Origin of the sequence: Halorhabdus sp. SVX81 (genome assembly GCF_029207715.1) — an archaeon.
GTDB lineage: Archaea > Halobacteriota > Halobacteria > Halobacteriales > Haloarculaceae > Halorhabdus.
Map to the genome: position 1 here is coordinate 2473963 of NZ_CP104322.1, position 55945 is coordinate 2529907.

The following is a 55945-nucleotide window of genomic DNA, read 5'->3' on the forward strand; positions in this document are numbered from 1 at the left end:
AATCCTTTACAGAACTGGGTGGTTAGACTTCCTCGACCGCGATTTTTGCTTTCACGACGACGATCTCGCCACTACCTTTTTCTCCTCGGTTTATTGGTGATAAGAAAATACTTAACCGCACCAGTTAATCAATCGATATGAGTGCTCAGACATCACTTATCTACGTGGCAGTGGGACTAATTCTGATTATATCCGCGGCTACAGTGCTTTCTCCAGCGGAGGATCAAGAATTCTACCCGTGGGTTGTTGATCAAAGCGACACGATAGCTGATTTCGATGTTCAGTACTCGGAACTTCCCCAAAGTGCTCAAACCATCGTTGATTCTGCTATTGCTGGAGAAGACCCGATTATTTCCACGTATGAAGATTATGAGGCAGTTCAGTCCCTTCGTGGATCTAAAGATATCCAAAAAGGAGATACAGTGTATATGATACGGACAGAAACTGCCGATAATGGGGGCCTGTTTGAAGCGATTCTTCGAGCAAGTCTCCTTTCGGCTGGCGGTCTCCTGTTTGCTCTGTCATACATTCAGCAAAGAAAAGCAACCACATTGTACAATCTGGCCCTCCTTCCTGCTGTAGCAGCGACGGTATTGCTCGGCGTGGAAATATATCAGGCACCGATGATTTCACTGGTACACATCGAAGGGTACCTTGCCTTTGGCCTTGCCTCCAGTATTCCGGTACTTCTCGGGATGTGGATCAAATCTCGACAGTATCTGATTCTTGGTTTGATCATGGGAATAGTAGCCCTCTCAGTCATCTCCGTGCTGGCTGACCCAGGTACATCCGATCTCTATATTCTCGCACCACTGATCGTCCTCGGCATTCCTGGACTCGGACTCGGGTGGCTCGTTGAAAATTCGCTGAATGGCCGTGGGCACTCGCCAACCATAGATTAAGTTTTACCAGCGTCGTTTTAATCAGATCCCTCTCTCCTGTAAGATCGGCACCTCGTTTCACTCCAGCACTTGATTCTTCACCGAACTTGGAGAGTGATTTGGTGGGTGTGGTACATCGTTTCTGATTGACGACTCGGAAGTGGCTGCTTCTGGAGGGCACGCCGTGCAAGATACGCGCCTTGTCTCTTGGACGTGCGTTATGATAATACTTGGATAGATGTGGGCGTGCGAAGTTTTCTATGACACGTTTTACCCGTCAGCTGGATCAAAAAACCTGCTCGCTCGTCCCTCGCGAGCATCCTTTCAGACTTCCTCGACCGCGATCTCGGCTTTGACGCCTTCGATCCCGCCACCACCTTTTCTCCTCAGGTTGTGCTCACTCCGTTCGCACACCACTTCCAGCGTATCATAGAAACATTCACAGGCGATTTGCCCCGGTGCAACGGGGGCATAAAACACCGATATTGACATGCTTCCAGAAAGCAGTGTGAGATTCATCCCTGTTTTTCGAGGAGCGGTGTCCTCACTTGCTTCGCTCGCTGCGGGCACCGTGTGGCGACTGCGAGGCGGCTTCACCGCTTCGACCGGAGACGGCGTTACCGTCTCCCTCCCACGACATTCAGTTGCGGGCCCATGGGCCCGCAACCCGCTCCTCGAATAACATGGTCCACGCGAATGCAGTGAGTGTGCGCTCGGAAGAGCTTGCGCTCCCGGTGGTCAAATAGGCCGCCTTCGCCGTCTCCGACGGCTCCGGCAGTGAAACGCCTCGCTTCACTCGGCGTATCGGTATAGACAGCACCGCTCAACTCACCTGCGAATTGAGCGGAAATTTTCTGACTCTATGATTTCAAGTAGCACAAAGGCATACTCGGAAGACCGACTGACTGCGCAGGATTTCCTGGACTACGGTAAGCCATTCTGCGCGTTCAGAACGTTCTCATCACCGTTCTCGACCGCTGTCCACCACGTCTTCAGGACAGCAATTGTGACAAGCTTCGGTGGTTGTTCAATCTCGATACAGGATTTCGTATGTGTGTCGAGATCGTTCGGCGGATGAAAATGCCGCACTGGCGTATCGGTGGTTTCATTCGCCGCCTCACGCCCGAACCGGAATTCCAGTCCGTCCTCCCGATAGTGGTATTTGTAGTCTCTATTCTCCCACCACTGAATGTCGAAATATCCTCCTCGCTCGTGGATTCCTGGGGTGACAGTGATCCGTGCCGCTCTGAGATCTTTCCCTTCTCGCTGTGTAAACGGGTGACCTTTCTGATACCGGAATCGGACTTTGACGACTCCTTTGTCGAGTTGTTGGCGCATCTGCTCCACACTCTCATCAATCGCTTCCGAATCGATCGGAGAGCCGTTTCCCATCCCCATTACTGGAGTGGAGGCTGATTGCCAGCGGGAGTCGTTGTCTGTGTCCCCGTCTGTCTGTCTCCCGGTTCAGTTACGGTAGATCCCTGTTCTTTTGCCTCTTTGAGGCGGTATGCTGCTCTGAGGTGGCTGAGCTCTCGTTCTGCTGTCCGCCAGTGAGAGACATCGTCGAGTTCGTTCTGGGTGAGTTCCTTGTCTGAAATCAGGAGTTCCTCTGGATCAGTTGCGTCATATTTGGCTTTGTACTCTGTGAGTTCCTGTTTTACTCGCTGGATTTGATCGACAAGCGTTTCGCTACCGGCGAGTTGGTTGATCTGTTTGAGAAGATGCCACTCCGGGTTTCGACCGTACAGCTTTCCAGAGTCTGTCTGCTGACTTCTAACGATACCCTCTTCAGCAAGCTTGTTGAGTGTGGCTCTGGCTTTTGTTTCTGAGACTTGAGCTGTCTCTGCGATGTCGCCCGCCGATTTCGGAATCGTCGTTCTGTTGATCACCGTGCGAATTCGTTCGTCCGCAGTGGTCTCGTTTTTCCACTCTGCGGCGGCGAAGTCATCGATGTCCTCGAAGTCATCGTCATCAACCGTGAACGGGTCAATATCATCCACGGTTACCGGTTCGTCCGGTAGTTCCTCTTCGGTGGGGAACTCGTCGGGGCCGTCAGGGGGTGATGGCTCGTCGGTCATACACTACGCTATGCTCCAGGAACACATATATTTTACTAGCTCGTATATGTGTGCTGTAGGCGTTGCTATTGCTACTTCTGGAAATGGGGCCATATTTCACACATGATTATGATTGAACCCACTCATTTAAATGACAAAACCACCACTCAGGTGCACATCTAACGAGATCAGTCACGCAGAGTCATACTTGAAACACCTGTATTGAGCATTCATACGGATTGCTCTAAGTCAGTACCATATCGACCGCCCGCAGTCGGGCGGTCGTCACGGTAAACAGTTAGATCAACCCGTATCACTCGTCGAAAAACGTGGGGAAACTGCCCGCTCGTCCCTCGCGAGCAGCAACTCAGACTTCTTCGATCGCTATTTCGGCTGCGACACCCTCGATCTCCCAGGTCTTGCGGTGGCCATCTCCAACCGATCCGAACGCATCGGCCCTGACCTCTTCGGCGATCAGGTCCTCACGTTCTTCGACTAGTTCGGCCACGCGATCGTCCGCGATATCGTACTCGACGGTAATCCGAGCGTCCATCGCCAGGTCGAGGTCCTTGCGCATCTCCTGAACCCTTCGAACGACCTCACGGGCGTAGCCCTCGCTCTCGATGTCCTCCGTCAGCGTGGTGTCGACGTAGACCACGCCGCCCCCATCCAGGGCCTCGAACTCCGTGCTCGCGACGCCGTCCGGCGTGTTGCGGACGAACTCGACCATCTCGGATTCGAGGTCGACGCCCCGACCCAACTCGCTCGCGACGGCCGATTCGAGGGCCTCGATCGAGGGCTCGGCGACGCTGGCGTCGTTGAGCGCGTTCATGATGGCTCCCGCCTCGTCGCCGAAGGCGGGGCCGAGCTTGCTCATGTCAGCCTCGGCACTGTAGGTGAGTTCACCCCATGCCTCGTCGGGGGCGACGACCTCGATCTCGCGGGCGTTCAAGCGGTCGGCCAGCAGGTCGGCCTGGAGTTCGATCGAGCCGCCAACCTCCTGGTCGTCGACGTCGACGACGACGCGCTTGACCGGCCACCGGAGTTTCCGCTCGGCCTGCTGGCGGGCGTTCGACCCTGCCTCTTCGACTGCGCGGACGACGCTGATCTCGTTTTCGAGGCTGACGTCACGCAGCGATCCGTCGGGCTTCGGCCAGTCGCACATGTGGACCGTGTCGTAGCCGGCATCGCCGGTGAGGTACTGGTAGATTTCATCGGCGATGAAGGGGGTGAACGGAGCCAGCAGCGCGACGGTCTCCTCGAGCACGCGATAGAGCGTGGCGTAGGCGGCCGTCTTCGAGCCGTCCTCGCCCTCTGCCCAGACGCGATCGCGGACCGCCTGGACGTAAAAGCGGGAGACGTCCTCGACGACGAAGTCCATCAGCGCCTGGATGGCCCGGTCCTGGCGGCGGTCCTCGAAGTGCTCGCCCATCTCGCTCTCGACGGTCTGGAGCCGGGAGAGCACCCACTCGTCGATCTGCTCGAGTTCGACGTCCTCGACGGTGATTTCATCGGGCGAGAAGCCGTCCATCCGCATGTACGGCAGCGGGAACCGGAAGACGTTCCAGAGGATGTTGAGGTTGCGCCCCATCGAGTCCATCCCGTCCCAGGAGAAGCGCATGTCCTCGCCCTGGGGGTTCTGGGAGAGCAGGAACGCCCGCATCGGGTCCGCACCGCCCTCGGCGATCGCTTCCTGTGGCTCGACGGTGATGCCCTTGGATTTGGACATCCCGCGGCCGTCGGGCATCAGCGCGTAGCCGTGCATCAACACCTCGTCGTAGGGGATCTCGCCGACCGCCGCGGTGCCCATCCCTAACTGGGACCAGAACCACCCGCGAGTCTGGTCGTGGGCCTCCATGATGAGGTCGGCCGGCCACAGCTCTTCGAAGTCGTCTTCCTGCTCGGGATAATCCAGCGTCCCCCAGGAGGCGACCGAGGAGTCGAGCCAGACGTCGAAGACGTCCGGGACGCGCTCGTAGGTCCGGCCGTCCTCGGTGATCGTCAGGTCGTCGACGGTCCCCTTGTGGAGGTCGACACTGTCGGGCTCAATGTCCTGGTCGACGCGCTCGGCGAGTTCCTCCCGGTCGCCGATCACGATGGCGTCGTCCATGGAGCCGTCCCAGTCCTCAGCAGTCCAGATCGGGATCGGAATCCCCCAGTAGCGCTGCCGGGAGACGTTCCAGTCCGGAGCCTCCTCGACGAAGTCACGGAAGCGGTTGTCCCGCGCCCAGTCGGGGTGCCACTCGCTGTCCCCGATGTTGTCGAGCATCTCGTCTTTGATGTCCGTCACCGTGATGAACCACTGGTCGGTGACGATCTGGATGATGCCCGTGTCACACCGCCAGCAGTGGCCGTAGCTGTGGTGGGTGGTCCCCCGCGAGAGGAGATTCCCGTTCGCGTCGAGGTCATCCATGATCGCCGCGTCGGCGTCCTTGACGAACTCGCCGGCGTACTTCCCGGCCGCCTCGTCGTAGACGCCGTCACCGCCGACCGGACAAAACACGTCCAACCCGAGTTCCTGGCCGCGCTCGAAGTCCTCCTCACCGTGTCCCGGCGCGGAGTGGACCAATCCCGTCCGATCGGCCTCGACGTAGTCGGCGGTGTAGACCTGGAGGGCGTCTTCGGCGTCGGGTGCGTCCGGGACCTCCTCGCGGAGCGGGTGCTCGTATTCCCAGCCGACCATCTCCTCGCCGGTCGCCTCGTCGACGACCTCGTAGTCGTCGTACCGACCCTTCGAGAGGACGTCCTCGACGCAGGACTCGGCGATCCACAGGACCTCACTATCGTCTCCCTTTTCGGCACGGACGCCCTGGTAGGTCAGGTCTTCGTCGACCGCAACGAAGGTGTTGGCGGGGATCGTCCAGGGCGTCGTCGTCCAGATGACGAGGCTGCCCTCACGATCCTTGAGGTTAAATTTCACGTAGATAGAGGGGTCCTCGACGTCCTCGTACTCGACCTCGTTGTTGGCGATGGCGGTCTCACACCGCGGACACTGGGAGATCGAGCGCTTGCCCTGCTCGACCAGTCCCTTCTCGTGGGCCTGCTCGAAACCCCACCAGGCGGCCTCCATGTACTCCGGGGTGACCGTCTTGTAGGGATCGTCCCAGTCCATCCAGACGCCGAAGGACTTGAAGTCTTCCTGGAGCCCCTCCAGTTGCTGCTCGGCGAAGTCCTTGCACTCGTCGATGAAGTTCTCCTCGCCGAACTCCTGGATGTCCTTTTTGTTCTCGAAGCCGAGTTTCTCCTCGACTTTGGTCTCGATGGGCAGGCCGTGCATGTCATAGCCCGGCCGGTCGGTGACGTCGTATCCTTGCATCCGCAGATACCGGATGTAGACGTCCTTCAGCGTCTTGTTCCAGGTCGTCCCCATGTGGGCTGCCCCGGAGGTGTAGGGCGGGCCGTCGACGAAGAAGAAGTCCTCGCCGTCGGCGCGGTGCGCTTTCGTCTGTTCGTAGGCGTCGACGGCGTCCCAGTGGGCGAACACCCGATCGCGGACGCTGTCGGGGTCGTACTGGTCTGCCACCTCGCCGAACCGGTCGTACGTCGGTGGCAAGGCGTCGGCGTGGTCCTCGGCGTCTGTCATATCCGATCACACCATCGCCGGGATTAAAGGCAAATCGATCCCGTCATGGGAACCGTTCGCGTTGGGATTGCTTCTTGGGATGTAGGCTGCGTTGGAAGCGCGGTTGTAAACAGCAAGAAAGCCCCCGCTCGCTCGACTGTCCGGGACTCGCTGCGGTCCTCACTCACTTCGCTCGTTGCGGTCCTTGGCTTCGTCCGGGCCAGGTCGAGCGAGCGGGGGCTTTCAGTCCCACCCGTGTCGGCTTCTTCCCTGGCTATAGTGGGTGGGACTGAAAGGGGCTGGGCGTTCCGGGAAGACGGGCGACGCTAGGACCGGAACGAACGTAGTGAGTGAGGACCGCAGCGAGCGCGTGGCCGAGCGGTGCGCGGTCGAACGCAGTGAGACCGCGGGGATTGCGAGCGAGGAACGGAGTGACCCGCGAGCAGCGAGGCCACGTCCACTCGAACGGGGAGAGCGAGGCGTGAGCGAACGCGAGCGCCTCGTTTGCGAACGGGGAGCGAGTGACCCGTGAGCGAAGCGACCCGTGAGAGCCCCTCGACTGGAACGCGCAGGGGCTTTCGAGCTGTAGACGACGGAATAGCACTATTCAGCCGTCATGGGCGAATCTGGTCACCGCTCAATCCCCGGATTTTTCGCGCCGGAACTCCTCAGAGAAACTATGGAGTACCGAACTCTCGGATCGACCGACGTCGACGTTTCGGCGGTCGGTCTCGGCACGTGGAACGTCGGCCCCGTCTGGAGCGACGTCAGCGACGAACAGGCCAAAGACGCCATCCGAACCGCGCTGGACGCGGACGTCAACCTGATCGACACCGCCGAGGTCTACGGCGGCGGCCGCGCCGAATCCCTCATCGGCGAAGTGCTCGACGAGCGCGACCGGGACGGCATTTTCGTCCCGACGAAGGCCGCGCCCGACGAGGACGGCGGCCACTCCGAAGCGGGCCTCCGGGAGTCCATCGCGGGCTCGAAAGAGCGCCTCGGCGTCGAGACGCTCGACCTCGTGCAGTTGCACTGCCCCGAGACACAGGCCTTCTACAACCCAGATACCTTCGAGACGCTGGAAGAGCTGCGCGAGGAGGGCGAGATCAACCACGCGGGCGTCAGCGTCGAGAAGGTCGAGGAGGCGACGAAGGCCATCGAGTACGATGTCGTCGAGACGGTCCAGATCATCTTCAACCCGTTCCGTCACCGCCCCGCAGAGCGGTTTTTCGAACGGGCAGCCGCCGAGAACGTCGGCATCATCGTCCGCGTCCCGCTGGCCTCCGGATTGCTGGCCGACGCCTTCGACGGCATCGAGGACTTCGACGAAGGCGACCACCGCAAGAGCGCCGCCGAGGGGGGCGTCGACGCCGGGATCGGTCGCGCCGGTGGCGAGACCTTCGCCGGCGTGCCCTTCGAGGCCGGCCTCGACGCCGTCGATGACCTACGGCCGCACGTCCCCGAGGAAATGTCGATGGCGCAGTTCACCCTCCGGTGGATCCTGGATCACGACGCCGTCTCGACGGTCATCCCCGGCTCGACGACGCCCGCGCACGTCGAGGCCAACGCCGCCGCGGCCGACCTTCCCGAACTCTCCCACGAGACTCACGGCGCGGTCCGGGACATCTACGAGGCACACCTCTACGACCACGTTCACCATCGGTGGTGAGGCCGTCGTTCCGTCGTGCAGGGAAACCAGCTGACCAGCGTCGTCGGCCAACGTTTTAGCCGTCGCCGATCCCAGAGACGGTATGGAACCGACCGACGCCCACCGGGCGACGTTCGAACTCGGGATCAAGTTCGGCGCGCTCTATCACCAGTTCGCCGGGACGCCGATCAGTCCCGCGAGCGCCGCCGAGCTCGCGAGTGCCATCGAGAGCGCGATCGAGAACCAGCCACACTGCGAGGCCGTGACCGTCGAGATGAAGACCGAAGCCATCGAGACGGCGGTCGACCCGGCCGTGGGCTACACGGAGTTCACCGGCAAGTTCGCCGACGTGGAGATTCTCGTGGACTACGAGGGACTGGAGGCGAGGGGTGTCATGGCGATGGACGACGGCTATCCCCGGATGCGGCTGGTCGAGGTCGACGAACCGACGTAATGGCCTCCTGATGGCCTTCGCGGGCACATCGTACAGCCCTAACATCTTCTCACAGTGATTGAACCGAGAACTCGCGAGTTGCGTTCAGCAAGCCTCCACGGTTTCCACCGTCACCGAAATGCTGACTTCTGGAACCCATCCCGCAGTAGTCTCACAGTCGAATGATGGCGATTTCAGCTGATCGAGCCAAAGACTATTTGGGCCTAATGGTCATTGAAACACTATGAACCGCCGACAGGCGCTTGCGGCTATTACCACGAGCACCCTGTCGCTGGCCGGCTGTCTCGCGAGCCAGACGACCGGGCCGGCAGGTGCGGCGGGCACGACAACCCCACCGCCACCCCCTGCTGATCTTCCGCCAGTCAACACGGGCCTGCGTGGTGATTTCGACCCGGAAACAACGTACCGGGAGATCAAGGTGGGCAGTCGGGACGGCGTCGATGAGGACTATGTCCCCCACGATCTCCGCATCTGGAATGCGACCGCCGGCCAGCGGACTGTCAATCTCCGGATTCTCGACCGGGTGGCAGAGGAATCAGTCCACCGAGAAGCGTATACGATACCGGCAGCGGAAGCACTCAGAACCACGTTATTGGAGCCGTCACAGTATTTTGTCCAGCTTTGGGGCCCCGCCATCGACACCGAGACGCTGCTGGTGCCATGTATCATGTTCGACTGCAACAGCAGCACCACCAGCATCGGCATCTACGAGGACGGGCATGTTGGATCGGTCGTCTCCTCGACACTGGTCGGGTGTCCGTCGTATGACTGCGATGCTCCTATGCCCGAGTAGAATGAGTCGCCTGTTTTCGGAGAGTACGCAATTCCGTGCTGCGTGGCTTCCGACTCTCTCGACGGCCTAGACCTAAGTCACATGGGGACGGACACCACCGGTATGGCTCTCGCAGCGATCGACCGCATCGACGACGCCGTCGACATGACCCGCTCGTTCCTCCTCCCGTTCGACGGCGGCCGGTGGGCCCGCCTTGCCGTCATCACTTTCTTCCTGATCGGGGGCGGCGGCGGTGGGAGCGTCTTCTCGACGACAGGTAACGTTCCCGCCAGTGCTGGGTCGGTCCCCGGCGACTCGCTCCCGGCATTCAGCGTCGAGCTGCCCGAATTGACGGCGACAGCGATCGCCGTCGTTCTCGGTCTTCTCGCCGTGCTCGTCCTCTTCGGGCTGGTCGTGGCGGCGATCGGCGCGATCATGGAGTTCGTCTTCATCGAGTCGCTGTCAGCCGATGACGTCGCCGTTCGAGCGTACTTCGGGCGCTATCTCGGCCGCGGACTCCGACTGTTCGCCTTCCGGCTCGTTCTCGGGGCCGTCACGTTCGCGATCTTCGGCGGGGCGTTCTTGCTACTGTTCGGTGACGTGATCGCGGCGCTGTTCGCGGGCGAAGCCGTCTCGCCGTCGATCGCCCGGATCGTCGTGGGTGTCCTCGTCCTCCTTCCGCTCGGGTTCGTCGTGGGCATCCCAGTGGCCCTGCTCAACGGCTTCACCACCGAGTTCGTCGTCCCGATCATGCTCCGTGAAGATCGTGGCGTGCTCGCGGCCTGGCGGCGCTTCTGGCCGACGCTCACCGAGCAGTGGACCGAGTATGGCGCGTACGTGTTGGTCGCCTTCGGCCTCCACATTGTCACCGGAATCGCCGGGAGTATCGTCCTTGGGATCGTCGCTGTCGCGTTATTGGTTCCGTTCGGTATCGTCGCCGTGCTGGTCGGTCTAGGTGCGTTGCAGGGCGGGGTGATTACCGCCACAGCGGTCGCGGTGCTTGCCGCGTTGCTACTCGCGTATCTGCTCGTGGTCTTCGTGGCAGCGGCCGTGATCTACGTCCCGATCCGGGTGTTTCACCGCCAGTTCGCGCTGCTGGTGCTCGGGGACACCAACGCCGAGTTCGACGTGCTCGCCGACCGTCGCCCCTCGGGCGCTGATTGAGGGAACATCACCCCGAATTTCGGGCAATCTTTTAACCGAGAGCGTGTGAAGTGGTGTCTATGAGTCAATCGACACTCGACGACGACGATCTCTTCGGGGAGGCAGCCAATGAAATGCGCAGCGACGTCGAGGAACACCTCGCGGCGGCCCGCGACGAACTCCCTGATCCGGACGCGATCTGGGACGTCGAGGCCGACAACACGCTGGGTGTCCTCAACGCCCTCCGATCCGAATTGGACCCGGGTGAAGCTGAGGCCCACCTTCGGGACGCCAAAAAGTGGTACACGATGGGCGAGCGGGCCGATGCCTTCGACGATGCCGGCGATCTGGAGGACGATATCGAGGCTGTCGAGGGGCTCATTACCGACCTGACCGATGCTCGCGAGCAGGTGAGCGACCTGGCGGGTACTGTCCCCGAGATCCGGAGCGAACTCGAATCAGCGGGTGACGAGGAAAGCGACAGCGACGAGTAGGGACTTACGCCGTCGGACGGTCGCGCTCGGCCACGTCTTCGAGCAGTGTTACCAGTGCGTCCCGGGCCGAACGGAGGAGTTTCTCGCCGCGTTCGGCGTCCGCCACAGTTGGATCGCCGACGACGCCGTTGGGCGCGAACTCCTCGACGTCGTAGGCGAGATTCACGCCGCTCGTCCACTCGCCCCAGCGCTCGGCGGCACCCTCGCGGGCAGCGCCTTTCTTGTCTTCGTCGACGAGTTCCGGCGCGACGTCTTCGAGCACGCTCGTCTCCATCGGCCCGGCGTGTCCCATCGAGATGTCATCAGGATCGACCGCTTCGAACCAGGTGAACGGGACCGCGTCGGCGTCGTCGTGGCGGGTGATTCGAGCACAGATTTCCTTGAGTGGGCCGACGTTGCCGCCGTGGCCGTTCACGATCACGACCCGGTCCCAGCCGTGGTGTGCGAGGCTGGCGACGGTCTCGCGGACGGTCGCACGGAAGGTGTCCTCGCTGACCCATAGCGACCCCGCAAAGGCACGGTGTTCCTCGCTGACGCCGACCGTGATCGGCGGCGCGACGACGACCTCGCCCGGATAGGCCTCGACCGCCGCGTCGGCGACGGCCTCGGCGATGATGGCATCGGTTCCGAGGGGTGCGTGCGGGCCGTGTTGTTCGGTGCTTCCGACGGGGAGGACGGCGAGGTCGGTCTCGACAGCTTTGGCGTCGGGCCAGGTCGACTCGGTGAGGTACATGTCTCCACGGGGCGGCCGCGTCGTGAAAACGATTCCTCTCAGTTCGCGACGGAATCGGGAATCGAAACTCGGTCCCCGGGGTCGATACCGGTCGAGTTCGTCCAGCCGTGGGGGACTTCGAGCACGTACTGGCCCTGGCCGCGGTACTGCTGTTGTGGGTCACTCGGGTTTTCGGGCAGCCTGGCGTGATGAATCGTCGTGATTGTACCGTCGGTGTCCAGGAACAGAATGTCCAGCGGGAAAGACATGTTTCGCATTACGTAGGGATAGGTGCCGGATTCAGGGTGGACGAACAGCATACCCTCGCCATCCGGGAGCGAATCGGTTTCACTCAGACCAACGTAGCGTTCACGTTCGGTGTCGGCCACGCGGACGTCGACGGTCGTGAGGTCGGATCCGTCTTCGTCATGGATCGAAAGGGTGGCGTTCTCGTAGGACAGCGGCGAGAGCAGGGGTGCCAGTGGGCTGGTCGGACCCGTCAGTGCCAGCACTGCTGCCAGGACGAGCAGTGCGACGACGACCAGGTTGACGAGTCGACTGCGATCCATGTCTGGCAGGATGGGAGGGGGAACTGAAAGCGTTCGGATCAGAAAGCAAGGGTTATTTCGCCGGATGCAGTTTTTCGGGATACGGGTCCGTGGTCTAGGTTGGTTATGACGTGGCCTTTACAAGGCCGAGGTCGGTGGTTCAAATCCGCCCGGACCCATTCTGCGACGAACGGACGTGAGGAGCGAATGGCATGGCGGTTTGAACCCTGAAAGACGAACAAAGTGAGTCTTTCTTTGGTTCAAATCCGCCCGGACCCACTGAGTTTTCGCGGCGCTCACTCACGAGCGCCGCGTGTGCGAGGCGGACGGCGGATTTGGGCCTGAGGACGAGCGAAGCGAAGTCCTCGTGGTTCAAATCCGCCGAGAGAGCGGAGCTCTCTCGAGCCCTCGTTCACTCCGTTCACGAGGACGCCCGGACCCACTTCTCGCGCCGCTCTCGGGCGTTTTCCTCTGTCCATCGATCGCGACTTTCCAGCACTGGTGCGAACAATTTCTGCGAGTGGCCGTGGATTTTTACTGGGGCGCTGTCGGTCCGTGCCTGCCCGGTATGCACGCCAAGGACTGCTTCCCAGCAGTCAGTCGTCCGCTACCGCCTTCGTCTCGGGTTCGACGTAGACTTTCTGGATATCGGGATAGGCGTCGATAATGGCGTTCTCCATGTCGGTGATGTGGGTGTCGATCTCGCTGGTGTCGAGACCGGCATCGAAGGCCACGTCACTGGAGACAACCACGTTTTCGGGGCCGAAGTAGACGGTCCGGAAATCGACGATTTCGGCGACGCCGTCCCACTCGCGGATGATTTTCCGGAGTCGCTGCTCTTCGGCTTGTGGGAGGCTCTCGCCCAACAACAGGCGTTTGTTCTCCCAGGCCAGGGCGATGGCAAAGCCCATGAGCATGAGGCCGATGAGCAGGGCAGCGGTCGCGTCGAACAGTGGATTCCCTGTGAAATCTGTGAGGAACACACCACCGAGGGCTAACACCAACCCGATCAGCGCGATGGTGTCCTCGGTGAACGCCGTCAGCGTCGTCACGTTCGACGTTTTCCGGAACGCCTCGAGGAACCCGCTCCATCCGTATTCGTCGATATCGGATTGCATACCTGCATATGCCTTGCTAAAGGCCCATCCCTCGAAGAGGATTCCACCGACGAGGACGATGTAGTTCACCCAGATTGCGGGGACCGTCATCCCGAACTGTGTCACGGTGCCGGACAGCGCAGCCGCCTCGTGGTGTAGGATCGCGTTGAACCCGTGTTTGGCGCTCTCCCAGCCCGCGATGCCGAACAGGAGCACCGACACGAGGAAACTATAGAAGAACTGGGCTTTCCCGTAGCCGAACGGATGCGCACGGGACGCCGAGCGCTTCCCGTACCGGATGCCAACGAGCAGGAACACCTGGTTGCCGGTGTCGGAAATACTGTGATACGTCTCGGAAAGCATCGCGGGGCTTTGGGTGAGCAGAAACCCGATGAACTTCAGGACGGCAATTGCCCCGTTCGCAAAGAGGGCAGCGAGGACGACGGATCTACTATTTGACACTGAACGAACATTGTTGCTCTCTCTGAAATACCTTTTCAGACATTTCGGATATCTGAATGACGTCCCGTTTCAGTCCCCATCTCTGTGTTATCGTTGCTATTTGGTGACAATGTTCGCCGGGTGCTGGAGTCCCCGTGGCGCAACTGGTCTTCGATTCGGTAGCCAAACCTCGGCTGTCCCGCACCCAGAAAAGTGTTATACGGCCGTCGCGTACGGTCGGTAGATGCTGCTGGTCCTGTGCGTGGATCTCGATGACGACGTCGGCCGGAAGACCGGCATCGAAACGCCGGTCGTGGGTCGCGACGCCGTCGAGAGCGCCGCAGTCGAGTTCGCGACGGCCGATCCAGAGGACAGTGACCTCAACGTGTTGTTCGAGGGGATTCACCTCTATGACGAACTCGATCGCGCCGGCGAGTCCGTCGAAGTCGCCGCCGTGACCGGGATCGAGGGGAGCGACGTCGCTGCCAATCGGGCCGTCGGTGTGGAGATCGACACTGTCCTCGCGGGATTGACGACCGGGGAGGATGTCCGGGCGATCGTGGTGACCGACGGCGCACAGGACGAGAGCGTCGTTCCGGTCATCCGCTCGCGGGTCGACATCGACGGCGTCCGGCGGGTCGTCGTCCGCCAGGCACAGGATCTGGAATCGATGTACTACACCATCAAACAGGTGCTCAACGACCCCGAGACTCGGGGGACGATCCTGGTCCCGCTCGGGATCCTGTTGCTCATCTATCCGCTCGCCGTCATCGCGGACATTCTCGGCATGCCCGGCGACGTGTTCGGTCTCGCGTCGGGGTTGCTTGGCATCTACATCCTCTCGCGGGGACTCGGACTCGGGGACGTCGTCGACGGGGCTGTCGACCGTGCCCGATCCGGGCTGTACGCTGGCCGGGTGACGATTGTCACCTACGTGGTTGCCGGGGTGTTGCTGGCGATCGGCGGCGCGAGCGGGTTGGAGATGCTCGATACCGTCCGCGGCGGGCTGGAATCTGCGACGCTGGGTGCGACTCAGGCTGTGGCCGCGGTGCTCGCGGGGGCGATCCACTGGCTCGCCGCCGCCGGGATCACTAGCAGCCTCGGCCAGGTGACTGACGAATATCTCGCCGGGCGATTCCGGTGGCGATATCTCAACGCGCCGTTCTACATTCTCGCCATCGCCGGTGTCATCCACGCGGTCAGTCTGTACGTCCTCGGCCGGGTCACGCTCTCGTATCTCGCGGCGATGCTCACCGCCGGGACGCTGTTGGGACTGTTCAGCACCCTCGCGTTCGCCATTGCCGAAGATCGCCTCGAGAGTGCCGAGTCCCAGGCTAGCGCGTGAGTCCGTCGTCAATCCGGGTTCTTTTTGTCATCCTTCCCGTCATACCCTCACGAGGGCACGTAGCTCAGTCCGGACAGAGCGTCGGACTTCTAATCCGACGGTTCGTGGGTTCGAATCCCACCGTGCCCGTCCACCTTTTTACTTCCTCGGGTAGCCTCGCTTCGCTCGGCTACCGCTCGTCGCAAAAAGCTGGGCCAAAAACTACCCGAGCGGTCGCTTCGCTCCCGCTCGGCGAACCGGCTCGCTCCGCTCGCCGGATGCTGTTTCCCTCCCACGGCAAGCCTGAGTAGAAACTGGCCCAGGCCCCGAATTCCAGTAGGTGATGGAGAATCTTGGGCAAAAGCCCGGTAACGGAGTAATATTTCGGGGCTTCGTCGCCCGGTACGTCACCAAGCCGCGGTGGCGTCTGGTGCGATTTCTCTATTCGGCGAATTCGAGATTGGTGTGTTTGTAGGCGTACGTATTGATGTCCTGATCATCGCAGTAGGACGCCAGCTTCGCCGGATGGATCTGTCTCCAGTCACCCGGTCCTTCATCGAGTAGGTCGACAAACGAGACATCGACTGCCTCGTAATCGAACTTCTCCGGCGGAACCCGCTCGATGACGATCGCTTCATCTCCACTATCGTTTCGAACGCGGTCCCCTGGCGTGAACGGGTTACTCGGTCGCTGGTCCATCTTGGCGGCGCTCGGCCCCAGCTCGAGCAGCTGGTTCATCGGCCTCGATGCCAGGTGGTCCAGCTTTTCCGGCTCTTCTCCCGAGAAGTCGTGCTTCGTCGCCGCTTTCGATTGCAGCGTCTCGATCCGTTCCCACCCCAGGAGGATCAGCGCGTCCTCGTTGTCCCGGTGCCAGGCCATCACGACGATGTCGTCATCGTCGTCCGTCTTCAGGACTTCCTCGGGCAGGAACGCGGACACGTCCCGTGAGGTCTTTACGTCTACTTCGTAGCCGAATAGCTCGAAATCGTACCCTGAGAACGATTCAGGGTTGCACTTCCGTAGCGACGAAGCGTTTTTCCAGTCCCACATTTCGACAGGGATGAACTCGCGGCAGAACTGCTCGAAGGCGAGTTCGCCAAGGTTGCCGATCCGCTTGACGTCGGCATTACCCTGGCCGGTGATGTCGACCTGGAGCTTCGCCTGATGACTGGCACGTTCGTAGTCGATTTCGGAGGGCGTGTATCGATACATCTGGAAGCCTGCTGGCGAAATTGAACGTAGTTGCCCTAATTCTTTCTAGATGTGTTGTTGGGACGGTCACTCCCTGCAGAGTGGTTTATCTGGAAAGATAGGTCGAAAGCGTGGTAACGGAGCACTCTTTCGGAGCCATTTCATCTAGTACCTCAATATTGGCTTGTATAACATTTTTAAGATACCTTCATACATTTATTGGTATATGTCTGAACCCGCTGAACGTATCAAAGAGATTCAGGAGGCGTTGAATGAGCTTGAAATGAAGCGTAATTCGATCCAATCAGAGTTAAATGAAATTCGAACTAAAATACAATCTGGTGACATTTCAGAAAGTACTGAACGCAATCTAAAAGACGAGCAAGAACATCTCAATCAGGAACTTGATTCTGTTATTGAAGAGATTTCCTTACTGGAAGATGAACTTGCGGAGTTTGTTGGGGCCGATAATACGTTAAAAGATTATCAAAACATTTCCGAGCTATCATCAGACCTACTAAATAGGCTTGATAGTGAATATGATAGGTTCCAGGACAATCGGGAACAATTAGAAATGGAAATTAAGGATATTGAAGAACAGAAAGATCAACTTGATGACTTAGAGGAAACTGCGAGAGGATTAATAAGTCGTACTACAAGTGCTTCGTTAGGTGAACAATTTGCAGGAAGGAAAGAAGAACTTCAAAATTCATTGATATGGTGGAAGATAGGTTCTATCGTGTCAATTGTATTATTGTTGCTCTCTTCGGCAATTGTATACATTAATATAATCTCATCTGATAACAACTACATATTGAATTTTTCAAAGGTGGCATTGCTCCTACCTGTTTCAGTAGCAGTATGGTTTACCGTATCAAATTATAGTCGTCAAAAGCGACTCATGGAAGAATACGAGTTTAAAGCACGAATGGCTTTATCTTTGGAAGGATTCCTTGGAGTATTAGAAGAACGCTTAAATGTGGATAGTGAAGAGGAGAAACTTGAATTTTTCCTAAATACTGTTGAGAATATCTATTCAAATCCTCAGAAAAACATTCGGAATGACGCTAATTCGGATGATGTTTCTCCTGTTTCCAACGGGAATCCATCAACGGTTGAATTACTCAAGAAGATCGGCAATCGCTGAAGTCTAAAATAATTATTTATTTATATAATCGTTACATAATTTTTTAATTTCATCATATTTGATATTATTTCGCACTGTATGAGCATGAATAATATATCAGCTCTCCACAAATTGTTTGCCGTATGTCGCTTAACGACTGGATACGCTGCCCTGATGGGTGTGACGCGGCTACGGGAGATGTACTGTTACCTGATGGCCGTATCGGCTTCTCTTGTGTCCGATGCGGCCGAAAAATCGTGTCCCCCGTGAAAACCGTAGAACCGCAGTATCGGACAATAGCAGACACGCTGTTTCTTCCTCGACAGCCGTCGGACTGTTTCGAGGATGACCCTCGGCTCTTAACTGATCCTCGCGATGTTGTGTTCGCTGATGAGTTTCGAGAAGAACAGTCAACTAAACTATGTGAATCGCTGTCAATGTATCAGAGAGGTAGGGTAGGTTGCCCGTGCTTCTCCCATCTACGCTTCCCGCCTACTCTTCGAAGACGAACGTCCTATTTCGCTGGACGACCTCACCGTCGACCTCGATGAAACTGCCTTCGCTCATGTCGACCGACCTTTTTCTCCGTCGGGTTTCCTCGGGCAGCGTCGCTACCCTGCGGGAACAGCGTGGCGGCTTCGCCGCCACGTCATACGGTTGCGGGCCACAGGCCCGCAACCCACTCCTCGAAAATGCTCGACTAAAAAGCCGAACGCTCACTCCGTTCGCGTTCGGCAATTATCCCTTGAAGCCGTCTTCGAAGACGAACGTCCCGTCTTCCTGAACCACCTCGCCGTCGATTTCGATATAGCTGTCTTCGCTCATGTCGACGATCATGTCGACGTGCTGGGCCGACTCGTTTTGCTCGTTGTCCTCGCCGACGTTGTCCTCGTAGGCGCGGCCGACGGCCATGTGGACGGTGTCGCCCATCTTCTCGTCGAAGAGCATGTTGTAGGTGAACCGATCGATGTCGCGGTTCATCCCGATCCCGAGTTCGCCCAGGCGGCGCGCTCCCTCGTCGGTGTCGAGGATGCTTGTCAGGAGGTCCTCGTTCTTCGAGGCGCTGTGTTCGACGACTTCGCCGTCTTCGAAGACGAGTCGTGCGTCGGTAATCTCCCGCCCACGGCGGTAGACAGGCTTGTCGAAGAGGACCTCGCCCTCGACGCTGTCGGGGACCGGGGCAGTAAAGACCTCGCCGCCGGGGAGGTTGTGCGTGTCCGTGTCGTTGATGACGTGGTTGCCGTCGACGGACATGGTGACGTCGGTGGTGTCGCCGCTCACGATCCTGACCTCGCTGGCGTCCTCGAGGATCTCGACCAACTGTGCCTGGAACTCGCGTTGTTCGTCCCAGTCTTTGAGGATCGCATCGTAGACGAAGTTCTCGTAGGCTTCGGTGCTCATCTCGGCGAGTTGGGCGTCGGCGGGCGTGGGATGCTGGGTGAGCGTCCAGCGGTCGGTCAGCCGTTCGTTGAGGATCGGCTGGTGGGCCTTCTCGTAGTCGGAGTTGACCTCGGGCGGGACGTCTTCCAACTCGGTGACGTTCGCATGACTGCGGATCACGGCGTGACAGTCGGCGGCCTCGACCAGCGCTTGCTCGTGGGCCGGCGTCTCGAAGTCGACGTCGGCGGCGTCGGCCGCCTGCAGGTAGCTCCGGATGGCGCGACCGCTGCGGTTGGTCCGGATCGAAACGGGGTGTGCGCCGCGGTCGCCGGCGATCTCGTAAAGGGCAACGACGAGATCCTCGGCGGCGGGCTCGCTCTTGATGAGAAAGTTGTCCCCGGCACTCAGATCGACGGCGTCGGCGATGAGCTGTGCGTGTTCGCGGATGCGTGGGTCCATGACGGCAGGGACTTCTCGACCGTCAGCCAAACCAGTTTCGTCCCGTGGGTCACCCACCGCGCTTGCCTTCACGCATACCCTGGCTGAAGCCGGTCGCGATCCGGCGGACGAACAGGTAGACGAAGAAGACGAACGCGAGGACGACGACGACGATGCCGACGAGAACCGGGTCAACCATGACTCGCGGTTTCATCTCGGCGATAATATATGTTTCGTCGTTTGTTGTCATCTTCCCTCTCACCACCGGGCCGCCCCAGTTGTCTGCTTTCGCCGACGTGGACAAAACGGGTGGTCGGCGATTTCGGAGGGTGAGTCAAACGGTCGTTTGAACTTCCGGTATTCACTTTATGCGCCCGACCATGAATCCACATGCGCTACCCCCGCTTTGGCCCTCCATCACCGCGCTCGTCGCACTCATTTCCCAGCGACGCGCACCCGATCGATCACTGTTCCGTCCCGCTCCCGAAGCTCGATCAGTATGGCTCCGTTTGCCGGGTGAACTTCGGCGTGGGTCGGCGGGCCGGCACGCGGATCGGCGTGGCTTCCCGGATTGAGGACAGGCAAGTCCCCGAGTCGCTCGATCGCCGGCCGGTGGGTGTGTCCGATGACGACAAGGTCAGCGTCTCGCTCCCGGGCAAGCAACGGCAGCGATGTCGGGGTGTGTTCGTGTCCGTGGACGAGAAGCACTCGCCAGTCGTTCCATTCGAGAGTCCGGACGGCGGGCAACTGTTTCTGAACTGCAGTCGTGTCACTGTTGCCGTGGACCGCGGCCAACTGGTTGGCTCGGCGCTCGAAGGCCTCATAGACCGCCCTCGTCGTAAAGTCTCCCGCGTGGAGCACCTGGTCGGCACTCGTGAGTGCGTCGGCTGTCCGTCCGGCGAGCCGTGGTTCGTCCGTCCCATGAGTGTCCGCGAACACAGCGAGCACGGTCCTCGATTGGATCAGACGACCGAAAACATTCTCGAACCGTGGCGACGGCTCAGAGGTCACGTCGCCGGAACCAGTACTGGCCGAGGCCGAGGGCCACGATCGCACCGGCCAACAGGAGGCCAGCCCCAGCGACGTCGTAGGTGCTATCGACGAGGATGCCGGGCGGATCGAAGTACCGCACCGGGGAGAGTCCACCGAGCCAGTCGTACTCAGTCGTCGAGATGACCGATTCGAAGAGCCAGCTGAAAAAGAGCAGCCCGAGTGCGACCCGCCCGGCGGCTCGGCCCCGGCGTACCACTACGCCCAGCAGGATGCCACCGGCGCTCCAAAAGAGGAGATACGGGATGGAGAAGGCATGCACGATCGCGAGATCCACGACCGAGAGTGATTCTCCGATCGTGAGCGATGCCACGTACAGCACGACCGGGACGACCACGTTGAGGGCGGCGATCGGGACGAGAACGGCGAGGAACTTCCCCAACAGGACGCTCCGCCGGGGGACAGGACCGGACAGCACCGTGTCCATCCGCTCGTCCCGGAGGTCGCCAGCGACCGTCCCGGCGGCGGTATAGGCGAGATAGCCCCCGAGACCGACGATCCAGCCGAGCGTGTAGAACTCGCTGGCGAGCAGCCCCTCGATCGATTCGAGGCTTTCGAAGCCGAACAGTTCGGTCACGACCGGCGGCATCGCATCCAACAATTCCGAGAACCCGGCGTCGATCATCTGCGGGCCGACCCAGACGTACAGGAGCCCGAACAGCGAGAACAGCACTGCGAGAACCGCCGTCATCCGGAGTCGGTTACGCCCCTCGAAGCGGGCGACCACGAGGAGCGGATCGTCGTCGGGATCGCGGCCCGTCACCCTGCCGTGAGTGTCGGTGCTCATTCGACATCGACCTCCGCGAACAGCCAGGCACTCCCGGCGACGAGGACGACCGTGACACCGGACAGAACTGCCCCGCCTGCGGGGTCGTAGGTCCCTTCGGAGAGGATCGCCAGCGGATCGTAGTATCGCATCGGCGTGATCCCGCCCAGCCACTCGATATCAGTGTTGGTTACCAGCATCTCAAAGAGGAAGGTTCCGATGACGGCACCGGCGGCCACGCCCTCGGCGAGACGTCGCCGCGGTGCGGCAACGGACGCGAGCATGCCGAACGCGCCACAGGCCAACAGATAGGGGACCGACAGTATGTGGACGGCGGCGAGGTCGGCGATTGGAATCGTCTCGTCGATGAGCTGGATGGCTCCGGCCACGCCCGCAAAGACCACGACGTTGACGACGACGATCGGCGTCAACAGCGCGAGATACTTCTCGACGAGGAGTCGCCACCGGGAAATCGGCGCGGCGAGTAGCGTGTCCATCCGCCCGGTCTCGACGTCGCCGGCGATCGAGCCGGCCGCGGTGTAGGCGACGTACACACCGAGACCGAGCAGCCAGACGTACTCGTAGAGTTCGAGTGCGATGAACCCCTCGATGGTCCCCATCTTCCCCAGTCCCATCTCTTCGACCATCGCGGACGGGAACTGCTCTAACAGCGCCGCCATGTCGACCTCTCCGAGGATGCCCGGCGCGATGAGTGTCATCATCCCGCCGAAGGCTGCCAATCCTAGCCCGATGACTGCCGAGGCGGGGAACAGCCGTTCGGACTCGAAGCGGGTGGTTTCAAACATCGGCCTGCTCCGGACCGTCGGTCACCTCGTCGTTTTCATTCGCCTCAATATCGCCGTTCTCGACTGCTTCGACGCGCTTGGCCGGGTTCTCCCCGTAGAATCGCATGAACACGTCTTCAAGCGGTGCCTCTTCGATGCTCAGATCGAAAATATCGTATTCGAGAAGTTGTCTGAGCAGCGGCTCGTAGGCTCCGGTGTAGGTGAACGTAATGCTCGTTGCCTCGTTTTTCGCCGCGGCCGGTTTGTCGTCTTCGTCGCCGGCGTCGCTGATCTCGAGGTCGTGGATCCCCGAAAGCGCCAGCTCGTCGGCCTCGAAATCACCATCGAGGCGCGCCCGGACAATCTTCCCACTCCGATCTAGCAGGGATTCGACGTCTTCGAGTTCGACGAGATGGCCGTCGCGGATGATCGCGACCCGATCACAGACCTTCCGGACCTCGCTCAGGATGTGCGAGGAGAAAAAGAAGGTCTTCCCGCGGCCTTGCTCGGTGCGGATGAATTCCAGCAGTTGCTCCTGTTTCAGCGGATCGAGCCCGGATGTCGGTTCGTCCATGATGAGCACATCCGGGTCGTGCATGAATGCCATGACGATGGCGAGCATCTGCTTGTTCCCGCGGGAGTACTCCCGTACTTTGCGGTCCAGCGGCGGATCGAACAGTTCGAGCATCTCGTCGCTGCGAACGTCTCCACGGAGCGCCCCGTGATAGTCGAGCAAGCGGCGACCGGTCACGTTCTCGTTGAAACTCGGCTCGCTCGGCAGGTAACCCACGTCCGCGCGAACCTCCCGGAGCGCCGCCCCGTCTCTAATGTCGGCTCCCAGAACGGTCGCCGTCCCCTCCGTCGGCGATTGAAATCCCATGAGTGTCCGGATCGTCGTCGTCTTCCCCGCGCCGTTCGGGCCGAGAAACCCGAAGACTTCACCCTCCTCGACGGCGAAGGAGAGGTCCTCGACGCCCCGCACGTCGCCGTAATACTTCGTCAACGCGTCGGTCTGGATGGGCGGCATCTGTATTGTTTGGACCACTGATGGATGGAATATAAATCTAGGACTCGGCTGTGCTTTCAGGCCCAGCGTGACTCTACTGACGGCGGATAGAAATCGGCTGTTCCGTTTGTCAACACTGGGCGTGGATGCGGTTTTTCAATGAATTCCTGTGCCCACTGTTGGAGACACGACAGTATTGAGATCACTATCGATTGACTCCTCATCTGTTAGACGTAGAGTGGCGACCCCTCTCTCATGACGTGACGTGTGAAAATCAAGCCGACATCGAGCTGCCCCACCTGTTTGGTTCTCTGCTTCAATGAAAGCTGATTTTAATCTTCTTCGCGAGATATAACTGCAAAATGACGACCTTCGTTCATTACCACCATCCCAAGGACCAGCAATACTCTCTCGCATATGTCACCCAAGATCGGGATGAGATCACGTCTAGCGGGAAGGACGCTTTGATAGAGCGATACGATCTCGATGAGACGGTTTTCGTATTGTATACTAACCAGGGGACGAGCGGGACCATCGATGATATCGATGAAAACTTCGAAGACGCTCTCGATGAGATGTCTCCGGACGATCGTACGATCACTGTTCGATTGCTTCAGATTTTCGAGGAAATAATCAAGGAAAAAGAGCTTGAGGAAGCAGAGAAGCTAGAAATTTACAAACAGATAGAGTTGGATCGGATCCCTGCCGCGATCGAACGAGTTGATTGGGATCAGCCGGCCGTCGATGTCGCAGGGCAGCTTCTGTCCACGCTCATTCTCACGCACGCACTGCCTAATGCCAACCACCGGACTTCGATCAGTATGGCACAGTGGTACCTGGAAAGCATCGAAACCGGCTTCTCGTTTCCGGATTTCGCGACGGCAGACTACGATTGGAAGGAATGGGTCAACGAGTACATCGTCGAATCAAAGCGAATACTCACAGTTCGACGGAACACGACCCCGTTTTCTCTACTTGCTGAATGGGGGTGCGACATCGTCAAGCGGAAGAACAACATCGAAATCGTTCTGGCTGAGTACGATCTCGACCTCTCCCAATCAGATGCCTACAAATACTACGGAGATGTGCATACTGATCTCTGTACGGAGTTTCTGATCGAGTCCGTCAAACGGGCCGGACACGACGAACTGATCGGTGCAGACGGAATCAGCAAAGCAGAGTTCGTTACGTATCTCGACCAAACAGAATAGCGGTGCTAGTCCTGGAGATGGGCGACCGTTCGCCCGAGTTCCCGGGCATGCTCGCTTTCACTGACATCGTACCGCTTTTCTATCGAGCGGAGGCGGTCTTGAAAGGTCATTCGTAATGCCTACAGTTCCTACCCTAAGAGAGGCGGTTCTAGCACAAGAACTTTTCCCAGTTCTTGTACGTAGAACCCGGCCTACAATCCTCCGTCAGAAGTGGGTTGGGGCGTCCTCGTGAACGCAGTGAACGAGGGCTCGAGAGAGCTTCGCTCTCTCGGCGGATTTGAACCGCGGTCGTTCCTGTTCACTCGTTGCACTCGCTCACCTCCCACTCCCTGCTTCAAATCCTCATACCCGCATTTGCCGCTCACGGATTTGTTCGCAGCAAAAGTGGGTTGGGGCGGATTTGAACCGCCGACCTCCTCCATGTCAAGGAGGTGTCATAACCAACCTAGACCACCAACCCTGGCTCGCTCGTTGCACTTTCAGGTAGATGGCTGGTACAATTGAAGGTTTCGAAACGCCACGCGGCGAGCGGCCGGGGTGGCTGACAACTTCGTTACCGCTACAGGGCCCCTCTTTCCGGCGTTGGGGGGATGTTCGGACACCACAGCGTGCCATTACCCGCTGTAGGCCGTGTACGTGTCCCGATCGGGGAAGAACTGCTCGGCGTCGTCGTGGGCGACGGTCGCGACATCGGTCCCGTCGAGTTTCTTGACGTGGGTGTACATCTCGCCGCGCTCGAGGGCGGCCTCGACCAGCGGCGCGGCGTACTGCAACTGGTAGGTCCCGGCCACGAACAGGACCCGTTGGCGATCGGGGTCGATGCACTCGGTGACGACGAACGCGTGCCCGGAGCTGGTCGCCTGATAGACGACGGTCTCGGTGAACGCGACGTCTTCGGCGAAATCTTCGTACTCTTCGGCTTGATTGCTCGGGACGATGTACACCAGTCCCCACTCGTCGGCGTCGTCGCTATCGGGCGCTTTCGGCGTGGTGTCGTCGGACGTGAGCACGAGCGTCTCGAACCCTGATTCGGCCCGATCGCGCGCCATCGCTTCGACGTCTTCGAGGGTCTGTTCCCAGCCGCTCCGGGCCGCGTCGCTGGTCCGAAGTAATCGCTCACCATCGTCGAGTTCGACGTCGTCAGGGCCGAGTTTGACCATGTCTTCCGATACACTCCCACGCCAATAAAGGTGGCTCGCCGCTCTCTCCGGGTCCCGGGTTCAATTCACGGCCACGCCGAGGCCGACTTCGAGGAAGATCGAGACGCCGATGACGACCAGACTGGTGACGAACACCTTCATGCCTCGGCTCACGCGATCTTCGAGTGGAACCTGGCGACCGTCCAGCGGCGGAAGTTTCTGGATCCGTTGCTCGAACCCGAACGCATGGCCCCCGTCGAGACTCATCGAGAACAGTCGCGAGATCGGTCCTCGGCCGTGGGGCGTCGGCTGGATGGCGAACGAGCCGACGCCAAACAGCAGAAAGCCGACGACGAAGAGGGCATACTTGAGGGTTATCAGCCCGTCGCCAAATGCGAGGGATGGAATCGCGAGGACGATCACCACCGCCGTCGCGACGCTCCCCACCCAGAGGGCGAACTCGACGTAGCGGTACCGTCTAGGCGTCACGGGTTCGGTGGTCGAGGACTGGGTCGACGTCCTCGTATTCGGCGTCGTGACGGTGGCAGTAGCTCATATGGTTGTTCTCCCCGACCGGGTGAAACGCCGGCCGCTGGAGGTCACAGACGCCGTTGAATACTTCTCCGAGGTGACTCCGTGCCTCCGCGGGCCGCCCGTCCTTGACCAACTCGGCGGCGGTCTCGATCTGTTCGCGAACGTCCGCGGGGACCTCGAGGTCGCCAAAGAGGTCCGTGACTGTCTCGTCGATGTCGTCGTACGCCGAGAAGTTACCGAGCTGTCGTCTGAGCCGGTCGACTGCCCCGAGATTCATCCGAGATCGTTCGCGGACGACCTCCCGGAAGCGCTCGATCGCGTCCCAGACCGCCTCGTCGACGTCCTCGTAGCCCTCCGGCCGGATCTTGGCCGGACACCGGGTCGAGAACTGACAGCCTGTCGGCGGATCCCGCGGGCTGGGTGGCGTTCCCGGCAGCGTGATCCGGTGAGAGGACCTCGAGGGGTCGGGCCGGGGAATGGCGGAGAGGAGCGACCGCGTGTAGGGGTTGTGGGCGTTCTCGTAGACCGCCTCGGTGTCGCTGAGCTCCATGATCTTCCCAAGGTACATGACCGCAACGCGATCACAGATGTGCCGCACGACCGAGAGGTCGTGGGCGATAAAGAGGTACGTGAGGTCGAACTCCTCTTGGAGGTCCTCGAGCAGCGTGATGATCTTCGCCTGGACGGAGACATCCAGCGCGCTGACCGGCTCGTCGAGGACGAGAAACTCCGGCTCGAGAGCGAGCGCCCGCGCGATGCCGACCCGCTGGCGCTGGCCGCCCGAGAACTGGTGGGGATAGCGATAGTAGTGCTCCTCCCGGAGCCCCACCGACGTCAACAGGTCCAGCACGCGCTTCTGGCGCTCCTGTTTGGTCCGCCAGTCGTGGGCGTCCAGCGGCTCGCGGATGATCTCCCCGACGGTCATCCGATCGTTGAGGCTGGACTCGGGGTCCTGGAAGACCATCTGGGCGTTGCGACGCCAGTCTTTCAGGTCCTCGCCCGACAGCGTCGTGATGTCGGTCCCGTCGAAGGAGATCGTCCCTTCGGTCGCCTCCTCCAGGCGGACGAGCGTCCGGCCGAGCGTACTCTTCCCACACCCGGACTCGCCGACGAGGCCGAGCGTCTCCCCACGTTTGATCGAGAAGCTCACGCCGTCGACGGCCTTTACCGACGGATTGGCGAAGACGCCGCCACCGCCGTAGTGCTTCTTTAAGTTCTCGACCTCGATCAGCGTCTCGCCGGTCTCGGCCACCTGGCCAGTCCGTTGTAGGTCGCCACTCATCGGTGCTCACCTTCCGTTTCGATGTCTTCACCGCTCGCAAGTGCGCTGTGGTGTTCGAGCCGTTCCGCCTCCGTCTTCCCTTCCGGGTACAGCAGACACGACGCCGTGTGTTCGATTGTCTCGCCGACGTCGATGTGCTGGGGGGCCATCTCGTCGCAGGCCCCGAACGCCTGCGGACATCGCGGGGCGAACCGACAGTGGTCCGCCGGCGCGTTGGGCGTTGGCACCTCTCCCTCGATCGTGTTGAGCCCCTCTTCGCGGGAGTGCTCGCCGGGGATCGATTCGATCAGCGCCCGCGTATAGGGGTGTTTCGGGCGCTCGAAGAGGTTCTCGACCGACGCCTTCTCGACGATCTCGCCCGCGTACATCACGTTCACGCGATCGGAGATATCGGCGATGACGCCCATGTCGTGGGTGATAAAAAGGATCGCGAGGTTGCGTTCCGCCTGGATCTCTTTCAGCAAATCCAGGATCTGCGCCTGGATGGTCACGTCCAGGGCGGTCGTCGGCTCGTCGGCGATCAGCAGGTCGGGTTCACAGGCTAGCATCATCGCGATGACGGCGCGCTGACGCATCCCGCCGGAGAACTCGTGGGGGTACTCATCGAGGCGACGCTTCGCGTCGGGGATACCGACCGATTCGAGCAGGTCGGTCGCCTCCGCGGTCGCTTCCGCGCCCGTGATACCCCGGTTGATCTCTAGGGCTTCCCTGATCTGATTGCCGATCGTGTAGACGGGGTTCAGCGACTGTTGGGGGTCCTGAAACACCATGCCGATACCGCTCCCTCGGACCTCGCGATAGGCGGCGTCGGAGAGGGCGGTCAGCTCCTGGCCGTTGAAGTTGATCGACGACTCCGGGAGTACCTCGCCAGGGGAGTCGATTAGTCCCATGATCGAGCGGGCGGTGACGCTTTTGCCTGATCCCGATTCGCCGACGATACCGACCGTCTCGCCGGGGTAGACGTCGAAACTCACATCGTCGATCGCTCGGATCGTCTCCCGGTCGGTATGGAAGACCGTCTGGAGGTTCCGGACCGAGAGTAGCGGGTCGCCCTCGCCGCGTGCGCTCTCGGCGGTGCGTTCACGGGACATCACGCACCACCTCCTGCGGCCGCTTCCTCGGCCTCGGCGCTTTCGGTCTCGGGGTCGATCGCGTCACGGATCCCGTCGCCGAAGGCGTTGAGGCCGGTGACCAGCACGACGATGATCAGCCCCGAGAGCAGCGAGATGTGCCACGAGGAGGTCGCCACGAAGTTCTGGCCGGCCGAGACGGCACGTCCCCAGGCCGGCGTCGGCGCGCTGATCCCGAGGCCGTTGCCCAGATACGACAGTGCCGAGAGGCTGATGATGATCCCGCCGGTCGTCATCGAGGCGTACACCAGCAGGTAGCCGACGATGTACGGCAGCATGTGCTTGCGCATGATCGTGCGGGGCCGTTGGCCGAAGCTCCGGGCCGCGTCGACCCACTCCTCCTGGGCGACCTGCAACGCCGGACCACGCACGGCCCGCCAGAGGATCGGCCACGTCGTAAACGCGAACACGAGCGCGAGAATAAACCCGCCATCGAGGATGTCCCCGAGCCAGTGGTTCGCAAAGACGGCACTCACCATGATCAACAGGATCAGCCGTGGGACCGAGACGATCCCGTCGGCGGTCGTGAGGATCGTGAGGTCGACCGACCCGGCGTAGTACGCCGAGATCATCGAGAGGGCGGCCGCGATGACCGCTGCGATCCCGATCGCCATTCCGGAGACGATCATCGTGATACGCGCCCCGCCCATGAGGAAGGTAAAGAGGTCACGCCCGTTGTTGAGCGTCCCGAACGGATGGAACCGCCCATAGTCGTCGTATGTCATCGGCCCGACGTTCTCCCCGCTGCCCTTGGATTTCGAATTGAAGTTGGCGTCGCCGACGGGGATGGACTCGACTTCGCCGGTCTCGGTGTCGAAGTAGTTGACCTCGAAGCTGTAGGAACTCTTGATGTTCTGCTCGACAGTCGTCGGGCCGAGCGCCGGCCCGAAGATCGCCATCGTCAGATACAGCAGGAGGACGAGGATCCCGAACTGCCCCCAGCGGTGGCCCTTGAGTCGGCTGACCATGTCGTCGGTCGGCGTCCAGTCGGCCTGGCGGTAGTGCTCACGGTAGACCTTCCAGCCGCGGAACAGCCAGTACGCCAGAAACAGCGCGTAGGCGACGATAAGCGTGAATCGCAACGCCCACGCGAGCGCGGGTTCGAGGCCGAGAAAGGTTCCTTTCCAATCGAACACAACCGGGAGGTCCGCGATGATTGCCTGGGGCTCGATCCCCAGCACTGTCCCGTCCCAGCCAGCCCCCGGTCCGAGTTGATACCCCTGATTGGGGATGGTTCCCCGGCCGAACAGCGTCGGGATCGAGCCCGCACCGTCGGCGAGTCCCACGAGAAACTCCGCTCCACCGGTCTGGATGTCGAGGATGCCCTCCGCAGCATTCGGCGAGACGACGCCGACGAGCAACTCGATAGCCGCCGTGACGCCGACGAACGCCCGTTCGATCGTGGCGAGAACCAAGGCTGCGTACGTCCCGAACTCGACGGCGAGCAACGCGAGTAGCACCGAGAGCCACCGGAGGAAGGGGCGGGGCGATTCGACGATCCGGGTCCGGAGCGGCACGCGTTCGAACCCGGTCAACTCTTCGCGCGTCGTGGTAGGTTCAATGTCCGACATTGATATCACCTCTCAGTATCCTCCAGCGTGATTCGCGGGTCGATGAACGTATACAGAATGTCCTGGGCGATGTTCACGGTGACCTGTACGAGGATGAACAGGAAGACCAGCCCCATCACGAGTGGGATGTCGGGCCCCAGAACGCCCCGGAAGAACATGTTCCCGAGTCCCCGGATCGAGAAGACCTTCTCGACGAGGACCGACCCCCCGATCAGCAAGTAGAACTCGCTCATGATGATCGGGAGGAGTGGGATCATGGCGTTGCGACCGACGTGTTTGGTCACGATCCGTCGCCCGGAGACACCTTTTGCCTTCGCGGTCTCGACGTACTTCGAGTTGATACTCTCCAGAACGGCAGTCCGGCCGATTCGGATCTCGTTCCCCATCGACGAGGATCCCAGCACGAGTGCCGCCGGCAGGATCCACTTGATCGCGATGGCGATGTTCGTCAGCTTCGGAACCGGGATCCAGAACGCTTCGAGGAAGGGGATTCCATCGAAAACGTTGATACTCCCGAACATGTCTGCGACCGCGGGCGACGTCCCGATCACGTCGGTCGAGACCCAGAGATCGGGATAAAACGACAGGAGACCGCCGGCCGAGATAAGGCCGACGAACATCACCGCGAGCCAGAAGTTCGGCATCGCCCGCCAGATGATCCCGCCACCCGAGGTGAGGTAATCCCGCCAGGTGTTGGCCCGGAGACCGGCATAGAGGCCGCCGGGGATGCCGACTATCAGTGCGACGACGACCGACCAGAACCCGAGCCACAGCGTCACGGGCATCCGGTTCATGATGAGATCCTTGACCGGCGTCCCACGCTGGATGATCCACGACTGGCCGAAGTTGAACGTCACCAGATCGGTGAGGACCTTTCGGTACTGATCCCACAGCGGGACCGCCGAGCCGTCGGGATAGATGATCCCGAGCGCGACCTTGAGCTGGTGGATGTCTTCCGGCGTCGCGTCCTGTCCGAGAATGTTCAAAACGGGGTCGATCGGCCCCAGATACAGAATTATGAAACTCATCGTGATCCCGAACAGGAGCACCGGGACCGCGAGCAACAGGCGCTTGAAGAGATATATCAGGCGGTTCATCTATGGTCACCCCTGGACGGTCGGAGACGGCCGCGTGGGTCTATTCTTGGGGGAGCGTCCGTCTTGTCCACATCCCTGTGACGGCCCGAAACCGGTCTGGACCACACTGCAGTATGAACTCCGTTGGGAAACAACATCGCCAGCCACGACGATGACGCCATCCTCGAGGGCATAAGTGAGTTATCCGGTCGTGATATCCGCCATGCGGGTTTAACAATAACGATCGGAGCCGGCTCGCGGGGAGCGAAACTCGGGGTCGGGGCCTATCCCTGGTAGTTCGATTCGTAGCCCTCGGCACCGTCGGGGAAGACCTGCTTCGGAACCAGGTGGTAGGCGGCCTCGCCGCGACCCTTGAAGACGCTTTCGACGAAGTCCTCGCGGGTGAGCACGTAGGCCATCGCCTGGCGGACGGCCTTTGGCACCTTCTCCATGTGGAAGCCGATGTAGTAGGTGTTGATGCCCGGCGTCGAGGACATGTTCACCGTCTTGCCGTTGTCAAGCGGGCCGTACGAGCCACGGACCTGCCCGTCCTCGGTCGTCGACTCCTCGGTCGCCAGTTCGGGATCGTACTGTGGCGTCGGGATGCCGGCGACGTCGGCGTTCTCGTTGTTGAGGTACTGGTATCGCGCGTTGTCGTCGGTGATGATCGCCTCGTGGATGTCGAAGTCAGCCGTCTCGCCGTGGTAGTCCGCGAAGGCGGTCGCGGTGAACTCGCCGCCGTTGCCCTCCTGCCAGCTCTCGAAGACGAACGGCCCACAGCCGACTGGGCTCGTCGAGAACTCTTCCCAGGCCATCTCGCCGTCGTGACCTTCGATGTCGCCGACGATGCCCTCCGGGACGACGGAGAACGCCGAGTAGGCAAACACTTCGAGCGCGTAGCCGAACGGGCTGGCGAGGCTGATGGTGAACGTGTAGTCACCCGTTGCCTCGACAGCGGTCGAACCCGGCACGACGTTGCCGTCGTCGTCGGTCTCGTGTTCGATCCCGAGTACCGACAGCGGGAAGTACGTGTTTGTGGAGTTGTCCGATTCGACGAGTCGCCGGAACGAGTAGACGACGTCGGCGGCGGTGACCTCGCCGTAGTCGCCGTGGAACTCGACGCCTTCCTTGAGCGTGAACTCGTACTCCGTGAGGTCCTCGCTGACCGAGTAGTCCTCGACGATGAGGGGTTCGACCTCCGTGGTCCCGTTGACGTAGTTCATCGGCGCGTCGAACATATTCATGATCTTGCGCCCACTTTCCGTGTTCCCCGAAGCGATCGGGTCCAGGGAGCTGAAGGTGCCCGATGTCCGACTCAGGACGTCGTCTCCCTCGAGCGCGTTGACGGAGACGTTCTGTTTCGCCCGCGATGGCCCCATCCCGCCGGGCGGGCTGTAGTCCAGGTGATCGTACCAGAACAGCTGATCGACGGTGTGATAGACCGGGAGCAGGGCGGCCGCGTCCCACAGCGCCCGCTCGATGTTGATCGTCGCTTCCTCCCGGATGCTCTGGGCTTCGTCGGTTAGCTCCGGGTTGTTCTGGATCCGATCGAACTGCTCGATCACGTACTGGCGGATCTCCTCGTCGCCTTCGGCGTCCTCGGACCAGAAAAGCGTCTCGCCGTTTGGCGTATAGCTCTCGGCGTCGTAGATCGTGTTCTCCGGATCGACCAGCTGGAGGAAGTTCTGGGCCGCAGGATAGTCGGCGACCCACCCGAGCGTGTAGGCCTCGTGGTTCCCGCTCTGAGTGGTCTCCAGCAGCGCCCCGAAGTCCGAGTCGCTGATGCTCATGTCGATGTACGCCGACTCCAGGCGCGCACGGATCGTATTTGCCATCTCCTTCCACGCACCGCTCTGGTACTGCAACCAGTCGAGCTTGTACCGGTTATCGGGTCCGTAGCCCGCCTCCTCCATCACCCGCTGGGCCTCGTCGACGTTGGTTTCGTTGATCCCGTACGGGAACGAACTCGGCGGCTCGTATTCGGTGTCGCTCGACGTTTCCTCCGGTTCGTCCGTCTCTTCGGTCTCTTCACCGTCACCACACCCGGCCAGCCCAATGCTCGCCGTCGCGGCACCGGTCGCCGCGAGGAATTTCCGTCGGTTCAGCTTTTTTCCGTCTGACATGATGTGACCCTCTAACAAAGACACGTGCTTAAACGTACTGGTATTGGCTATACTTCCAAGAATATGTGCATCAATTGGTTCCATCTTCTAATTATATAAATCTGTTAAACTTGTTCCCAAACTACAATGTTTATCATTTCCTTTCGGAAAAACACGTGCTTGCATCCCCGATCGGGGCCCCGTCACGCTTAAGCGGAAACTGCTCGAACACCCCCGAGATGCCTGGACCGACGTTTCTCGACGGCGAGACGGTGGCCCTCCGTACGATCGAGGACAAGGACCTCGAATTCATCCAGCGGGAACGTTCCGACGCAGCCGTCTGGCGAACGCTCGGCTGGCCGTTCCCGTCCAATCGAAAACAGCTTACGGAGTTCTTCGAAGAGACGATTTCCGACGAGGAGACCATCTATCTCATGATCACGGTCGCGGAGGAGCCGGTCGGGATGGTGAGTTTTCACGAGATCTCGGCGGATTCGTGGCGCGGCGAACTCGGGTACTGGGTGGCGACCGACGAGCAGGGCAAGGGCTATGCCACCGACGCCGTCGGGACGCTCGTCGAATACGGCTTTCGGGACCTCGGTTTCCACCGGATCGAAGCGAAAGTCTTCGACGGGAACGAACCGTCCCGCCGGGTGCTGGAACATCTGGGGTTCACCCACGAGGGTGTCCACCGCGAAGCCGTCTTCTCCGACGGCGGATTCCGGGACGTCCACTGGTACGGCCTGCTCGCCGAGGAGTGGAGCGGGAAGGAATAGCCAGCGTTGCAGCTTCAGTCGTTGATTCGGACGGCTTCGAGCCGGACGTCCGCTTTGGGCTCGTCACGCGGGCCGGTCTCGACGCTCCCGAGGTCTTCGAGGACGTCCATCCCGTCGATGACCTCGCCGAAGACAGCGTGATCGCCGTCGAGGTGTGGCTGGGCGGCAAGCGTGATGAAGAACTGCGAGCCGTTGGTGTTGGGCCCGGAGTTAGCCATCGAGACGACGCCGGGGCCGTCGTGGCCCAGATCGCTGTCGAACTCGTCGTCGAAGGTGTAGCCCGGGCCGCCGCGGCCGGTCCCCGTCGGATCGCCCATCTGGACCATGAAACCCTCGATGATCCGGTGGATCGGGGTGTCCTGATAGAAGGCGTCGCCGCGGATCTCGCCCGTCTCGGGGTCCTCCCAGGTCGGAGTTTCGGGGGCCGGCTCGGCGTCGGCTGCGGGGTCGTGTTCCGCGAGGTTGCGGAAGTTCTCGACGGTGGTCGGGACGCGCTCGTCGTACAGTTCGATCTCGATGTCGCCGTGGGTCGTCTCCAAGGTCGCGGTTAGCTCACTCATGCTCGTGGCGATGGGTGGGATAAAGATAACCGTGGTGGTCGCGGGTAGCCGTCTCCAGCCGGGCCGTCGATGGCGGGAGTGGTCTCTCCCCCGACGGTGTCCGTCCGGTCCGGTCGATGGGACTGGCCGTTCGTCGGGATCGACAAACGGTGGCTTTTACTTATGTAATTTAGAAATGTCGTCCATGGCGGATCGTCGATCGGACGCTGGGAGGGGGGACGTACCGGGGACCAAACTGGGTCGAGAGCCGTTCGAGACCGCCGAGTGGTCCCTGCTGAACTGGATCGTCATCGGTGTCTTCGGCGCGCTCTCGGCCGTCGGGATCGTCCTTTCGACGGGCATCGTCGAGTGGGCGGTCGCGATCCCCCCGGACCGAACCGATCCAAACCCGGTGGCGGTCCCGATATACGTCTACCTCTACGCTGGGTTCGGGGCGCTTGGATACATTTTCACGAAGTTGATGGGCAGACTCGACCGGTACACTGAGTGGAACCGGTGGGAGGACCTGGTCGGACTGGCGATGCGGATCCCGGCCGCGTGGATCCTCGCTGCGGGTGTCTACCTGCTTCTCGGGGCGTTCGATGGCGTCGAGGGTGTCGCAGGCCCGCGGTTCGTTGCGGGCGTCGCCTTTCTCGTTGGGCTGTACGTCAACGTCGCACTGAAAGCACTGGGGAGTCTTGCGGATCGGATCCTCGGCCGCGGGCCTCGCCAGCCGCAGTGATCTAGTTCCGGACCCGGTTTAGGGCTTGACCAACACCTTGATCGCCTCGCGCTCGTCCATCGCCCGGTAGCCCTCGGGCACGCCGTCGAGGTCGACCGTCTTCGTAAAGATCGGCGACGGGTCGAGCGTCCCGCCGAGAACGTCCGCGAGCAACTCCTCGGCGTAGGCCCGGACCGGCGCGATCCCCCCGTTCAACGAAATGTTGTCCATGAACAGTCCGAAGATGTCGAGTCCGTCGTCCTCGATCCCGTGTGGGACGCCCACGTACCCCACGGCCCCGCCAGGCCGACAGACCTCGATCGCGGTGTTCATCGCACCCGTCGATCCGACACACTCCATGACGTGGTTTGCACCGCCGTGTGTAACTTCCAAGGCGCGCTCGACGGCCTCCTCGCCGCGCGCGGCGATCGTGTCTGTCGCGCCGAACGATTCGGCGAGTGCGAGGCGGTCCTCGTGGTGGCCCATGGCGATGATCCGTTCGGCACCCAGCCGGCGGGCGGCGAGGACGCCACACAGTCCGACTGCGCCGTCGCCGACGACGATGCACGTCGAGCCGGCGTTGACGCCGGCGCTGACCGCGGCGTGGTGGCCAGTCCCCATCACGTCCGTCAACGGCAGGATCGCCCGGAGCGTCTCCTCGTCGTCGGCATGGCGGTCGGGCACGCGGACGAGCGTGCCGTCGGCGTGGCGCGCCCGGACGTACTCGCCCTGTGCGCCGCCGTCCTCGCCGCCCCAGAAGCCGCCGTTCACACAGGCGGTATGGAGCCCCTTCCGGCAGAACTCACACTCGCCACAGCTCGTCACGAAGGGGGCAAACACGCGATCGCCGGGTTCGACGGCGCGGACTTCTTCGCCCACTTCCTCGACGATCCCCATCGGTTCGTGACCGATACGGGAAGGGACCTCGCGGTCCTCTGTCCCGCGATACGGCCAGAGATCCGACCCGCAGATCGCGGTGTGCGTGACGCGGACGATTGCGTCCGTCGGGGCGTCGAGTTCCGGTTTCGGGACGTCTTCGATACCGATCTCGCCGGGGCCACGAAAGACGGCTGCGCGCATGTGCGCCGTGTCGGGCCAGAACGTCTTAAATCCGGCACCGGTGGCCTCTCCAGTCCGATCAACTCGTTGCGATCGTGGCGACGTTACACACGACCACGACCACCGTGACCCCGCCGAACCCTGCAAGGGCGGCGTATCTCTGCTGTTCGTCGACGAGATACCAGGTCGTCACCAGGACAGCCACTGCAGCGAGTTTCAGCCCGACGAATCCCCCAACCCCCAGTGTTTCGACGAGCGCTCCTGCGAGCACGTTGCCTTCTGACAGTCCTCGCCGGAGGCCGACCGTCGTCGTCAGCACGTCCAGTATCGACGCCATGATCACTGTCGCCCAGAGGGACACGGACAGTGTCGAGAGCGAGAGCCACTCGCCAACGCAACCGATCGATTCGAAGCGATACCGTGTCGAACCCGCCCCCTCGGGTGCCGTCTGACGTTTTCCCATCGTTCCACCATCCCCGGACGACGGCGTCCAGTCGCCTGGCTGACGGGTCCTCCTCCCCCGGATGATGGATTCCACTCCCCCGCACGCTGGATTCCACACCCCCGGATGGTGGACTCCACCCCCCGATGCTGGATTCCACGTCCCCCAGACAGTGGATCCCAACCCCCGGTTGCTGGCTTCCACCCCCCGGCTGCTGGACCCTCCACCCCCGTCCGGTCATCTCTCCTGTCACCCACCAATGCTTTTATTGTTTCGGTTTCGACTGTGAACACCTGTCACATCCCCGCGAGCGTGATCGTGTTGAGTCCAACGACCACCAGTGACACCATCGAAAACCCCCAGAGGACGAGTCTGGCGGATGTCTCGGCCAGGGAGTGCCAGGCGAGCACCAGACAGACGAGGGCGACCAGTTTGAGCGCGCCGATCCCCGGCGTGCCATAGGTGGCCATGAACGCCCGTGCGACCGCGTTTCCCTCGGACAGCCCGGACGCCGTTCCGACCATCGTGGTCACGATGTCGAAGGCGGAGCCCACGAGGACGACGATCCAGAGGACGGCATCGGCTTCCGGCAGCGGGCGCGGTTCCAGAAACGCCTCGAACGCGGCCAGCCCAGCTTGAAACCATCCCGGAACGACCCGCTCGGGGAGTGTCCGTAACTCGACCATGTTCACGGGATTGGCCTCATCGCCTGGGGCCCACTGCCGGCGGTGGCGGTTGGCGGTAGTTGAGGTAGAACGTCCGCCCACAGCCGTCCTGGCCGGGCTGTGGTCCGTCACTGTGGTCTGTTGTGGGGGAGGGGGTTCGGTCCTGTCCGGCGGACGCGTCATCCGCGACGTTGCCGAGACAGACGAACTCGATGCCGTCTGCGGCTTCGACGTCGTCTGTCGTGGCGGCGTATTCGTGGTCGGCGAGGGGGTGGCGCGTCACAGATGCGTCCTGCAATGCCGGGTCCCGGTCGACGCTCGTGACGGCCCCACAGTACGGACAGTGATACGTGACTTCGACCATACGTGTCGTTGGGCTTTGATCGATAAAGCTCCCCGGTCGCCACACCGCCGCTGCATCGACCGGGTGGGCAGTTTCTCGATCCCTTTTCACGCCCGAAACCTTATGGGACGTGCCATACCAACTTCGGACACGCAGATGTCAGCCAGTGTTGCTCCCATCGTGCTGGTGGTTGACGACGAATCAGACGTCGCCGACGCCTACGCAGCCCAGCTGGAGGGGCAGTTTACGGTCCTGACAGCCTATAGCGGCCAGGAAGCATTGGAAACACTCGACGATACCGTCGACATCGTCCTGCTCGACCGCAGGATGCCGGGGCTCTCTGGCGACGACGTTCTCGAACGCATTCGTGAGCGTGGCCTTGACTGCCGGGTCGCCATGGTGACCGCCGTGGATCCGGATTTCGACATCATCGAGATGCCCTTCGATGCCTACATCACCAAGCCGGTCTCCCGTGACGATCTCTTCGAGACGATCGATCGTCTGTTGACCTTCCAGTCCTACGAGAAGCAGTTTCAGGAGCTATACCGGGTGATGTCGAAGGTTGCCACGCTTCGGGCCAACAAAAGCGAGACCGAACTCCAGCACAACGACGCCTATCAGCGACTCCTCGACCGGCGTGACGATCTGCGTGATCGTCTCGACGAGACGATGCTTTCCTTCGATGACGACGACTTTACGACCGCGTTCAAGCAGTTCAAGGACCAGGGGGAGTAACTGCTGGCTCGATCCATCCTTGCGATCGGTTTCCGAAGGTGCTGAGAGCGGACGCTGTGGGACGGCGATCCGGTGACACCGAAGATCCAAGTGCGAGGACGACAAACGGTACCATATGACGCCCGTCTGGGGCTGGATCGTCGCATACGTCCTGGGATTTCTGCTCTTTCAGTTGCTCATCTACTGGTATCTCGGGGAGGCCGGCACGTCGATCGAGCGGACGACCCCGGATTCCACCGACCGGGAGCGCGGATCGCGGACGATCGAGCCGCGGGATCTCGACAGCCTCGAACCGGGCGAGACGATACGGTGTCGACACTGCGGGGCTGTAAACGAATTCGATCCGAGTTACACCTATTGTCGGGCCTGTGCCAGGGAATACCGGTAGCCGAACTCGACGATATCAGTCCTGAGAACGATGAAGAAACACCTTAGTGGTGACAGTGTCTTCTTCACGTATGCGTCTGGCCAGTGGCGTGCCGGGGTTCGACGAACTCGTCGAGGGTGGACTGCTGCCGAATCGGCTCTACGTCGTGAGTGGGCCACCGGGCAGCGGGAAGACGACCTTCTCGTCGATGTTCATCACCCAGGGTGCCAAAGAGGGGGATACGTGTCTGTACGTGACGATGCACGAGACGAAGTCCGAATTGAGCCAGGATATGGCCGGCTTCGAATTCGGGTTCGACCGGGCCATGCAGTCGAATACGGTCCAGTTTCTGAACCTCGTGACCGAGAGTGGCAAGCGAACCATCTCGCAGTTCGGGAGCGATGGCGGTTTGACAAACCGGCTGGTCGCGTATATCGAAGCCAACGACATCGACCGCGCGGTCATCGACTCGACGATGCTGCTCCAGCACTTTTTCACCGACGTGTCCGAGGAGATCACGGGCTTTCTGTCGGCACTCAAACAGACCGACGCGACGATCGTCCTGATCTCCGAGATGACCGATCCCAGCGCCTACTCCGACGAACATTACCTCGCACACGGCGTTATCTTCTTCCATAATTTCCTGGACTCGGGAAGCATGACCCGCGGCGTGCAGGTCATCAAGATGCGCGGGACCGCCATCGACTGTGACATCCGCGAGATCGGCTTCTCCGAGCAGGGCTTGCGGGTGTTCCCCGATAGCAAGGTTCAGACATAATGTACGAACGCACCTACGGCACAGACTGGGAGACACTCGGGAAGGACGAGGCGACCGAGCGGGCGTTCGCACTCGGCGTGGCGGCGGTGCTCGGCGAGCCTGATCCCGAGGAATACGAGCGGGTTCTGGAGACGACCGGCACCTCCTACGATCGGAGCCTCATCGAACTCGCCTATCAGGAAGGCAAACGCAAGGCGTCGGGGCGACGCGGCGAGTTCGAGGAGTCGGCCGGGGTCTGGGCGGAACTCGTCGAACCTGACGGGGAGAAGACGACGGTCGACGAGACGGACGTTCCTGACCGTCGTGACTCGCTCCCGCCGGCGCTCGACTCCATCGAGATGCTCGAACAGCGCTTAGAGGACGGCCTCGAACGCGAGGAGCTGCCCGATTTCCTCCGGAAGTGACCGTTCTCCCGTCCGGCGGCGTTGTCTCTGTCTCCTCGCGGGCTATCGCGACTGACTGTCGACTGTCCGTTCGATTTCCGGCGGTTCCGTTCCGGCCCACTTTCGCCACTGTTCTTCGAGGGCGACTTTGCCGATCGACTTCGCGATCGCAGCCCCGCCGGCGAGTGGGTCGAGCGTCGTCTCCCCCACGCGCTCGCGGTAGTCGATCGGGATCTCCGTGACGCGATACCCGCGCACGACCGGCCGAAGGAGCAACTCGGCTGAGAGCCCGGTGTTCTCGGTCCACTCGATCGAGTCGATGACCTCGCGGCGATAGGCCCGCATTCCCGTGGTGGTGTCGTGGACGCGCTCGCCGATCAGCGCACTCGCCAGCCACGCGAAGGCGTGGTTTCCCAGGCGATTGAAACGGGGCATCGTCTCGGCCCCGCCGGTGAGGCGGTCGCCGCTAACCACGTCGTAGCCGTCGTTGATCGCCGTGAGGAAGTCCGGCAGGCGATCCATCGGGTAGGTGTCGTCGCAGTCGGTCGTGACGACTACCGGCCGGTCGGGTGTCGTGATCGCCGTCTGTACTGCCACGCCGTAGCCCTGTGGCTCCTGCTCGATCACGCGCGCGCCGTGCTCGCGAGCCACCTCCGCCGTCCCGTCGGTCGAACTGTCGACACAGACGACTTCGGCCTGCCCGTCGGTCACGCGCTCGATGTCCGCCAGTACTGTGCCGATCGCCTCCCGTTCGTTGTACGTCCCCATCACGACGCTGACGTCCGAAAACGTATAGCCGTCCCCGCTGGCTTTCTCATCGCTCATTACGCCACTGTTCGTCCGGGAACACTTGAGCTTTAGGTTTGCCTAAAGAAGGAGTTCGTTAGCGAACCGTCCGCTACACCGGCGAGTTCAGCGCGCCGAAGTACACCTGCCAGGCCAGCAGTGACTTCGCGACGAGACTCAAGACGATGTAGCCGACTTCGCCGAAGAGGTAGTCTTTCCACTTCCAGACGCCCCGGTACTGCAACAGCATGTTGATCGCGAAGAGGTTGAACAGGACGAAAAGCGAGATGTAAATCGCGATCACGAAGTCCGGCGGACTCCCTTCGCCGAAGGTGAAGGTGCCGATGATCGTGACGGCAATCGCGATCCAGGGGACGAGCCCGGCCAGCGAGCCGACCACGAAGGCACTCCAGTCGGTCTCCTCGGTCAGTCGGTTGTGGCGTTCCATCACCAGCCCACAGAGGTTCATCACGGCGACCAGGCCGAACAGCGCGATCAGCGTGCCCAGATCCCAGACCCCGGCGAGCATCGCGATCAGGACGATCATCAGCGACGCGCTGACGGCGTACTCGTACCATCTGTAGGGGTTCATCCCCTGCTCCAGATAGGCGACGTACCGATCGTACAGCACCGTCGAAATCAATGCGTGTGCGATCGCGGAGATGAACAGGAACCCGGCGGCCAGATACGCGAGTTCGATCGTCCCGATCGATTTCATGACGGGCGAGAGGGTTTCGGTGGTCGTATCGAACTCCTGGTAGACGGCTGTGATCGTCCACTCCCGGGAGGAGCTCAGGTAGACCATCAGCGCGCCCTGGACGAAGTGCAGGACGGCCATCGCCGCGTTGAACCGTCGGAGATTCCAGTCGCTGGCGTCTGATGTAGCCATGATCGTGCTTCTCAGCGGATTATAATCATTCTTTGCCCGACTGTCCGGTCTCTGTGCCGGCCAGGAAATCCCGGCACGTGCCAGGGGAGGCCTGATTCGGCTGGTGAGATCTGACGAGTCGTCGCCGATAGCTTCCCTGGGGAGGTTATCAATTCTGATTCGTCGAGGGGGACACTCAAGTCCACGTTTCTCCCCATCACATATAATGAACAGTGCTCGAACTGACGACGAGAACCGTGTGGTCCCGGATGATCTGGACCTTCTCTTACAGCTGACGGAGTACACGGACGACTCTCTGTGGATGTTCACCCCAGATTGGGAGAACGTCATCTTCGCCAATTCGACGTACGAGGATATTTTCGGTGAGCCGGTGGCGTCCCTCGAGGCGGACCCGACGAGCTTTCTCGACGCGGTCCATCCCGACGACCGAGAACGGGTCGCCGACGGGATGGAACAATTGTCCGCCGGCGAGTCGACCGATCTGGAGTTTCGCGTCGATCCGGCCGAGGACTACGGGACCTGGGTCTGGGTTCAGGGCAAACCGGTGGTCGACGAAGCGGGCGAAGTGACCGCTCTCGCCGGGTACACCCGCGACATCACCCGCCGCAAGGAATACCAGCGGGAACTCGAACACCACCGGGAGGCCCTGGAGAAATCCAACGAGAGTCTCCGGGAGTTTGCCTACATCGCTTCTCACGACCTCCAGGAACCACTGCGAATGGTGTCGAGCTACGTCGACCTGCTCGAACGGGAGTACGGCGACCAGTTCGACGACGAGGCCGAGGAGTACATGGAATTCGCCGTCAACGGGGCAAAGCGGATGAAGCGGATGATCAACTCCCTGCTTGAGTACTCCCGCGTCCACACCGAGGCCGAGGAGTTCGACGAGGTCGACGCCGGAGATGTCTTCGAAAGCGCCCGCCAGGATCTGGAACTGCTGATCGCCGACCACAGTGCCGAGATCACGGTCGGGGACCTGCCGACCGTCAGCGCCGACCGCGATCAACTCGGCCAGGTGTTTCAGAACCTCCTGAAGAATTCGATCGAACACGCCAGCGAGGACGGAACGCCACAGATCGACGTGACGGTCACCGACCGCCCGGAGGCCTACGAGTTCGCCGTCGCGGACAACGGGCCGGGGATCCCGGCCGACGAACAGGACGACGTCTTCGAGATCTTCAGGCAAGGGGCGAACGCCGAGGCCGGCAACACCGGGATCGGGCTGGCGATCACCCGCCGGATCGTGCAACGCCACGGCGGCGAGATCTGGATCGAATCGGAGCCCGGCGAGGGAGCGACGTTCAAATTCACCATCCCCAAGGGGCTGAACGTCGCCGAATCGGAGGGTGTCGACCATGACTGAGGCCGGCCAGCCGGTCGAGATCCTCCTCGCCGAGGACAACCCGGGTGACGCCAAACTCACACAGAAGGCTTTCGAGCAGGGCAACATCCTCAACAACCTGCACGTCGTCGAAAACGGTGCCGAGGCGATGGACTTTCTCAACCAGCGCGGCGAGTACGAGGACAAGGCCCGGCCCGACCTCGTCCTCCTGGACCTCAACATGCCGAAAAAAGACGGCTGGGATGTCCTCGAGGAGATCAACGACGACCCGGAACTGCGCCGTATCCCCGTGATCGTGCTCACGAGTTCCGAAGCCGAGTCGGACATCGTGAAATCATACGACCTGCAGGCCAACGCGTACCTGAGCAAGCCCGTCGATTACTCGGGGTTCATGGACGTCGTCAGGAGTCTCGAGGAGTTCTGGCTATCAGTCGTCAAGATGCCACCGAAGTGAACCCATGTCAGAGACCGAATCACCGACCGAGGTGCTGCTGGTTGAAGATAACCCCGGCGACGCCCGTCTCGTCAAGCACCATCTCAACGAATCCCACGTGGCCGATCTCGTTGGCGACGTCACCCTCGAACACGAGGAGACGCTCGCCGAGGGGCTCCGGGCGATCGAAGCCGGCCGACACGACATTCTGTTTCTCGATCTGGGGTTGCCCGAGAGCACCGGCCTGGCGACGCTTGGGGCCGTCCAGGACGAGGACCCACGCGTTCCGATCGTCGTGCTCACCGGCCTGGACGATCGGGAGACCGCCGTCACGGCGATCCAACGCGGGGCCCAGGACTACCTGCTGAAGGACGATCTCGACGCGGACGATCTCGCCCGGTCGCTGCGCTACGCGGTCGAGCGACACCGGCAGGAAGTCCAGCTTCGCCTCCAGAACGAGCGCTTAGAGGAGTTCACCAGCGTCGTCTCCCACGACCTGCGGAACCCGCTCAACGTCGCCCACGCCCGGGTCAACATCCTGCGGGACGAGGCCGACAACGACCACCTCGAAACCGCCTCGCGGGCGCTCGATCGGATGGAGGCCCTGATCGAGGACCTCCTGACGCTGGCCCAGCAGGGCCGGACCATCGACGACCTGTCGACCGTCCGCCTCGACGTCGTCGCCGAGGGCTGCAGGGAGAACGTCGACACGGCCGACGCGGCCGTGATCGTCGACACTGACGCGACCGTTCGTGCCGACGGGAGTCGCCTGCAGGAACTCCTCGGCAACCTCCTCAGAAACTCGATCGAGCACGGCGGGGCAGCCGTGACGATCACGCTCGGCGACCTCGCCGACGGGTTCTACGTGGCGGACGACGGCCCCGGCATCTCCGCCGACGACCGCGAGCAGGTGTTCGAGATGGGGTACTCGACCTCCGAGGGTGGGACGGGGTTCGGTCTCATGATCGTCGAGGGGATCGCCGAGGCCCACGGCTGGGACGTCCGCGTGACCGAAAGCGAGGCCGGCGGGGCGCGGTTCGAGATCACCGGCGTCGACGTACTCTGACCACCGGCGTCGGGATGAGTTGATGGCGCTTCTCAGACGTCACAGCACGCTCTCGAGGTGGCCGACAGTCCGCAACGCGAGCGCGGCGATGGTTAGCGTCGGGTTCATCGCGCCGCCGGTCGGGAAGACGCTCGATCCCGCGAGCCAGAGGTTCGCGAGGTCGTGAGTTTGCCCTCGGGCGTCGACGACGCTCCCGTCCGGATCGGTTCCCATCCGCGTCGTGCCCATGTGATGGAACGCCGGCCCGGTATTCTCGGGGCCGATCTGCCAGGTAATCTCCGCGTCGAGTTCGTCAAGAATGGCTTCCTGGATCGCGTTGGCTCGCCGGAGCGTCCGCCGGGTGCGATCGTCGATACCCCAGTGAATCTCCGGGACGGGATTGCCGTGGTCGTCAGTCCGCGAGGGGTCGAGCGTTACGCGGTTCTCCCGGCGCGGCGTTTGCTCGACCAGGGCTCCCACCGTGAGGTGGCTGCCGTACGTGTCACTGATCCGATCACGAAGTTCGTCGCCCCACCCGCCGTCGGACAGTGCAACTCCAACGGGTGAGGGGCCGCCGTAGTTGCGGAATTCGAGTTTGATCGGCCCGAGATCGTCCGCGCCGGCGTCGGCCGCAGGGATTCCCCGGTCCGTTCCGGCCGCGGGATCGTCGTAGAACTGGTGGGACTCGGTGGTGTTGAACCCGACGTGGTGCTGGCGGGTCTCCCGGTCGATCACGCCGCTCGTGCCCGCAAACAGGTGTTCGTGGAAGTACTGGCCCACGACCCCGCTCGAATTCGCCAGGCCGTCGGGGTACTGCGGTGACTCCGACAGCAAGAGGAGTCGGGGCGTCTCGACGCCGCCGGCGGCGAGGACGAACTCCCGCGCCTCCTGACGATACGTCCCGCCGTCGGGCGTGGCGTAGACCGCGGCCGTGACCCGCTCGCCCGCGTCGTCGTGTTCGAGGCGCTGGACGGGGACCCGGTCGATCACTCGCGCCCCCGCTTTCTCGGCCTTCTCGACGTGGCTCGTGGCGTCGTACTTCGCGCCGGAGGGACAGACGGGCTGGCAGGTGCCATACCCCACGCAGGCCGATCGATCGTCATACCGTTCGGAGTTGCGGGCGTTGGGTACCGAGTGAGTGGTAATTCCCAGGGCCTCACAGGCCTCGGCGAAGATCGAGTCGCTGTGTGAGGGGTCGAACGCCGGCATCGGATGTGGCTCCTCGCGTGGCGGTTCGAACGGGTTGTCGCTCGCGCCGGCGACGCCCAGCGCCGCCTCGGCCTCGGCGTAATAGGGCCGGATGTCGTCGTACTCGATGGGCCAGTCGGCGGCGATGTCCTCCCGTGACTGCACCGCGAAGTCTCGTTCGTGGAGCCGCATCACCATCCCCTGCCAGTGCAGCGTCGACCCGCCGACCCCTTTCACGCGGGTGTGGTTGAGTGGATAGTGTCGATCGCCGCTCGACGTGAAGGCGTCGCGCTCCCCGCCCATGCCCCAGATATCGGGCCGGCCGTGCGCCGGGCGCAGGGCGTCCTCCATCTGTTCGATTCGCTGCTCGGGGTCGAATCGCGGGCCAGCCTCCAGGACGGTCACTTCGTGGCCAGCGGCGGCCAGCCGATGGGCGATCAGCGCGCCGGCGGGGCCGGCCCCGATCACGCAGACGTCAACCCCGTCGCTCGGCGTGCGATCGGCGCTCACGACTCCGGCCCCCGCTGATAACTCGCGAGTCCGCCCGGGTGACCCGGGGGATTCTCGATCCCGATCAACTCGCCGCCGGTCGGTGAGGCGTACAGCGCGAGCAACAGGTCGTTGATCACGAAATAGCGCAGGCGTTCGGTGTCCTCCCCATTCGGATCAGGATCTGCGTCGTTGGCCCCCATCCGTCTGAGTGCCTCGTCGCGCTCGTCGGGCGACAACGCCGCGAAGTCGGCCTCGTACCACGCCTGACAGTACTCATCGAGGTAGGCCACGGCGTCGGCGATCCCCTCGACGTGTTCCGGCCGGTCGGCCGTCCGGCCCGCGGCGTAGCGTTCGACGAACGGCTCGATCTCGCTCACATCGTCGGGGTAGAGCACCTCGGCGGCGGCCGAAAGCGTCTCGCGGTCGTGGTCGGAAAGCGACGGTTCCTCGCCGGCATCAGCCTGCTCGTCGTCCGCCGCGGGCGCGGTACAACCGGCCAGCGACGCCCCGACGGCCGACAGCGCTGCCATCGCGTCCCGTCTGGTGAGTTCGTGGCTCATGGATCAGGGTTCCTGTGTCTCGTTCGTCGCTCGCAGTTCTGTCCGGACGAATACCCCGTCCGGCGATTCTTCGGGCACGTACGTCGCCGCGCCGCCACACGCCTGGGCGTCGAAGCAGTATTCGACGCGGGGGGTCAGCGCGCGCACCTGTCCGCCCCCGGCTTCGACTGGAACCGACAGCCGGTATTCGAACCCGCCGATCCCGTCGTCGGCGAAGACCGTCACGTCGACATCTTCACGCCCCTCGATCGTAGGCTGTTCCTCGCTGCCGGCTTCGAGCAGGCCGACCGCTCGGACGGTGTCGCCGATGACGAGCCGGAACTGCAACTCGTCGCCAGTCTCTCTCGGGACGTAGTGGGCCGTGCCGTCGTCGGTCTCGACGGTGACGGTCGCGCTTGTGACGCGCTCGGGGAGGCCGACGCTGGCGTTCAGCGTGACGGATTCGCCCGAGCGCTCCCGGACGCGCTGGAGTCGGGCGGCCTCGGGCGAGTCGCCGAGCGGGTCCCAGACGCCCCGAAAGCCGAAGCGATAGAGATCGCGGTCGGGGAACGCCTCGGCGATCGCGAACGGGCGGTCGGCCATCGCGTAGACCGTCCGGCCGTCGTAGCCCGGATCGTTCCGCAGCGCCTGGAAGGGGTGGTTGAGCCAGGGGCCGTACGGCGTCGGCGTCAGCACGACCGCGTTGGCCGGTGGTTCGGGCTCGAACGGCGCGTAGGCCCGCTCGTAGGTGTCGGTCACGTCGGCGTTGCGCTCGACGGGTGGGCCGGCCCCACCGGCCGTGATCCCGCCGAGGACGAGCGTACTCACGAGGGTGATCGCGGCGAGGGCTGCCAGCACCGTTCGGCGCTCGAAGCGTGCGGTGAGAGCGGCCCGGAGGGCGTCGAACGCAGCCAGCGCGGCGACGGCCCCGAAGGCGGCCGTCGGGACCAGCAGGTCGAAGTGGTAGTACGGACCTAGCGAGGCGATCAGGCCGTCGCCGGCCGCGTCGAGGTCGCCGAGCAGGTTGTAGTTCCCCCAGAAGTACAGATTCCCGACCGGGACCGAGACGCCGACGGCTGCCAGGGTGGCTTGCCTGGCGTCCAGCCCTCGCCGGGCCGCCACGCCGAGTCCGGCGACCGCGAGCGCCGCGCCGACGATCCCGCCGGCGATCCAGCGGTCGACGAGCGTCGTGTGGACGTTCCAGTTGGCCTGCAGTGCAAGCCCGGGCGTGTACTCGACGCCGTGGTTGAGGAGTTCGCGGTGGCCGAACCCGAGGCCGTCCAGCGGGGCGAAGGCCTCGTAGGGGAACGTCAGGGGTGAGCCGGTGACGGCGGCGTTGTACGCGAGGGTTAGTCCGACGCCGACCAGGCCCAGGGTGGCAGTCGCCGCCTGCCGGGGGATCGCCGTCCGCCAGTCCCGGGCGAGCGTCCAGCACGCGTGAGCCACGAACGGCGCGGCGAACAGGACCGCGGTGTACGGTCGGGCGAAGAAGGCGAGGCCGATCGCGACGCCCGCCGCCGCGGCCCACCGCCAGTCGTCGGTCCGGTCGGCCCGCAGATAGGCATAGGCGAACGCCAGATTCAGCAGCGTCGTCGGCGCGTACGGCAGGAAGGTTGCGGTATCGAGGAGGAAGAGGGGGGAGGCCAGCACGAAGATAGCTGCGAGCAGGCCGGTCCGGCGGTCGAAAACCTCGTTCACGACGCCGGTCACGCCCGCGAGGATCCCGGCCGCGATGGCGGGCAGCGCCAGCCGATAGCCCCCGAGCAGTTCCCCGAGCGCGAACAGCCCGGCGGGGACGGGGTTGTACTTCGGGTAGAACCCCTCGCTCTCGACGAAGAACCACGGCCGGAAGACGCCCTCGACGGGCGGGGTGAGGGTGAGTTTGCCCTCCAGCAGCATCGCGGCCTGCTGGAGGTAGACGCCCTCGTCGTGATTCAGTGAATGGTATGGAAAGAGGTTCGTCGAGACGAGCCAGACGGCGAGTGCGCCGAGAAGGGCGAGTGCGAGCGTCGCGAGACGAAAGCGGCGTCGGTCCATCACGCGGGGAACCAGGCCAGGGGGTGGTCGGTCGCCAGGCGAACCCGGACGCGCTTGTCCATTCCGAGTTCCTCGGCGTGGTTGTGCTCACAGTGCAGGATGGCCCCGGAGTCGAGTTCGACGGTGTAGACGAACGAGGGGCCGGTGTACTGCCGATCGACGATCCGACCGTTGGTGCCCGCCGGATCGGCCGGCACGGCCCGGATGTCGTCGGGTCGAACGAGCACGTCAACATCGGCTCCCTCGTACTCGGTGTCGAGGCCCTCGATCCGGTCGGCGTCGAGACAGCCAAGCGGCGTGTCGACACAGCCCTCGGCGAAGGTTCCGGAGACGAACCCGGCCTGGCCGAGGAACTCGGCGACGAAGCGGGACTCGGGCTGCTGGAAGACGACCTCCGGGCGGCCGATCTGCTCGATTTGCCCGCCGTCGATGACGGCCACGCGGTCGCTGATCGAGAGGGCCTCCTCCTGGTCGTGGGTGACGGAGACGGCGGTGACGCCGGTCTCCTTGATGATCCGGCGGACCTCCCGGCGCATCTCCTCGCGCAGGCCGACGTCGAGGTTCGAGAAGGGTTCGTCGAGCAGGAGCACGTCGGGTTCGGGGGCGAGCGAGCGCGCGAGTGCGACCCGCTGGCGCTGGCCGCCCGAGAGGTCCTCCGGGCTCGCGTTCTCGTAGTCGCCGAGTCCGACGAGTTCGAGCAGGTCAGTCACTCGCTGGTCGATTTCGTCGTCCGGACGATCCTGGATGCCGAAGGCGACGTTCTCGCCCACAGTGAGGTGGGGAAACAGCGCGAACTCCTGGAAGACCAGTCCGACGTCGCGGTTCTCCGGTTTGACGAAGGTTCCCTCGTCAGCGACGGTCTCGCCGGCGACCCGGATCGTCCCGTCGTCGGGTTCGTCCAGTCCGGCGAGCAGTCGGAGCGTCGTCGTCTTCCCGCAGCCTGACGGTCCGAGTAGCGTGAGGAGTTCGCCGTCCTGGACGCGAAGACCGAGATCCGAGACGGCGGTCTCGGCCCCGAACTGGCGGGTAACGCCGTCGAGTTCGAGGACTGCCGTGCGGTTCTCGCCGGCTGTTTCGGCTGTGCCGGTCGTCTGGGGCTGTGCGTCGACTGGTGTTGATGGTTGTGATGCAGTCACGTGTTCGAACCCTCCTGGCTGAGGATGACGGCCATCGAGAGCGCGGAGATGACGATCAAGACGAGCGCAGGCACGGCCGCGCGACCGTAGAGGCCGGCTTCCCGCACTTCCCAGATATACGTCACTAGGGTATGATCGAACCAGAACGGCCGTAAGAGTAGCGTCGCCGGCAGTTCCTTCATGGTCGTCAGGAAGACGAGGGCCGCCCCGGTCGCGATGCCGGGGGCGATCAGCGGGAGCGTCACCGCCCGGAAGGCTTCCGTCCGGGTACGTCCGAGCGTCCGGGCGGCCTCGATGAGGCGGCGATCGACCTGCATCGTCGAGGTCCGGATCGCACCGATCGCCTGCGGAACGAATCGGACGACGTACGCGAAGACGAGAATCAGGAGCAGATCGTCGGCGGCTTCCGTCACCGACGGAGGCAGGCCATGCAGCGTGAACAGGACCAGCGCGAATGCGAGCACGATCCCCGGCGTGGCGTAGCCGACGTACGAGAGACGATCAGCCAGCGTCGCCAGCCGGGAGCGACCCCGTGCGGCCGCGACCGCCACCGGCAGCGCGACCAGCAGCGACCCGCCGGCAGCGAAGCCGGCCAGATACAGCGAGTTCCAGCCGTACGTCCAGGAAAAGGCCAGCCCGCCGGCCGTATAGGCACCCGCGTCGCTGAACAGCAACAGTCCGAAGACGGCCACCGGGACCGCGATAGCGAGGGCAGCCACGATGAGGGGGAACAACGCGGCGACGTATCGCCACGCGCCGAGTTCGATCACGGCACCGCCACTGGTTCCACGGCTCTGATAGGCTCCCTCGTCGTCGGCTCCGACCTTCGATTCGAGGTAGAGGATCACAGCCGTCACGCCGAGCAACTGGATGGACAGCAGGGCGGCCCACGGGCGCATCGTATTGTAGCGCGCGTAGATCGCCTGGGTGAACACTTCGACGCCCATGAAACTGGGTGTCCCGAAGTCCGCGAGGGTGTACAGCGCGACCAACAGCGCGCCGGCGGCGATCCCGGGGGCGATCTGTGGCAGCGTCACCCGCCGGAACGCTTCGAGTCGCCCGGCGTCGAGCGTCCGGGCGGCCTCGATGAGAGAGGTATCAAGCGACAGCAGTGACGCTCGCGTCGTCAACAGGACGTACGGGTAGGTGTAAAGCGTCAGGACGATCGCCGCGCCGGCGAACCCGTCGATCAACGGGAGCTGTTCGATCCCGAGTGGGGCGAGCACGCCCGTGAGGATGCCGCCCGAGCCAAAGGCCGAGAGGACCGCAAGCGCCCCGAGATAGCTGGGGATCGCCAGGGGGAGGGCTGCGAGGACGGTGAACAACCGAGCGAACGGGAGGTCAGTCCGGGCCGTCAGCAGGGCAATGGGGACCCCAACGAGGACGCTCGCCGCCGTGACGATGGTGACGAGTGCGACGCTGCGGAGGAGGATCTCGATCGTTCGGGGATCGACTGTGAGCGCCAGTGCGCGCGGGCCGAGGTTCAGGGCTTCCTCGAACAGCCAGGCTAAGGGTACGACCAGCGCGACGGCGATGGCGGCCGCGAGCAACGTCAGCCCCGAGGGGCGTCGGAAGCGGGACTCTCCCGGGAGGTGCTCGCGAAGGCGCGATAGTCGACCCTTCGTGCTCATCCCGAGACGCCGGCCTCGGACATCAGTTCCAGCGTCGGTTCGAGATCCGCCAGGTCAGCCAGATTGATGTCCGGGGGATTCAACTCGTCGACGGTCGGTAGGCCGCCGACCGGTTCGACGCCGGGGATCATCGGATAGGCGTAACTCACGGTGGCGAAGAACTCCTGGGCCTCCGCCGAGAGCAGGTGTCGCACGAAGTTCGTGATCAGGTCGTCTTTCTCCGTTCCTTTGACCTGGAGAACCCCGGCGACGTTGACCAGGCCCCCGGCGTCGCCGTTCGTGAACGCGAGATCCAGCGGGGCGTCGGGGCGCTGGTTTTTCACCCGCATCGCGTAGTAATGGTTGGCGAACCCGGCGGTCAGGTCACCGTCGGCCACCGCCTGGGTGACGAGGTACTCGTTGCGATGGCGATCGGTGCCGGCCTCCCGCATCGCTTCCAGCCACTGGCGGGTCGTCTCGGGCCCCTTCTGGAGCCGCATCGCGGTCACGAAGGCCTTGAACGCGCCGTAGGTCGGTGCCCACCCCATCGTTCCCCGGAGGGCCTCGGTCTCGGGGAACTGTGCGACTTTCTCCGGGATCTCGCTCTCGCTGATCACGTCGGTGTTGTAGGGGACGCTCCGGGCGCGGCCGGCGACGCCGACCCACGCGTTGTCAGCACCCCGAAAGTCCGCCGGAACGGGTTCGAGTGCCTCGTCAGCGAGTGGCTCGTAGGCGTCGTTTTCAGCCACGAAGCCGAGCGAGGCGGCGTCGATCGACCAGAAGAGATCGGCCTGCGTGGCCCCGGCTTCGACCTCCTCGACGATCGTCTGGGCCAGCGATGCCGAGGGCGAATTGCTGTCGAGGACGGAAAAGTCCGGATAGATATCCTCTAACATCCCGATAAAGCCCTTGTAGATGCCGCCCTCGCCGCCGCCGATGTAGAGATTCAACGATCCCGAGAGATCCGGCAGTTCGTCGATCGACGTGCCGCCGGGGGCCGGTCGCCCGTCGACGATCGCGCCCGATCCGCGGAACTCCGACAGCGACGGCACGCCCAGGTCCTCGCCGCTCCCCTCCGTCGTCTCGCCCCCGAAGGGGTTTGCACAGCCCGCCAGCCCGCCCAGCGCAGCTGCGCCGGCCGCCCCCAGGAACCGCCGCCGACTCGTCGATCTCCGTGTCATGTTGGGTTTAGGTTTGCCTAAATACGTATAAACTCCGTGATTTCGTCCGGGGTTCGCCGGCGTCTTTCCGTCTTCGTCGCGGCCGGACCGGTCGTCACGATCGGTCATTCCGCGACCACCGCCGTTTCCCGCCGCCCGTCGGCATCGAGTTCCGCCAGGCAGTCCACCCAGTCGTCGAGGTACTCGCCACAGTACGCGAGGAACTCGGCGTTCTCCCACTCGTCGTCCGCGCCGGTCTTGAGTTCCGTGGCGACGGCGCGGGCCACCTCGGCGTAGGAATCGGCGTCCGCGCCGGCGCGGTCGACGAGTTTCCAGACGTGTTCGTTGAGTTCGAGGCCGGCCACCTCGTTGGCCAGGTCGCCGAAGGTCGACCGCGGTGCCTTGTTGTGGTCACACAGCGGCGCGCCGTTGTAGATCCGTCCGCCGAGGACGTCGGCGGCACGTTTCAACAGCAGTCCCGACCAGATGTCGTCGAAGCGCCCGACGTCCCAGGGGTTGTCGTCCATCGGGAACTGGTAGAACGCCGGGACGACCTCCCGACGGAAGGCCAGGTTCATCGAGCAGACGGTGAGATAATTCCCACGTCCCGCGACGAAGTCGTCCCCGAAATCGTCCCGTGTCGTGCGGGTCTGGGCCTGTCCCTGGAGGTCGCCGTCCATGAGAATTCGGACCGCATCGAGGTCCGGGACGTTGGTCCACAGGCCTTGAGAGGCGACGACGCGCTCGACGCGCTCGGTCGTGACCGTCCGCTCTTCGTCCATCGCGCTGTAGGGATACCCGCGCGGATAGAGGTCCTCGGCCCCCTGGAGGACGTTCACCCACTGCTCGTCGGATTCGACGGCCGTGAGGTCGCCCTCGTAGGCGAGGTTGTCGAGGTGGGTTCCGAAGAAGTCGATATCGTCGTGTGGGGCGGTGTCGTCGTCGAGGAAGACGCCATACTCGAAGCGTTCGTGCGCCCAGAGATACAGTAGGCCGAAGGACGTCTGTGCGTGACTGGCGTCGGGAATCAGGTGCCCGTACTCGCTGATCCCCTGTGCCTCGAACCAGTCTTGGCGGCCACTTCCGTCGAAGACTGCCCCGTCGAGGCCCTCCTCGTCGAGCATCGCTTCCATCGCCGCGGTATCACAGAAGTCCTCGGTGACGAGGACGACGAAGAGTCGATCCAGATCGAACCCGTGCTCGCGGGCGTTCTCGGCGTACGCCCGGAGGAACTCGTGGTTTCTGATCGTCGGGACGACGACGCAGATATCTTGGGTAGTCATCGGTACTCCCGATTGTTTAGGGTAGCCTAAAAACGTGGCGATCGGGACATATGCGTGCTTTCAGCGGTGGACGCGTTGATTTGCCCGTGGGGAGCTCGCGATCATGTGTCGTCGCCAGCAGCGGTTGTCGTCGAGCTCTCGAAGTCCGTGACGTCGGGGATATCGACGTTCGTCTCCGAGGCGAGTGCGTCGACGTCTGACTGTTCCTCGGCGATGCCGGTCGTCATCAGCAGTCGGATGGCCCGGCGGACGCTGATATCGATCTCGTGGATGGTGTCTTCCGGCGCGAGCACGAGTCGGCCGCCGGTGATGTTCGGGCTGTGCGGGACGAAGACGTTGTAGGCCTTCCCGGTGGCTGACTGGGTCGAGGCCGGGCTCTCGCCGGTGACGAACCCGATGGCGAACAGCCCTTCACGGGGATATTCGATCAGGACGACGTTCTCGTAGCGGTTCTCCCGGTTGCGCAGCGCCTGGGTCATCTGGCGGACGCTCGTGTAGATGACCCGCACGACGGGGACGATCCCGAACGCCCGGTCGAACCACGAGAACGCCCAATCGCCGATCGACCGCTGGGTGAGATACCCCAGGGAAGTGATCACGAATATCAGTGTCAGGAACGTGATGACCTGGGCGACGAGCGTGATGTTGCCCGTGTACTGGGCCAGCGCAGTCGTCGAGACGATCGGATCGACGAACCCCGACAGCCAGCCGATCAGCAGTCTGAGGGCGACGATCGTGACCACGAGCGGGGCGACGAGAAACAGCCCCGCCACGAAACTCCGTCTGAGTGTATGCGCTCGTGACACAGTACGGCCGAGTTCGCGGTCATGCCCCTAACGTTTACCGGTGGTCCGGGCGTCACTGCGAGGACGGGCGACGCCGATCGCAGTCGCCAAGGTCCGTGGGGTTGTGTCACGTCAGTCCCGCAGGCCAAGCGCCAGGGTCGTCGCGGCGACGACCAGCAGTGCCACGCCGGGGAGTGAGACCCCGACCGAAAGCGTCTCGTAGGCGACGTAGGCGACCATCGCGACCAGTGATGCGACGACGGTCACGATCGCGATGTGGAGGAACTCGGCGCGTTCGACGCTCCCACCGTCGAGTTCGGCGTCGATCGTGAACGCCCCCAGCGCGAACTCCCAGGCGAGGACGCTGCCCACGACCGCCGGGAGCAACCGCTCGACGGCAATCCCGACGAACGCGGTGGCGATCACGGCCCCGACCACTGCAACTGCCCCGAGTCCCGTCACCGTTCGCATATGTCGCGTCAGCCCGACCGCGAGGCCGGCGACGCCGATCACACATCCGACCAGCGAGACCGTCGTGATCGGGGCCACGACCAGTGTGACGCCGAGTGCGGCCACCAGCGCGCCCGCCCTGAGGACGGCCCCGGGCTGGTGGGTAAACCGCGACGGGGCGCTCATGCCGACCACCTCGATCCGGCCCGCGTGAGTGCAACGCCCAGTTCCTCCCCGTCCGCCCAGTCGATGACCCGGACGCCGGCCTCCCGTAACGCCTCGATCCGGTGGCGCCGTTCGAGGCGGACGAGTCGCTCGCCGACGGTGTCACCCGTCGTCACGTCCGGACTCAGCACCGTGACCGGATGGCCGTACGCGCGCAGCCGGTGGATCACGAAGCGGTAGGTGGGGTCGGTGAGCGCCGACACCAGCACGACCTGGGTCTCCTCGGGGAACCGGCGGTGGAACTCCCGGACCCAGCGTGGGCTAAAGGTATCACTGTCGGGCGTCGTCGCCGGGAACGCGTCCGCTGTCGCCAGGGCACGCTCGACGTGCTCGCGGTGATCGTACCCCGTCCCCGGTGGGATCCACACCGGCGTCGGTCCGAGCGCCGCGATGCCGACCCGGTCGCCGGTCCCCAACAACGACCCACACACCCGTCTGGCAGCGGCGATCGACCGTTCGAGTGCGGTCGGCTCGTTCGGTTTCGGGGCTGTATACGACGATCCGGCGGTCTCGATGGCGATTGCGACCGACGCGGCTTGTTCTTCCCTGAACTCGATCGTCGTGAGTTCCTCGCTTGGCGATCGCGCCAGGCGTTTCCAGTCGATGCGATTCGTCGGGTCGCCCGACCGATACTCCCGGGTCGCGTAGAACGCCACACCTTCACCGCCCTCGGCGGGGATCCGCCCCAGTGACTCGCTTGCGTGTTCGAACAGCGGGACGTTCACGGGCGTGGCCTGCAACGCCGGAATACAGGAAAGCGACGTGTCGGCGTCTTCGACGGCCTCAACGAGGTGTGTGCGCGCCGACCGACCCGCGT

The 55945-nt window shown here is 62.6% G+C and carries 56 protein-coding genes, 3 tRNA genes and 1 pseudogene (1 of these 60 cut by a window edge); 21 read left to right on the forward strand and 39 right to left on the reverse strand.

The features are described 5' to 3' along the window. Positions 1-137 precede the first annotated feature (137 nt). Positions 138-902 carry a hypothetical protein gene (locus SVXhr_RS12410; protein WP_275737514.1) on the forward strand — a complete coding sequence of 255 codons (765 nt, stop codon included), beginning with the start codon at positions 138-140 and terminating at the stop codon, positions 900-902. A 303-nt stretch (positions 903-1205) separates the two neighbouring features. On the opposite strand, the gene SVXhr_RS12415 is transcribed toward SVXhr_RS12410, so the two are convergent. The 4 genes from SVXhr_RS12415 to ileS all read right to left on the reverse strand — a co-directional run bounded on the left by SVXhr_RS12415 (position 1206) and on the right by ileS (position 6521). Next, positions 1206-1400 (reverse strand): hypothetical protein, encoded by a 195-nt coding sequence (locus SVXhr_RS12415; RefSeq protein ID WP_275737516.1) that lies wholly within the window; start codon positions 1398-1400, stop codon positions 1206-1208. A gap of 405 nt (positions 1401-1805) precedes the next feature. Beyond that, positions 1806-2279 carry a hypothetical protein gene (locus SVXhr_RS12420; protein ID WP_275737518.1) on the reverse strand — a complete coding sequence of 158 codons (474 nt, stop codon included), beginning with the start codon at positions 2277-2279 and terminating at the stop codon, positions 1806-1808. Further along, complete coding sequence (locus SVXhr_RS12425) at positions 2279-2959, reverse strand: winged helix-turn-helix domain-containing protein (RefSeq protein ID WP_275737520.1); 681 nt, start codon at positions 2957-2959, stop codon at positions 2279-2281. Before SVXhr_RS12425 ends, SVXhr_RS12420 begins: the two co-directional genes overlap by 1 nt. 346 nt (positions 2960-3305) lie before the next feature. Next, complete coding sequence (ileS, locus tag SVXhr_RS12430) at positions 3306-6521, reverse strand: isoleucine--tRNA ligase (protein WP_275737522.1); 3216 nt, start codon at positions 6519-6521, stop codon at positions 3306-3308. Between the two features lie 325 nt (positions 6522-6846). Between ileS and SVXhr_RS12435 the strand changes: the two genes are divergently transcribed. The 6 genes from SVXhr_RS12435 to SVXhr_RS12460 all read left to right on the forward strand — a co-directional run bounded on the left by SVXhr_RS12435 (position 6847) and on the right by SVXhr_RS12460 (position 11011). Beyond that, positions 6847-7032 (forward strand): hypothetical protein, encoded by a 186-nt coding sequence (locus tag SVXhr_RS12435; RefSeq protein ID WP_275737524.1) that lies wholly within the window; start codon positions 6847-6849, stop codon positions 7030-7032. A gap of 147 nt (positions 7033-7179) precedes the next feature. Further along, positions 7180-8169: an aldo/keto reductase gene (locus tag SVXhr_RS12440; RefSeq protein ID WP_275737526.1), complete on the forward strand. Its 990-nt coding sequence runs from the start codon at positions 7180-7182 to the stop codon at positions 8167-8169. Between the two features lie 82 nt (positions 8170-8251). Then, positions 8252-8602, forward strand: coding sequence for a dihydroneopterin aldolase family protein (locus SVXhr_RS12445; protein ID WP_275737528.1), 351 nt, complete (start codon positions 8252-8254; stop codon positions 8600-8602). A gap of 223 nt (positions 8603-8825) precedes the next feature. After that, a complete protein-coding gene (locus SVXhr_RS12450) occupies positions 8826-9395 on the forward strand; it encodes a hypothetical protein (protein ID WP_275737530.1) in 570 nt (189 codons plus the stop codon). Positions 9396-9497: 102 nt separating this feature from the next. After that, positions 9498-10538, forward strand: coding sequence for a hypothetical protein (locus tag SVXhr_RS12455; RefSeq protein ID WP_275737532.1), 1041 nt, complete (start codon positions 9498-9500; stop codon positions 10536-10538). Positions 10539-10597: 59 nt separating this feature from the next. After that, on the forward strand, positions 10598-11011 hold the full coding sequence (locus SVXhr_RS12460; RefSeq protein WP_275737534.1) for a DUF5790 family protein: 414 nt from the start codon (positions 10598-10600) through the stop codon (positions 11009-11011). 4 nt (positions 11012-11015) lie between these two features. Here the strand turns inward: SVXhr_RS12460 and SVXhr_RS12465 are convergent, their stop codons facing one another. After that, positions 11016-11744: a creatininase family protein gene (locus SVXhr_RS12465; protein ID WP_275737536.1), complete on the reverse strand. Its 729-nt coding sequence runs from the start codon at positions 11742-11744 to the stop codon at positions 11016-11018. Between the two features lie 38 nt (positions 11745-11782). After that, complete coding sequence (locus SVXhr_RS12470) at positions 11783-12292, reverse strand: DUF192 domain-containing protein (RefSeq protein WP_275737538.1); 510 nt, start codon at positions 12290-12292, stop codon at positions 11783-11785. Between the two features lie 83 nt (positions 12293-12375). Between SVXhr_RS12470 and SVXhr_RS12475 the strand changes: the two genes are divergently transcribed. Further along, a tRNA-Val gene (locus SVXhr_RS12475) sits at positions 12376-12450 on the forward strand. Positions 12451-12867: 417 nt separating this feature from the next. On the opposite strand, the gene SVXhr_RS12480 is transcribed toward SVXhr_RS12475, so the two are convergent. After that, the gene (locus SVXhr_RS12480; protein ID WP_275737540.1) at positions 12868-13830 is read right to left on the reverse strand and encodes a cation diffusion facilitator family transporter; all 963 of its coding nucleotides are present in this window, start codon (positions 13828-13830) and stop codon (positions 12868-12870) included. Positions 13831-14053: 223 nt separating this feature from the next. Between SVXhr_RS12480 and SVXhr_RS12485 the strand changes: the two genes are divergently transcribed. Beyond that, the gene (locus tag SVXhr_RS12485; protein WP_275737542.1) at positions 14054-15154 is read left to right on the forward strand and encodes a DUF373 family protein; all 1101 of its coding nucleotides are present in this window, start codon (positions 14054-14056) and stop codon (positions 15152-15154) included. Between the two features lie 53 nt (positions 15155-15207). Next, a tRNA-Arg gene (locus SVXhr_RS12490) sits at positions 15208-15283 on the forward strand. 294 nt (positions 15284-15577) lie between these two features. On the opposite strand, the pseudogene SVXhr_RS12495 reads toward SVXhr_RS12490, so the two are convergent. Next, positions 15578-16345 (reverse strand): annotated as a pseudogene (locus SVXhr_RS12495) (hypothetical protein); the annotation flags it as partial. A 205-nt stretch (positions 16346-16550) separates the two neighbouring features. Between SVXhr_RS12495 and SVXhr_RS12500 the strand changes: the two are divergent. Next, the gene (locus SVXhr_RS12500) at positions 16551-17471 is read left to right on the forward strand and encodes a hypothetical protein (RefSeq protein ID WP_275737546.1); all 921 of its coding nucleotides are present in this window, start codon (positions 16551-16553) and stop codon (positions 17469-17471) included. A gap of 717 nt (positions 17472-18188) precedes the next feature. Here SVXhr_RS12500 and SVXhr_RS12505 read toward each other — a convergent pair. The 6 genes from SVXhr_RS12505 to SVXhr_RS12530 all read right to left on the reverse strand — a co-directional run bounded on the left by SVXhr_RS12505 (position 18189) and on the right by SVXhr_RS12530 (position 22896). Beyond that, positions 18189-19289: an aminopeptidase gene (locus tag SVXhr_RS12505; RefSeq protein ID WP_275740946.1), complete on the reverse strand. Its 1101-nt coding sequence runs from the start codon at positions 19287-19289 to the stop codon at positions 18189-18191. Positions 19290-19338: 49 nt separating this feature from the next. Further along, positions 19339-19467, reverse strand: coding sequence for a hypothetical protein (locus SVXhr_RS12510; RefSeq protein ID WP_275737548.1), 129 nt, complete (start codon positions 19465-19467; stop codon positions 19339-19341). Between the two features lie 236 nt (positions 19468-19703). Then, on the reverse strand, positions 19704-20216 hold the full coding sequence (locus SVXhr_RS12515; RefSeq protein ID WP_275737549.1) for a metallophosphoesterase: 513 nt from the start codon (positions 20214-20216) through the stop codon (positions 19704-19706). A 52-nt stretch (positions 20217-20268) separates the two neighbouring features. Continuing rightward, positions 20269-21105 (reverse strand): ABC transporter permease subunit, encoded by an 837-nt coding sequence (locus tag SVXhr_RS12520; RefSeq protein ID WP_275737551.1) that lies wholly within the window; start codon positions 21103-21105, stop codon positions 20269-20271. Further along, positions 21102-21890 carry an ABC transporter permease subunit gene (locus SVXhr_RS12525; protein WP_275737552.1) on the reverse strand — a complete coding sequence of 263 codons (789 nt, stop codon included), beginning with the start codon at positions 21888-21890 and terminating at the stop codon, positions 21102-21104. Before SVXhr_RS12525 ends, SVXhr_RS12520 begins: the two co-directional genes overlap by 4 nt. Beyond that, positions 21883-22896, reverse strand: a complete 1014-nt coding sequence (locus tag SVXhr_RS12530) for an ABC transporter ATP-binding protein (RefSeq protein WP_275737554.1) — start codon at positions 22894-22896, stop codon at positions 21883-21885. Before SVXhr_RS12530 ends, SVXhr_RS12525 begins: the two co-directional genes overlap by 8 nt. 341 nt (positions 22897-23237) lie before the next feature. On the opposite strand from SVXhr_RS12530, the gene SVXhr_RS12535 reads away from it, so the two are divergent. Further along, positions 23238-24086, forward strand: coding sequence for a hypothetical protein (locus tag SVXhr_RS12535; protein WP_275737557.1), 849 nt, complete (start codon positions 23238-23240; stop codon positions 24084-24086). Positions 24087-24471: 385 nt separating this feature from the next. Here SVXhr_RS12535 and SVXhr_RS12540 read toward each other — a convergent pair. The 8 genes from SVXhr_RS12540 to SVXhr_RS12575 all read right to left on the reverse strand — a co-directional run bounded on the left by SVXhr_RS12540 (position 24472) and on the right by SVXhr_RS12575 (position 32941). Then, positions 24472-24546 (reverse strand) — tRNA-Val (locus tag SVXhr_RS12540). Between the two features lie 154 nt (positions 24547-24700). Beyond that, positions 24701-25246, reverse strand: a complete 546-nt coding sequence (locus tag SVXhr_RS12545; RefSeq protein ID WP_275737559.1) for a hypothetical protein — start codon at positions 25244-25246, stop codon at positions 24701-24703. Between the two features lie 60 nt (positions 25247-25306). Further along, positions 25307-25714 (reverse strand): hypothetical protein, encoded by a 408-nt coding sequence (locus tag SVXhr_RS12550; protein ID WP_275737561.1) that lies wholly within the window; start codon positions 25712-25714, stop codon positions 25307-25309. Continuing rightward, a complete protein-coding gene (locus SVXhr_RS12555) occupies positions 25704-27041 on the reverse strand; it encodes an ABC transporter ATP-binding protein (protein ID WP_275737563.1) in 1338 nt (445 codons plus the stop codon). The genes SVXhr_RS12550 and SVXhr_RS12555 overlap by 11 nt, the downstream gene beginning before the upstream one ends. Continuing rightward, entirely contained in the window at positions 27038-28132 is a 1095-nt protein-coding gene (locus SVXhr_RS12560; protein ID WP_275737565.1) for an ABC transporter ATP-binding protein, read from the reverse strand. Before SVXhr_RS12560 ends, SVXhr_RS12555 begins: the two co-directional genes overlap by 4 nt. After that, on the reverse strand, positions 28132-29742 hold the full coding sequence (locus SVXhr_RS12565) for an ABC transporter permease (RefSeq protein ID WP_275737567.1): 1611 nt from the start codon (positions 29740-29742) through the stop codon (positions 28132-28134). Before SVXhr_RS12565 ends, SVXhr_RS12560 begins: the two co-directional genes overlap by 1 nt. A gap of 5 nt (positions 29743-29747) precedes the next feature. Then, a complete protein-coding gene (locus SVXhr_RS12570) occupies positions 29748-30839 on the reverse strand; it encodes an ABC transporter permease (RefSeq protein ID WP_275737569.1) in 1092 nt (363 codons plus the stop codon). A gap of 263 nt (positions 30840-31102) precedes the next feature. Then, positions 31103-32941: an ABC transporter substrate-binding protein gene (locus SVXhr_RS12575; RefSeq protein WP_275737571.1), complete on the reverse strand. Its 1839-nt coding sequence runs from the start codon at positions 32939-32941 to the stop codon at positions 31103-31105. Between the two features lie 218 nt (positions 32942-33159). On the opposite strand from SVXhr_RS12575, the gene SVXhr_RS12580 reads away from it, so the two are divergent. Next, a complete protein-coding gene (locus SVXhr_RS12580) occupies positions 33160-33696 on the forward strand; it encodes a GNAT family protein (RefSeq protein ID WP_275737573.1) in 537 nt (178 codons plus the stop codon). A gap of 14 nt (positions 33697-33710) precedes the next feature. Here the strand turns inward: SVXhr_RS12580 and SVXhr_RS12585 are convergent, their stop codons facing one another. Further along, positions 33711-34256, reverse strand: coding sequence for a peptidylprolyl isomerase (locus tag SVXhr_RS12585; RefSeq protein ID WP_275737575.1), 546 nt, complete (start codon positions 34254-34256; stop codon positions 33711-33713). Between the two features lie 184 nt (positions 34257-34440). Between SVXhr_RS12585 and SVXhr_RS12590 the strand changes: the two genes are divergently transcribed. Next, positions 34441-34977 (forward strand): hypothetical protein, encoded by a 537-nt coding sequence (locus tag SVXhr_RS12590; protein WP_275737576.1) that lies wholly within the window; start codon positions 34441-34443, stop codon positions 34975-34977. Between the two features lie 18 nt (positions 34978-34995). Here the strand turns inward: SVXhr_RS12590 and SVXhr_RS12595 are convergent, their stop codons facing one another. The 4 genes from SVXhr_RS12595 to SVXhr_RS12610 form a co-directional block, all read right to left on the reverse strand. After that, positions 34996-36036 (reverse strand): zinc-dependent alcohol dehydrogenase family protein, encoded by a 1041-nt coding sequence (locus SVXhr_RS12595; protein ID WP_275737578.1) that lies wholly within the window; start codon positions 36034-36036, stop codon positions 34996-34998. Positions 36037-36094: 58 nt separating this feature from the next. Then, positions 36095-36478, reverse strand: coding sequence for a DUF5658 family protein (locus tag SVXhr_RS12600; RefSeq protein WP_275737580.1), 384 nt, complete (start codon positions 36476-36478; stop codon positions 36095-36097). Positions 36479-36753: 275 nt separating this feature from the next. Then, positions 36754-37143 carry a DUF5658 family protein gene (locus SVXhr_RS12605; RefSeq protein WP_275737582.1) on the reverse strand — a complete coding sequence of 130 codons (390 nt, stop codon included), beginning with the start codon at positions 37141-37143 and terminating at the stop codon, positions 36754-36756. Positions 37144-37159: 16 nt separating this feature from the next. Continuing rightward, complete coding sequence (locus tag SVXhr_RS12610; protein WP_275737584.1) at positions 37160-37486, reverse strand: hypothetical protein; 327 nt, start codon at positions 37484-37486, stop codon at positions 37160-37162. A 135-nt stretch (positions 37487-37621) separates the two neighbouring features. Here SVXhr_RS12610 and SVXhr_RS12615 point away from each other — a divergent pair, with 135 nt between their 5' ends. From SVXhr_RS12615 to SVXhr_RS12630, 4 genes are all read left to right on the forward strand, one after another. Continuing rightward, complete coding sequence (locus SVXhr_RS12615) at positions 37622-38200, forward strand: HalX domain-containing protein (protein WP_275737587.1); 579 nt, start codon at positions 37622-37624, stop codon at positions 38198-38200. A 115-nt stretch (positions 38201-38315) separates the two neighbouring features. Next, on the forward strand, positions 38316-38588 hold the full coding sequence (locus SVXhr_RS12620) for a hypothetical protein (RefSeq protein WP_275737589.1): 273 nt from the start codon (positions 38316-38318) through the stop codon (positions 38586-38588). A 70-nt stretch (positions 38589-38658) separates the two neighbouring features. Continuing rightward, positions 38659-39345 carry an ATPase domain-containing protein gene (locus tag SVXhr_RS12625; RefSeq protein WP_275737591.1) on the forward strand — a complete coding sequence of 229 codons (687 nt, stop codon included), beginning with the start codon at positions 38659-38661 and terminating at the stop codon, positions 39343-39345. Further along, positions 39345-39749, forward strand: coding sequence for a hypothetical protein (locus tag SVXhr_RS12630; protein ID WP_275737593.1), 405 nt, complete (start codon positions 39345-39347; stop codon positions 39747-39749). The genes SVXhr_RS12625 and SVXhr_RS12630 overlap by 1 nt, the downstream gene beginning before the upstream one ends. 42 nt (positions 39750-39791) lie before the next feature. Here the strand turns inward: SVXhr_RS12630 and SVXhr_RS12635 are convergent, their stop codons facing one another. After that, entirely contained in the window at positions 39792-40553 is a 762-nt protein-coding gene (locus tag SVXhr_RS12635; protein ID WP_275737596.1) for a dolichyl-phosphate hexose transferase, read from the reverse strand. Positions 40554-40626: 73 nt separating this feature from the next. After that, positions 40627-41403, reverse strand: a complete 777-nt coding sequence (heR, locus tag SVXhr_RS12640) for a heliorhodopsin HeR (RefSeq protein ID WP_275737598.1) — start codon at positions 41401-41403, stop codon at positions 40627-40629. 205 nt (positions 41404-41608) lie between these two features. Here heR and SVXhr_RS12645 point away from each other — a divergent pair, with 205 nt between their 5' ends. Genes SVXhr_RS12645 through SVXhr_RS12655 form a run of 3 tightly spaced genes read left to right on the forward strand, consistent with a single transcriptional unit; the run spans position 41609 to position 44244 of the window. Then, positions 41609-42766: a PAS domain-containing sensor histidine kinase gene (locus SVXhr_RS12645; RefSeq protein WP_275737600.1), complete on the forward strand. Its 1158-nt coding sequence runs from the start codon at positions 41609-41611 to the stop codon at positions 42764-42766. Then, entirely contained in the window at positions 42759-43199 is a 441-nt protein-coding gene (locus tag SVXhr_RS12650; protein ID WP_275737602.1) for a response regulator, read from the forward strand. Before SVXhr_RS12645 ends, SVXhr_RS12650 begins: the two co-directional genes overlap by 8 nt. 4 nt (positions 43200-43203) lie before the next feature. Further along, a complete protein-coding gene (locus SVXhr_RS12655; protein ID WP_275737604.1) occupies positions 43204-44244 on the forward strand; it encodes a hybrid sensor histidine kinase/response regulator in 1041 nt (346 codons plus the stop codon). Positions 44245-44283: 39 nt separating this feature from the next. Here SVXhr_RS12655 and SVXhr_RS12660 read toward each other — a convergent pair whose 3' ends face one another. The 10 genes from SVXhr_RS12660 to SVXhr_RS12705 all read right to left on the reverse strand — a co-directional run. Further along, the gene (locus tag SVXhr_RS12660) at positions 44284-45921 is read right to left on the reverse strand and encodes a GMC family oxidoreductase (protein WP_275737606.1); all 1638 of its coding nucleotides are present in this window, start codon (positions 45919-45921) and stop codon (positions 44284-44286) included. Continuing rightward, complete coding sequence (locus SVXhr_RS12665) at positions 45918-46463, reverse strand: gluconate 2-dehydrogenase subunit 3 family protein (protein WP_275737608.1); 546 nt, start codon at positions 46461-46463, stop codon at positions 45918-45920. Before SVXhr_RS12665 ends, SVXhr_RS12660 begins: the two co-directional genes overlap by 4 nt. Before the next feature lie 3 nt (positions 46464-46466). After that, on the reverse strand, positions 46467-48479 hold the full coding sequence (locus tag SVXhr_RS12670) for a glycosyltransferase family 39 protein (protein WP_275737610.1): 2013 nt from the start codon (positions 48477-48479) through the stop codon (positions 46467-46469). Then, positions 48479-49615, reverse strand: coding sequence for an ABC transporter ATP-binding protein (locus tag SVXhr_RS12675; RefSeq protein ID WP_275737612.1), 1137 nt, complete (start codon positions 49613-49615; stop codon positions 48479-48481). Before SVXhr_RS12675 ends, SVXhr_RS12670 begins: the two co-directional genes overlap by 1 nt. Beyond that, positions 49612-51246 carry an iron ABC transporter permease gene (locus tag SVXhr_RS12680; RefSeq protein ID WP_275737614.1) on the reverse strand — a complete coding sequence of 545 codons (1635 nt, stop codon included), beginning with the start codon at positions 51244-51246 and terminating at the stop codon, positions 49612-49614. Before SVXhr_RS12680 ends, SVXhr_RS12675 begins: the two co-directional genes overlap by 4 nt. Next, positions 51243-52406, reverse strand: coding sequence for an extracellular solute-binding protein (locus SVXhr_RS12685; protein ID WP_275737616.1), 1164 nt, complete (start codon positions 52404-52406; stop codon positions 51243-51245). Before SVXhr_RS12685 ends, SVXhr_RS12680 begins: the two co-directional genes overlap by 4 nt. A 104-nt stretch (positions 52407-52510) precedes the next feature. Continuing rightward, positions 52511-53668 carry an alpha-1 4-glucan-protein synthase gene (locus SVXhr_RS12690; protein ID WP_275737618.1) on the reverse strand — a complete coding sequence of 386 codons (1158 nt, stop codon included), beginning with the start codon at positions 53666-53668 and terminating at the stop codon, positions 52511-52513. 101 nt (positions 53669-53769) lie between these two features. Then, positions 53770-54474 carry a DUF502 domain-containing protein gene (locus SVXhr_RS12695; RefSeq protein ID WP_275737619.1) on the reverse strand — a complete coding sequence of 235 codons (705 nt, stop codon included), beginning with the start codon at positions 54472-54474 and terminating at the stop codon, positions 53770-53772. A 111-nt stretch (positions 54475-54585) separates the two neighbouring features. Beyond that, positions 54586-55089: a hypothetical protein gene (locus SVXhr_RS12700; protein WP_275737621.1), complete on the reverse strand. Its 504-nt coding sequence runs from the start codon at positions 55087-55089 to the stop codon at positions 54586-54588. Beyond that, positions 55086-55945 carry the 3' end of a DUF58 domain-containing protein gene (locus SVXhr_RS12705; RefSeq protein WP_275737623.1) on the reverse strand. It continues 1099 nt past the right edge of the window, so only the last 860 of its 1959 coding nucleotides appear in the window; its start codon lies beyond the right edge, outside the window; it ends in the stop codon at positions 55086-55088. Before SVXhr_RS12705 ends, SVXhr_RS12700 begins: the two co-directional genes overlap by 4 nt.

Bases quoted from the DNA above. Each gene is read 5' to 3' on its own strand.
- SVXhr_RS12455 (WP_275737532.1), top strand. From the start codon at position 9,498: ATGGCTCTCGCAGCGATCGACCGCATCGACGACGCCGTCGACATGACC.
- SVXhr_RS12580 (WP_275737573.1), top strand. From the start codon at position 33,160: ATGCCTGGACCGACGTTTCTCGACGGCGAGACGGTGGCCCTCCGTACG.
- SVXhr_RS12590 (WP_275737576.1), top strand. From the start codon at position 34,441: ATGGCGGATCGTCGATCGGACGCTGGGAGGGGGGACGTACCGGGGACC.
- SVXhr_RS12450 (WP_275737530.1), top strand. From the start codon at position 8,826: ATGAACCGCCGACAGGCGCTTGCGGCTATTACCACGAGCACCCTGTCG.
- SVXhr_RS12555 (WP_275737563.1), bottom strand. From the start codon at position 27,041: ATGAGTGGCGACCTACAACGGACTGGCCAGGTGGCCGAGACCGGCGAG.
- SVXhr_RS12470 (WP_275737538.1), bottom strand. From the start codon at position 12,292: ATGGATCGCAGTCGACTCGTCAACCTGGTCGTCGTCGCACTGCTCGTC.
- SVXhr_RS12545 (WP_275737559.1), bottom strand. From the start codon at position 25,246: ATGGTCAAACTCGGCCCTGACGACGTCGAACTCGACGATGGTGAGCGA.
- SVXhr_RS12605 (WP_275737582.1), bottom strand. From the start codon at position 37,143: ATGGTCGAGTTACGGACACTCCCCGAGCGGGTCGTTCCGGGATGGTTT.
- SVXhr_RS12685 (WP_275737616.1), bottom strand. From the start codon at position 52,406: ATGACACGGAGATCGACGAGTCGGCGGCGGTTCCTGGGGGCGGCCGGC.
- ileS (WP_275737522.1), bottom strand. From the start codon at position 6,521: ATGACAGACGCCGAGGACCACGCCGACGCCTTGCCACCGACGTACGAC.
- SVXhr_RS12585 (WP_275737575.1), bottom strand. From the start codon at position 34,256: ATGAGTGAGCTAACCGCGACCTTGGAGACGACCCACGGCGACATCGAG.
- SVXhr_RS12500 (WP_275737546.1), top strand. From the start codon at position 16,551: ATGTCTGAACCCGCTGAACGTATCAAAGAGATTCAGGAGGCGTTGAAT.
- SVXhr_RS12630 (WP_275737593.1), top strand. From the start codon at position 39,345: ATGTACGAACGCACCTACGGCACAGACTGGGAGACACTCGGGAAGGAC.
- SVXhr_RS12510 (WP_275737548.1), bottom strand. From the start codon at position 19,467: ATGGTTGACCCGGTTCTCGTCGGCATCGTCGTCGTCGTCCTCGCGTTC.
- SVXhr_RS12420 (WP_275737518.1), bottom strand. From the start codon at position 2,279: ATGGGGATGGGAAACGGCTCTCCGATCGATTCGGAAGCGATTGATGAG.
- SVXhr_RS12665 (WP_275737608.1), bottom strand. From the start codon at position 46,463: ATGAGCCACGAACTCACCAGACGGGACGCGATGGCAGCGCTGTCGGCC.
- SVXhr_RS12505 (WP_275740946.1), bottom strand. From the start codon at position 19,289: ATGGACCCACGCATCCGCGAACACGCACAGCTCATCGCCGACGCCGTC.
- SVXhr_RS12460 (WP_275737534.1), top strand. From the start codon at position 10,598: ATGAGTCAATCGACACTCGACGACGACGATCTCTTCGGGGAGGCAGCC.
- SVXhr_RS12610 (WP_275737584.1), bottom strand. From the start codon at position 37,486: ATGGTCGAAGTCACGTATCACTGTCCGTACTGTGGGGCCGTCACGAGC.
- SVXhr_RS12690 (WP_275737618.1), bottom strand. From the start codon at position 53,668: ATGACTACCCAAGATATCTGCGTCGTCGTCCCGACGATCAGAAACCAC.
- SVXhr_RS12575 (WP_275737571.1), bottom strand. From the start codon at position 32,941: ATGTCAGACGGAAAAAAGCTGAACCGACGGAAATTCCTCGCGGCGACC.
- heR (WP_275737598.1), bottom strand. From the start codon at position 41,403: ATGGCTACATCAGACGCCAGCGACTGGAATCTCCGACGGTTCAACGCG.
- SVXhr_RS12600 (WP_275737580.1), bottom strand. From the start codon at position 36,478: ATGGGAAAACGTCAGACGGCACCCGAGGGGGCGGGTTCGACACGGTAT.
- SVXhr_RS12485 (WP_275737542.1), top strand. From the start codon at position 14,054: ATGCTGCTGGTCCTGTGCGTGGATCTCGATGACGACGTCGGCCGGAAG.
- SVXhr_RS12635 (WP_275737596.1), bottom strand. From the start codon at position 40,553: ATGAGCGATGAGAAAGCCAGCGGGGACGGCTATACGTTTTCGGACGTC.
- SVXhr_RS12570 (WP_275737569.1), bottom strand. From the start codon at position 30,839: ATGAACCGCCTGATATATCTCTTCAAGCGCCTGTTGCTCGCGGTCCCG.
- SVXhr_RS12445 (WP_275737528.1), top strand. From the start codon at position 8,252: ATGGAACCGACCGACGCCCACCGGGCGACGTTCGAACTCGGGATCAAG.
- SVXhr_RS12525 (WP_275737552.1), bottom strand. From the start codon at position 21,890: ATGTTTGAAACCACCCGCTTCGAGTCCGAACGGCTGTTCCCCGCCTCG.
- SVXhr_RS12465 (WP_275737536.1), bottom strand. From the start codon at position 11,744: ATGTACCTCACCGAGTCGACCTGGCCCGACGCCAAAGCTGTCGAGACC.
- SVXhr_RS12530 (WP_275737554.1), bottom strand. From the start codon at position 22,896: ATGCCGCCCATCCAGACCGACGCGTTGACGAAGTATTACGGCGACGTG.
- SVXhr_RS12655 (WP_275737604.1), top strand. From the start codon at position 43,204: ATGTCAGAGACCGAATCACCGACCGAGGTGCTGCTGGTTGAAGATAAC.
- SVXhr_RS12440 (WP_275737526.1), top strand. From the start codon at position 7,180: ATGGAGTACCGAACTCTCGGATCGACCGACGTCGACGTTTCGGCGGTC.
- SVXhr_RS12560 (WP_275737565.1), bottom strand. From the start codon at position 28,132: ATGTCCCGTGAACGCACCGCCGAGAGCGCACGCGGCGAGGGCGACCCG.
- SVXhr_RS12620 (WP_275737589.1), top strand. From the start codon at position 38,316: ATGACGCCCGTCTGGGGCTGGATCGTCGCATACGTCCTGGGATTTCTG.
- SVXhr_RS12520 (WP_275737551.1), bottom strand. From the start codon at position 21,105: ATGAGCACCGACACTCACGGCAGGGTGACGGGCCGCGATCCCGACGAC.
- SVXhr_RS12425 (WP_275737520.1), bottom strand. From the start codon at position 2,959: ATGACCGACGAGCCATCACCCCCTGACGGCCCCGACGAGTTCCCCACC.
- SVXhr_RS12595 (WP_275737578.1), bottom strand. From the start codon at position 36,036: ATGCGCGCAGCCGTCTTTCGTGGCCCCGGCGAGATCGGTATCGAAGAC.
- SVXhr_RS12410 (WP_275737514.1), top strand. From the start codon at position 138: ATGAGTGCTCAGACATCACTTATCTACGTGGCAGTGGGACTAATTCTG.
- SVXhr_RS12615 (WP_275737587.1), top strand. From the start codon at position 37,622: ATGTCAGCCAGTGTTGCTCCCATCGTGCTGGTGGTTGACGACGAATCA.
- SVXhr_RS12645 (WP_275737600.1), top strand. From the start codon at position 41,609: ATGAACAGTGCTCGAACTGACGACGAGAACCGTGTGGTCCCGGATGAT.
- SVXhr_RS12535 (WP_275737557.1), top strand. From the start codon at position 23,238: ATGACGACCTTCGTTCATTACCACCATCCCAAGGACCAGCAATACTCT.
- SVXhr_RS12650 (WP_275737602.1), top strand. From the start codon at position 42,759: ATGACTGAGGCCGGCCAGCCGGTCGAGATCCTCCTCGCCGAGGACAAC.
- SVXhr_RS12680 (WP_275737614.1), bottom strand. From the start codon at position 51,246: ATGAGCACGAAGGGTCGACTATCGCGCCTTCGCGAGCACCTCCCGGGA.
- SVXhr_RS12565 (WP_275737567.1), bottom strand. From the start codon at position 29,742: ATGTCGGACATTGAACCTACCACGACGCGCGAAGAGTTGACCGGGTTC.
- SVXhr_RS12700 (WP_275737621.1), bottom strand. From the start codon at position 55,089: ATGAGCGCCCCGTCGCGGTTTACCCACCAGCCCGGGGCCGTCCTCAGG.
- SVXhr_RS12415 (WP_275737516.1), bottom strand. From the start codon at position 1,400: ATGAATCTCACACTGCTTTCTGGAAGCATGTCAATATCGGTGTTTTAT.
- SVXhr_RS12670 (WP_275737610.1), bottom strand. From the start codon at position 48,479: ATGGACCGACGCCGCTTTCGTCTCGCGACGCTCGCACTCGCCCTTCTC.
- SVXhr_RS12625 (WP_275737591.1), top strand. From the start codon at position 38,659: ATGCGTCTGGCCAGTGGCGTGCCGGGGTTCGACGAACTCGTCGAGGGT.